A 56,523-nucleotide genomic window follows, 5' to 3' on the forward strand; every position below is an offset into this window, starting at 1 on the left:
ACCTGGAGCCGGCGACGACGTCGCCGCTGGTCCGCCGGCTGGAGGCGATGGGGCTGGTGCACCGGGCGCGTGACGGGGCCGACGAGCGCGCGCTCGCGATCCGGGTCACCGACGCCGGTCGTGCGCTGCGCGAGCAGGCGGTCGGGATCCCGGCGGCGATGCTCGACGGGCTGCGTCTCGACCTCGACCAGGTGGCGCAGGTGCGCGCCGCGGCGCAGCTGCTCCTGCGGGCGTGCGACGACGCGGAGCTGCGCCGCGCCTGACCCGGCGGCTACCGCCCGAGCGCGCGCTCGACGACCGTGCACGGGTCGCCGTCCTCGGCGTCCCGGTACTCGCAGGCGGCCCGGCGCAGCAGGGCGCCCACGACCCGGCGCTCCTCGGGTTCGAGCGCACCGAGCACGGCGTCCTCCGCGACGGCCACCCGGTGCTCGAGCTCGGCGAGCACGGCGGCCGAGCCGGAGGTGGCGACCACGCGTCGCTGCCGGCGGTCGACCTCGGCCACGCGGCGCTCGACCAGCCCGGCCCGCTCCAGGTCGTCCAGCAGGTAGGTCATCACGGTGCGGTCGATGCCGAGGCTCGCGGCGAGGGCGGCCTGGCTGGGGTGCGCCCCGCGGACCACCTCGCGCAGCACCTGGTAGCCCCGGAACCCGTGCGGGACCGCGGCCTCGACGGCGTCCGCGAGGGCCCGCTCGTACGCGCGGAGCAGCACGCCGAGCGACCAGCCCAGGTCGGACGCCGGGAGATCGGTGTGCTGCTCGGGAGCCGCGGTCATGCCGGGAATGCTACGCCGGGACCCGTGGTTGAGCCAATCGTCTGTGGGGCATACGATCGGTTCCGCCGACGGATCAGCACGGCACACCGAGGATGCGGAGCACGATGACGGACTACGGCCACGACCTGCTGTTCGGGTCGTTCATCACGCCGGGCAACGCCGACCCCCAGCGCGCGGTCGCGCTCGCGCAGCTCTCGGAGCGCGCCGGGCTGGACCTCGCGACGTTCCAGGACCACCCGTACCAGCCGTCGTTCCTCGACACGTGGACGCTGCTGTCCTGGGTCGCGGCGCGCACCGAGCGGATCCGGCTGGCGCCGAACGTCCTGAACCTGCCCCTGCGGCCGCCGGCGGTGCTGGCCCGCTCCGTCGCGAGCCTGGACCTGCTGTCCGGCGGCCGCGTGGAGCTGGGCCTGGGCGCGGGCGCGTTCTGGGACGCGATCGAGGCGATGGGCGGCCGCCGGCTCAGCCCCGGGCAGGGCGTGGACGCGCTGCGCGAGGCGATCGACGTGATCCGCACCCTCTGGGACACCACCGACCGCAGCCGGGTCGACCTGCCGGGGGAGTACTACCCGCTCGCCGGCGCGAAGCGCGGCCCCGCCCCGGCGCACCCGGTCGGCATCTGGCTCGGCGCGTACAAGCCGCGGATGCTCCGGCTCACCGGGGAGCGCGCGGACGGCTGGCTGCCGTCGCTGTCGTACCTGAGCAGCCTGCAGGACCTGGACGACGCGAACGCCCGGATCGACGACGCCGCGACCGCGGCCGGTCGTGCGCCGTCGGCCGTCCGCCGCCTGCTCAACGTCGGTGGGCGGCTCGCGCCCCGGCGCAGTCCGGACCTGCTGGCGGGGCCGCCGGAGCAGTGGGTGGAGCAGCTCGCCCTCCTGGCACTCGAGCACGGCATGAGCGCGTTCGTCGTGAGCGGCGACGACCCGACCCTGCTGGCGACCGTCGGGCAGGAGATCGCGCCCGCGGTCCGCGAGCTGGTCGCCACCGAGCGCGCCGCCCGCGGCACCGCGCAGGTCCCGGCCGGCGGGGTGCAGGCGTGAGCGACCTGGGGCACCCGCTGCAGCTGGGCGTCGTCCTCGCCGTCGACGCCACGGACCCCGGTGCGCCCGCGCGGCTCGCCCGGCTCGCCGAGGACACCGGGCTGGACCTGGTCGTGGTCCCGGACGCGGGGAGCGCCGACGACGGTGCCGACCTCGACCCCTGGACCACGCTGGCGCACGTCGCGGCGAGCACCCGCGACATCGGGGTCGCGACCCGCGGCCTGCTGCTGGACGACCGCCCGCCGGCCGTGCTGGCCCGGGCCGCCGCGAGCCTCGACCACCTGGCGGGTGGCCGGCTGGCGCTCGGCCTCGGCGCGGGACCCGACCCGGAGGCGTGGGACGCGCTCGCCGAGGGGGCCGACGTGCTGCGCGGGATGTGGGCGGCGGCGGAACCCGGCCCGCTCGCGTACGACGGCCGGCACCACCGGGTCCCGGGAGCCCAGCGCGGGCCGGCTCCGGCGCACGACGTCGCGCTCTGGCTGGGCAGCAGCGACGGGGACGACGGCGGCCGTGTGCTGGGCGCGCGGGTCGCCGACGGCTGGTGGCTCACCGCGACCGCCACCGACGCCGACGCCGTCCGCACCGAGCAGGCCGCCCTCGACGCGGCGCTCGTGGCAGCCGGCCGGGACGTGCGCGAGCTGCGCCGCGGGGTGCTGCTGGACGCGTCGACCACGGTCGAGCAGGCCGTGGCCCTGGTCCTGGAGGCGGGTGCCGGCACCCTCGTGCTGGCCGGTGCCGACGAGGCCGCGCTGACCCCGTTCGCCACCGAGGTGGCGCCGGCCGTGCGCGCGGCGGTCGCCGCGCAGCGGGCCGTCCGCGGCACGGTGGTCGGGACGGTGCGCCGTGCCCAGGTCCGGGCGGCCCGCCGTCCGGGGATCGACTACGACGGCGTCCCGGCCGCGCTCGTGGCCTCCGCCGTCGAGCCCGGCGATACCGGCTACGCCGCGGTGCGGTCCACCTACATGCGGGGTGGCCGCCCCGGGCTGGTGCTCCGCCCCGCGAGCACCGCGGAGGTCGTCGAGGCCCTGGCGTACGCCCGCGCGCAGGACGTCCCGCTGGCGGTCCGCAGCGGCGGCCACGGGATCAGCGGCCGGTCGACCAACGACGGCGGCGTGGTCCTGGACCTGTCCCGGATGCACGCGATCGAGGTGCTCGACGTCGCGACCCGGCGGGTGCGCGTCGAGCCCGGGGCGCGCTGGGGCGAGGTCGCCGCCGCGCTGCGGCCGTACGGCTGGGCGCTGACGTCCGGCGACTCGGGCGGCGTCGGGGTCGGCGGCCTGGCCACGGCCGGCGGCATCGGGTTCCTCGTGCGCGAGCACGGGCTGACGCTCGACCACCTGCGTGCGGCCGAGGTGGTGCTCGCCGACGGCACGGTGCTGCGCACCAGCGCGACCGAGAACGCCGACCTGTTCTGGGGGGTGCGCGGCGCCGGGGCCAACCTCGGCGTCGTCACGTCCTTCGAGTTCGAGGTGGACGAGGTCGGCGACGTCGGCTTCGCCCAGCTGGTCTTCGACGCCTCGGACACCGAGCAGTTCCTGGTCGACTTCGGTGCCACGGTCGAGGCGGCACCGCGGGACACCACCGCGTTCCTCATCATGGGCCCGCCGCGCGGCGGGCAGCTCGTCGCGCAGGTGATGGCGATGGTGGACTCCGACGACCCGGACACGATCATCGAGCGCCTGCAGCCGTTCGCGCTGCTCGCGCCGCTGCTGCAGCAGCAGGTGCAGGTGCTGCCGTACGACGCGGTGGTGCAGACGCCGCCGACCCGGCACACCTCCGAGGGCGAGCCCGTCACGCGCTCCGGCATGGCCGAGCACCTGACGCCGGCGCTCGCGGCCGACGCGGCCCGGCTGGTGCGCAGCGGCGCGACGCCGTTCTTCCAGATCCGGTCCGCCGGGGGAGCGGTGCACGACGTCCCGGCAGACGCCACGGCGTACGCCCACCGGTCCGCGAACTTCAGCGTGCTGGCCATGGGCACGTCCCGGCGCCGGATCGACGCGGTCTGGGACGCCATGGCGCACCACTTCGACGGGCTCTACCTGTCCTTCGAGACGGACCGGCGCCCGGAGCGGCTGACCGAGATCTACCCGACCGCCACGCTGGCCCGGCTGCGGGAGCTGAAGCGGCGGTACGACCCCGAGGACGTGTTCCGGCACAACTTCTCGGTGGCCGAGGCACCGGCCGTCGTGCTCTGACGCGGGTCCGCGCCGCGCCGGGCGCCTCCGACGCAGGGTGGACCCGGTCAGTCGCGAGGACGACCGCGTACCCCCTGGGTGGTACCGGAAGATACGGCGCCCGGCCGATCCGCCGCGCGGCCGGACCGAGCAGGATGGGACCGTCAGCGCAGCACAGCGTCGGATCGCAGGGGAGCAACCAATGTCGTCGCAGGTGTGGATCGTCGTCGCCGGCCTCACGGCCGTGATCGTCGTCGTCGGCCTCGGCGACCTGGTGCAGCGGTTCCGGGGGACCCGGCAGCGCGTCACCCGCTGACCAGACGCGGCGACGCCCGCACCGGGAGGGGGTGCGGGCGTCGCTGCGGTGGGTGCTGCTACTTGCCGATCTTGTCGTCGGCGGACTTCTCCATGTCGTCGATCTTGTCGGCGTTGCCGCCGCCCGACTTCTTGGCAGCGGTGTCCCCGGCCTTCTCGATGCCGGCGTCGCTCGCCTTCTCCTTCATGTCGTCCAGGCCCATGGTGCGGTCCTCTCGTCTCGGGAGTGCTGCGACGGGTCTCCCCGCCCCCTCCAGTCTCGGCGCGCGGGCGCCACCTCGCGACCCGGGCGGCGACCGGCGTCAGGCGCGCGCCATGTGCCGCGCCGCCCGCATCCCGAACACCGCGGCGGGCCCGATGGTCGACCCCGGCCCCGGGTAGGTGCGGCCCATCACCGACGCGGAGCTGTTGCCCGCGGAGTACAGCCCGGCGATGACGGTGCCGTCCTCGCGCAGCGCCCGCCCGTCGGCGTCGGTCAGCACGCCGCCCTTGGTCCCGAGGTCGCCGACGACGACCTGGAACGCGGTGAACGGCCCGCGCTCGATCGGTCCCAGGTTCGGGTTCGGGTGCACGGTCGGGTCGCCGTAGTACCGGTCGTAGGCCGAGTTCCCGCGCCCGAACTCGCCGTCGACGCCGGAGCGGGCGTACCCGTTGAACCGCTGCACGGTCGACCGGAACCGGGTGGGGTCGACGCCGATCTGCCGTGCGAGCTCGGCCAGCGTCGGTGCCTTCACGTACTGCCCCGACGCGGCCAGCGCCTGCAGCGCCCGCGGGTCGAGCGCGTAGTTGCGCAGGTAGCGCCGCGCGTGCCGGGTGTCGGCGACCAGCCAGTACGGCCCGTTCGGGTCGTGCTCGAGCATGTGGTGCCCGAGGTCCACGTAGGACTCGGACTCGTTGGCGAACCGCTCGCCGCGGGCGTCCACCAGGATCGAGTACGGCAGGGACCGCTCGCCGACCAGGAACGACGGCTGGCCGCCCGGGGGCGCGGCGACCGAGGCGCCCCACCACGCGTCGTCCATCAGCTCGAGCCCGGCGCCGACGGACTGCGCGATCTCGATGGGCCGGCCGAGGTTGCCCGGGTTGCCCGACGGGTCGCCGGCGATGCCGTGGTGCTTCTGGCGCCACTGCCGGTTGTGGTCGAACCCGCCGCCCGCGAGCATCACGCCCCGGGTCGCCCGGATGGTGAGCGGCCGCCCGTCGCGGGTGATCCGGACGCCGACGACCCGGTCGTCGTCGTCGAGCACCAGCGACTCCAGCGGGCTGCTCAGCCACAGCGGGACGCCCTGCTGCTGCACCACGACGTCGAGGAACGAGGTCGCCAGCGCCGCGCCGATGCCGGCCAGGCGCTGCCCGCGCGCGAGGGCGCCCAGCGCCCGGAAGACGAACCGTGCGCCGCGGACGAACCCGGCCGGGGTGGACCACGCGCGCTCGAGCAGCCACACGTCGTCGGTCATGATCGGCAGCGGGACCGCGGCGCGGCAGGAGGACCACCACGCGCCGATCGCCTTGGTGTCCACCGGCTGGTGCTCGACGGAGCGGCCGACCTTGCCGCCCGGCAGCTCCGGGTAGTAGTCCGGGTAGTCGGTCGCGCGGGCGAACGCCATGCCGTACCGCTCGGCCGTGGTGACGAAGTCGGCCACACCGTCGACGAACGCCTCCTTGCGGGCCCGGGAGGACGCGCGCCCGGCGTCCCCGACGCAGGCCTCCAGGTACGTCAGCGCCTCGGCGCGGGAGTCGCCGACACCGTCCCGCCGCATCAGCGGGTTGTCCGGGAGCCAGAGACCGCCGCCGGACATCGCGGTGCTGCCGCCCCAGCGGTCGGTGCTCTCCAGGAGCAGGACCTCGAGACCCTCGTCCACGGCGCCGAGGGCGGTGGCGAAGCCCGCGCCCCCCGTGCCGACCACGACGACGTCGTACGTGTGATCGAAGACCTCGGGCATCTGCGTCCTCCAGGCGGCGATAACGGACACCGGTGTCCGTTTGACGCCCAGCATGGGCCCGGCAGGGCCCGAAGACAAGGGCCGACCGCGTGCTGCGCCGCTCAGCCCGGTCCGGCCAGGTCCAGGGTCGGCTCCGGCAGCCGGTCGGGCGCGTCGACCAGCACGCCGCGCAGCGCCAGGACGAGCGCCCGCTGCACCGCGGCGTGCACGCGCGCCGGCTGCTCGGCCGCGAGGACGCCCTCGACCATCGCGAACAGCAGGCGCACGTCGTCCACCGTGACGTCGGGGCGGACCCGGCCCCGCCTGCGGGCGTCGTCGAGCGCGTCGGCGAGCAGGGCGGTGGCCCGGCGCTCGACCTCGGCCAGCCGGGGGTCGCCGCCGTGGGCCGCGTGCGCCGCCGCGAACAGGCCGGGGGCGTCGACCTGCTGCGCGCTGATCTCCGCCACCAGGTGCTCCAGCCGGTGCTCGGCCGGCAGCGTCGCGACGTGCCGCTCCAGCGCGTCGACCCGCGCGGTGTACACGGCGGCGATGAGCGCCTCGCGATCGGGGAAGTGCCGGTAGAGGGTCCCGCGGCCCACCCCCGCCCGCTGCGCGACCCGGTCCAGCGGGACCGTCGCACCGGCCGCGCGGAACTCCACCTCGGCCGCGGCGACGATCCTCGCCCGGTTGCGCACCGCGTCCCGCCGCTCACCCACCCAGCCGAGCGTAGGGGACACCCGTCCCCACGCCGGCGGTCCGCTCAGCCGGGTGCGGTGACGAACACGTCGAGCAGCTCGGGGTTGTGCGCGTGCACCAGCACGCCGAACACGACCAGGTCGAACAGCAGGTGCACGGCCACGACGTACGGCAGCGACGTGCTGCGCGCGAAGATCCATCCCTGCACCAGCGCGAACGGGACGGTGAGCAGCGGCCCCCACTCGCGGTAGCCCAGCTCCCAGAGGAACGACACGAAGACGACCGACTGCAGGACGTTCGCCGTCCACAGCCCCAGGTGCTGGCGCAGCAGCGCGAACACGGTGCAGATGAAGAACAGCTCGTCCCAGATGCCGACCGCGTTGACCCCGACGAACAGCCGCGCGATCTCGGCGCCACCGGTCACCTCCGGCCAGTTCCGGTAGGCGCCGGAGCCGATGAAGTAGAACGGCAGCAGCAGGTAGCCGATCGCGACGACCGCCGCCAGGTAGGTCCACTGCCACCGGGACCACCGCCGGCCCGTGGCGACCGGGAACCGGATGGACCGCTGGCCGAAGACCTGGTGCGACAGCGCCCACGGCACCAGCACGGCGAGCGACAGCGCGACGGTGAACCGCAGCATCCCGGCGTCGGACAGGTCCGCCTCCAGCGAGATCGCGGAGATGATCCCCATGCCGACGCCGATGAGCGCCAGGTCCCGGCCGAGCGCGCGGTCCACCGCCAGCCCGAGCGCGATGCCGAGCACGAGCGGCAGGTAACCGAGCGGCCGGACGTGCACGGCGAAGATCAGCACCGCGGAGCCGCACACCAGCGCGGCGGCGAGCAGCCGGGCGGGGGAGCCGGTGTCCCACGGCGCGCGGGTGGTCGTCGGGGCGGCGGTGGCCTGGGAGGGGGAGGTCACGTGCTCAGCGTGCCGCACGACGTCGCCGGCGTCCTGGCGGAGCGGGCATCAGGCGACGGGCCGGGCGGCCGCGGGCTCCGGGGCCGCCGTCGCGGTGCGGAACCGCGTCACCGCGACGCAGAACACCACCGGCACCACCGCGCAGAGCAGCAGCGCGGGGCGCAGGCCGCTGCCCCCGTCCGCCGGCAGCAGCGCGGCGAGCGGCGCCAGCGGGCCGTCGGCCGCCGCGGCGAGCACGCCGGCGAACCACGGTCCGAGGGTGCCGCCCGCGTCGCCGGCCAGCGCGAGCAGCGCGAACATCGCCGCGCCGCCGAGAGGGAACCGGGCCGAGGTCAGCGAGAACGTGCCCGGCCAGAGCAGGCTCACGGACAGCCCGCACAGCGCGCACGCGAGCAGGCTGACCGCCGGGGTCGCGACGGTGGCGGCGACGACGTAGCAGGCGGCCGCGGCCGCGCTCGACAGCACGAGCAGCCGGTGCAGCGACGCCCGGTGCCCCCAGAGCCCGTACGCGACCCGGCCGACGCCCATGAACGCGGCGAACAGGCCGGCACCGACCAGGTCACCGGTCTGCTTGCTGACGCCGGTCCCCTGCTCGGCGAAGAACGAGGACCACTGGGCCATGGTCAGCTCGGCCGCGCCGCCGGTCATCATCAGCACCAGCGCGACCAGGAACAGCGGGGTGCCCAGCAGGGAGCGGATCGAGGTGCGGTGCTCCTCGGCGACGGTCTCGGGCAGCGGTACCCGCAGGAACACGACGAGGTTGACCAGCGGCACCACGGCCCACAGGACGGGTAGCACCGGCCACAGGTCCTGGCCGAGCACCGCGAGCAGCCCCGTCGTGCCGAGCACCACCGCCAGCTGGCCCCAGCAGTAGAACGAGTGCAGCAGCGCCATGCCGGCCGCCTTGGACTCCTGCGGCGTCGGGAGGTGCTCGACGACCGGGCTGACCAGCACCTCGAGCAGCCCGCCGCCGACCGCGTAGACGACGACCGCCAGGCACAGCCCGACGAGGGGGTCGCCTGTGACGAACGGCAGGACGGCGAGCAGCAGCAGGCCGAGCGCGGCCAGCACGTGCGCGAGCACCAGCGGCGCGCGGTAGCCGATCCGGTCCACGACGCGCATGACGGCCAGGTCGGTCAGCAGCTGGACGCCGAAGTTCAGCGCCGCGAGCCCGCCGAGCTGGGCGACCGGGATGTCGAACCGCGTGTGGAACACGATGAACAGCAGCGGCGCCAGGTTGTTGACGATCGCCTGCACGACGTAGCCGGCGTAGCTGGCGCGCTTGGTGGAGGCGTACGCGGCGACGGGGAGCTCGGAGGGCACCGTGCCGAGGGTAGGGGACGACGAAGGCCCGGGATCTCGCTGGAGATCCCGGGCCTTCGCTGGTGCCCTCGATAGGATTCGAACCTACGACCTTCTGCTCCGGAGGCAGACGCTCTATCCACTGAGCTACGAGGGCGGGGCACCGCCCGCGCCGGTCTGCCGACCAGCGCGATGCAAGAGACTACCAGCCCGTCAGTCCTCCCCGAGCAGCCCCGACAGGTACGTGGTGGTCTCCTCGACCGCGCGGCCGTCGTCGCCGGCCGCGATCGCGTCCACCAGGCCGTCGTGGTTGTCGCCGTCCTGCAGGATCTGCGCGAAGTTGAACCGGATGTTGTCCGTGATCGCGCCGATCAGGTTCTCGTACATCGACAGCAGCACCGGATTGCGGGCGGCGCGGGCGATCGCGCGGTGCAGGGCCAGGTCGGCGGCGACCATCCGGTCCAGCGCGCCCGACCGGTACGCCTCGGCGCGCTCGTCGCGCAGGCCGGTGATGGTGGCGACGTCGCTGGCGGTGCGGCGACGGGCGGCGAGGCGGGCGGCCTCGACCTCCAGGCTGCGGCGGACCTCGATGACGTCCCGCTGGCGGGCGTCGGCGATCTGCCGGCCCATGCTGACCGCGAGCTCGGAGGTCGACAGCACGTAGGTGCCCGACCCCTGGCGCCGCTCGACCAGCCCCGCGTGCACCAGGGACTGCACGGCCTCGCGGACGGTGTTGCGTCCCACGCCGAGCAGCTCGACCAGGGCGGGCTCGGGCGGGATGCGGGTGCCGACCGGCCAGTCGCCGGCGGTGATGCGCGCCCGGAGCTGGGCCACCGTCGCGTCGATGAGTCCGGTGCGTCGCGTCATGCGGAGTAGTCTCCCTGGTCAGTTGTGCCCGCGATTCAACCACGAACCGGGCACCCGTCCGCCAGCGCCCGACGCCGCGCGCCGCCAGCTCCGCCGTGAACGAGGCCGCATGTCGTCACCCGCCCTTCCCGCAGGCTCCGTCGCGCCCTGGCGCGGCCGCCGGGTCGTCCTGCTCGGCGTCGTGCTGGTGGCGCTGAACCTGCGGATCGCGGTGGCGTCCGTGTCGCCGATCCTCGACCTGGTGCGGGACGACGTGGCGCTGTCGGCGACGGAGGCCGGGCTGCTCGGCACCATCCCGGTGGTCTCGTTCGCCGCGTTCGGGTCGATCACGCCGGTGCTCGCCCGCCGGGTCGGGCTGGAGCCGCTGCTGGTCGCCGCGATGCTGCTGTCGGTCACCGGCGAGATCGTCCGGTCGAGCACGTCGACCGCCGTCGGGTTCCTCGGCTGGTCGGTGATCGCCCTGGCGGGCATGGGCATGGGCAACGTGCTGCTGCCGCCCGTGGTCAAGCGGTACTTCCCGGACCGGATCGGCGTGGTCACGTCGATCTACTCGGTGACGATGACGTTCAGCACGGCGGTGCCGGCGCTGCTGGCGGTGCCGGTCGCCGAGCGGCTCGGCTGGCGGGCGTCGCTGTCGATCTGGGCGGTGGTCGGCGTGCTCGCCGCGGTCCCGTGGGTCGTGGTGATCGTGCGCTCGGCCGCCGCCCGGTCCGCCCTGGGCGGGCTGCTCCGCCGCGGTCCGGCGACCACCCCCGCGCTGACGTCCCGGCACCGGCAGGGCGGCCGGGTCTGGCGCAGCCCGCTGGCGTGGGGGATGGCGGTCACGTTCGCGATGAACTCGCTGGACTCGTACGCCATGTTCGCGTGGTTGCCGCAGATCCTCGTCGACGGCGGGACGTCGCCGCACGCCGCCGGGGTGTGGCTGTCGGTGTTCGCCATCCTCGGGCTGCCGCCGGCCCTGGTCGCGCCGATCGCGGCGAGCCGGATGCGGAACCCGATCCCGCTGGTCGTGGTGTTCGTGACCTGCTGGGCGGTGTCGTACGTCGGGCTCCTGGTCGCGCCGGGCGGCCCGGTGTGGCTGTGGGTGCTGCTCGGCGGGCTCGGCCCGGGGGCGTTCCCGGTGCTGCTCGCGCTGATCAACCTGCGCACGCGCACGTCGGCCGGCGCCGCCTCGCTGTCCGGCTTCACGCAGGGGGTCGGGTACGCGATCGCCGGGACCGGGCCGCTGCTGATCGGCGTGCTGTACGACGCGACCGGGTCCTGGACCGCGCCGCTGCTGCTGCTGCTCGGGACGCTGGTCGTGCTGCTCGTCGCGGCGACCGTGGCGTGCCGGCCGGTCATGCTCGAGGACACCTGGGGGCCGCGGGCGGCGCGTCCCGAGTGACGCGCCGGGCGCCGGTCGCACCGGTCGGGGCAGCCCCGGCGCCTCGCTACCCTTGTCCGGTGACCCCCGCTGAGCTCTCCGAGTCCCTGCGCGCCGCCCTCGCGGGCGCCGTCGCCGACGGGACCTTCGCCCTGGACGCCGCCGACCTGCCCGCCACCGTGCACGTGGAGCGACCCCGGCAGCGCGAGCACGGCGACTGGGCCACCAACGTGGCGCTGCAGCTCGCCAAGAAGGCCGGCACCAACCCGCGCGCCTTCGCGGAGGAGCTCGCGCGCCGGCTCGCCGACGCCCCGGGCGTCGCGCGGGTCGACGTCGCCGGCCCCGGCTTCCTCAACATCACGCTGGACGCGGCCGCCGCGGGCGAGCTCGCGCGCTCGGTCGTGGACGCCGGGTCCGCCTACGGCCGCAACGAGTCGCTGGCCGGCGAGTCGATCAACCTCGAGTTCGTCTCCGCGAACCCCACCGGGCCGATCCACATCGGCGGCGTGCGCTGGGCCGCGGTCGGCGACAGCCTGGCCCGCGTGCTCCAGGCGTCCGGCGCCCGGGTCGGGCGCGAGTACTACTTCAACGACCACGGCGCCCAGATCGACCGGTTCGCCCGCTCGCTGTTCGCCCGGGCCAAGGGCGAGGAGGCGCCGGAGGACGGCTACGGCGGCCAGTACATCGCCGACATCGCCGACGCGGTCATCGCGCAGGCCGCCGCGGCCGGAGAGCCCGACCCCCGCACGCTGCCCGACGCCGAGGCGCAGGAGGCGTTCCGCGCCCGGGGCGTCGACCTGATGTTCGGCGAGATCAAGCAGGCGCTGCACGACTTCGGCGTCGACTTCGACGTGTACTTCCACGAGGACACGCTGCACGAGACCGGCGCCGTCGACCGCGCGGTCGCCCGGCTGCGGGAGAACGGGCACATCTTCGAGGCGGACGGCGCGACCTGGCTGCGCACCACCGACTTCGGGGACGACAAGGACCGGGTCATCATCAAGTCCGACGGGGACGCCGCGTACATCGCCGGCGACCTGGCGTACTACCTGGACAAGCGCGAGCGCGGCTTCGACCGCGTGATCATCATGCTCGGCGCCGACCACCACGGGTACATCGGCCGCATGATGGCGATGTGCGCCGCGTTCGGCGACACCCCGGGGGTCAACCTCGAGATCCTGATCGGCCAGATGGTCAACCTGGTCAAGGACGGCCAGCCGATGCGGATGAGCAAGCGCGCCGGCACCGTCGTCACGCTCGAGGACCTGGTCGAGGCGGTCGGCGTCGACGCCGCGCGGTACTCGCTGGCGCGGTCCTCGGCGGACTCCTCGATCGACCTGGACCTGGACCTGCTGACCCGGGCGACCAACGAGAACCCCGTCTACTACGTGCAGTACGCGCACGCCCGCACCTGCTCGGTCGGCCGGAACGCCGCCGAGGCCGGCGTGCGCCGCGAGGACGGGTTCGACGCGTCGCTGCTGGACCACCCGAGCGAGTCGGTGCTGCTCGGCAAGATCGCCGAGCTGCCGCGGATCGTCGCCCAGGCGGCCGAGCTGCGCGAGCCGCACCGCGTCGCGCGGTACCTGGAGGAGCTGGCCGGGGCGTACCACAAGTGGTACGACCAGCGCCGCGTCCTGCCGTTCGGCGACGAGCAGGTCGGCGACGTGCACCGCACCCGCCTGTGGCTGAACGACGCCACCCGGCAGGTGCTCGCCAACGGTCTCGCCCTGCTGGGCGTCGGCGCCCCGGAGCGCATGTGACCGCGCCGGCCCCGCTCGGCCTGCCCTGGCCGGCGTCCGCCGCCCGGGGTGCGGACGGGGCCGTCGGCGTCGCGGGCGTCGACCTGCGGGACCTCGCCGTCGCGCAGGGCACGCCCGCCTACGTGCTGGACGAGGCCGACTTCCGTGCCCGCGCGCGCGGGCTGCGCGGGGCGTTCGCGGACGCGTTCGGCGCGATCGGAGCCGAGGTCGACGTCTACTACGCCGGCAAGGCGTTCCTGTCCGTCGCCGTCGCCCGCTGGGCGCACGAGGAGGGCCTGCGGGTCGACACCTCGACCGGCGGCGAGCTGGCCGTCGCGCTCCGCGCGGGCGTGCCGGGCGCGGACATCGGCCTGCACGGCAACAACAAGTCGGACGCCGAGATCGCCCGCGCCCTCGAGGCCGGCGTCGGTCGGCTGATCGTCGACTCGCTCGGCGAGGTCGACCGGATCGTCGCCGCCGTCCGCGCCCGCGGCGCCGGCGCCCCGCCCGCGCCGGTGATGGTCCGCGTGACCACCGGCGTGCACGCCGGCGGTCACGAGTACATCTCCACGGCGCACGAGGACCAGAAGTTCGGCCTGTCGGTCGCCGTGCCCGCCGGGTCGCCGTCGGGCACCAGCCCCGCCATGACGGCGCTCGAGTCGGTGCTGGCGCACCCGGAGCTGCGGCTGCTCGGCATCCACTCGCACATCGGCTCGCAGATCCTCGACCCCGCCGGGTTCGCGGTGGCGGCGCGCGCCGTGCTCGGCCTGCGCGCGGACCTCGCCGCCCGGACCGGGTACCTGGTGCCCGAGGTCGACCTGGGCGGCGGGTTCGGCATCGCGTACCTGCCGGGCGAGACGCCCCTGGACGCCGAGCAGATCGCGCGGGAGACCGCCGCCGCCGTGGATGCGGCGTGCATCTCGCTCGGCACCCCCGTGCCGCGGCTGTCGTTCGAGCCCGGCCGCGCGGTCGTCGGCCCCACCACGCTCACCCTGTACACGGTGGGCACCGTCAAGCCGGTCACGCTGGAGGACGGCCGCGTCCGGCTGTACGTCGCGGTCGACGGCGGGATGAGCGACAACATCCGGCCCGCCCTCTACGGCGCGCCGTACCACGCGGCCGTCGTGTCGCGGGCGGGCGCCGCCGAGACCGTGCTGGCGCGCGTGGTGGGCAAGCACTGCGAGAGCGGCGACATCGTCGTGCACGAGGTGCAGCTGCCGGCCGACGTCGCGCCGAGGGACCTGCTGGCCGTCGCGGCCACCGGCGCCTACGGGCGCTCGATGGCGTCCAACTACAACCACGTCCCCCGCCCGCCGGTGGTCGCGGTCCGCGACGGTGCGACGCAGGTGCTCGTCCGGCGCGAGACCGAGGACGACCTGCTGGCGCTCGACCTCGGCTGATCCGCCCGCGCGGCCGCTGCCGTCTCCTCGCCAGGACCCCCGTGCGCCGTCCGCGCCCGGGGGTCCTGGCGTCCGCGCGGCCGGTCGGAAACCCGCCCTTCCAGCCGCCCGCTGCCGCCGATAGCATCGGTGATCAGCGGGGGCGATAGCAGGACTGATCGGAAGGCGAGCGGATGAGCGGGAACACGCACGACGGCCACGACGGGCAGGACCCGACCGAGGTCGAGCCCGTCCACGACGAGCCGTCGCCCCTGGAGCGCGCCTTCGGCGCCTACCTCGCGGGGACGGCGCAGCGGGCGGACCGGATGCGGGCCGAGGCCGCGCGGTCGCTGGTCACGGCCGCCCGCCAGGCGGCGGACCTGGGATGGAGCCAGCGCAAGATCGCCGCGGCGCTCGGCCGTAGCCAGCCCGAGGTCGCGCGCCTGCTGCGGCGCGTCGACGTCGTGCACGGTGCCGGCCGGGTCGAGGTGGTCGAGGAGTGCGTGACGCCTCCGGCTGCGGACGTGCCCGAGACGATGCTGAGCCGGGTGCTCGGCCGGGACCGCGAGGCGATCGTCGCGGCGGCGCGACGGAACGGGGCGTCGAACGTGCGGGTGTTCGGCTCGGTCGCGCGCGGGGAGGACGGGCCGGACTCCGACGTGGACCTGCTGGTCGACCTGGACCCGGGCACCGGGCTGCTGTCCCTCGGCAGGATGGAGGTCGAGCTGACCGAGCTGCTCGGTCGGCCGGTCGACCTGATCCCGGCGCGGATGCTCAAGCCCCACGTCGCAGCGACGGTCGAGGCGGTCGCGCTGTGACCGGGTCCGCTGCTGGTCACGTCGACCCTGTGGACGTCCTCGACGAGGCCCTCGCGCACCTGGAGGTGCTCCGGCGTCATGTGGACGGGGTCGGGATGGACGACCCGCTGGGGTTCGACGCCACCAGCCTCCGACTGTCCGTGGCGATCGACTGCATCACGCGCCTGCCGCGTGACCTGCAGGCCGTGGTCTACGGCGACCAGCGGACGGCCATCCGCGCCATGCGCAACCGGATCGCGCACGGGTACTTCTGGGTCGACCCCGACGTCGTCCGCGACACGGTCAGGCACGACCTCGACCCGTTCGAGGACCGCCTGCGGGGCCTGCGGCGCACGCTCTCGGCCGAGGCGTGACCTGCGCCCGCGCCCCGGCCGCCCACGGTGTGGATGCGCGGTCGGGGCGCGGGGCGTGCCCCCTATCCTGTGATCCGGCCGGGCTGCGTGCCCGGCCGGACCCCCAGGACCCGGCTCGACCGGGTGTGATCGAGAGGCGCACGCGGTGACCGAACGCGACCAGACCGGCCGACCCGCCACGCCCGCCCCCGGTACCCGGCCCGCCGTGCGGGTCGCCCTGCTCGGCTGCGGCGTCGTCGGCACCGAGGTCGTCCGGCTGCTCACGACGCAGGCCGCGGACCTCGCGGCCCGGGTCGGCGCCCCGCTCGAGCTGGTGGGCGTCGCCGTGCGGGACGTCGAGGCGCCCCGCGACCCCGTCGTCGACCGCGCGCTGCTGACCGCGGACGCCGAGGGCCTGGTCGCGAAGGCCGACGTCGTCGTCGAGGTGGTCGGCGGCATCGAGCCCGCCCGCGGCCTGCTCCTGCGCGCGATCGAGCACGGCGCCGCGGTGGTCACCGCCAACAAGGCGCTGCTGGCCCAGGACGGCCCGACGCTGTACCAGGCCGCGGACGCGGCGGGCGTGGACCTGTACTTCGAGGCCGCCGTCGCCGGGGCCATCCCGCTGGTGCGCCCGGTGCGCGAGTCGCTGTCCGGCGACCGCGTGCAGCGCGTGCTCGGCATCGTCAACGGCACCACCAACTACGTGCTGGACCGGATGGCCACCGAGGGCCTCGACCTGGCGGACGTCGTGGCCGAGGCGCAGGCGCTCGGTTACGCGGAGGCCGACCCGACAGCCGACGTCGAGGGCTACGACGCCGCGGCGAAGGCGGCCATCCTCGCCTCCCTCGCGTTCCACACCCGGGTGTCGATCGACGACGTCGACCGCCAGGGGATCATGGGCGTCACCGCGGACGACGTGGCCTGGGCCGCCCGCACGGGGCACGTCATCAAGCTGCTGGCCATCGCGGACCGTCGCACGACCGAGGACGGCGCCGAGGGCGTGCAGGTGCGCGTGCACCCGTCGCTGGTGCCGCTGAGCCACCCGCTCGCCGGCGTGCGCGGCGCGTTCAACGCGGTCTTCGTCGAGGCCGAGGCCGCCGGCGAGCTGATGTTCTACGGCCGCGGCGCCGGCGGCGCCCCGACCGCCAGCGCGGTGCTCGGCGACGTGGTGTCCGCGGCGCGGCACCGGGTGCACGGCGGGCGCGGCCCGGCCGAGTCCTGGTACGCCGCGCTGCCGGTGCTGCCCGCCGAGTCCGCCCGGACCCGGTACCAGGTGCGGCTCGACGTCGACGACCGGCCCGGCGTGCTCGCGCACGTGTCGGCGGTCCTCGCCGAGCACGGCGTGTCGATCGAGGCGGTCCGGCAGTCGCCGGCGGACGTCACGCACGCCGGCACCGAGGACGACCCGGGCGTCGCCCGTCTGGTCATCACCACGCACGAGGCGCCGGAGGCCGCGCTGGCCGCCACCGTCGCCGCGATCGGCGACCTGGACTCCGTCCGCGAGGTCGTCTCCGTCCTGCGAGTCGAGGGAGCCTGATGGCCCACCAGTGGCGCGGCGTGATCCGCGAGTACGCCGACCGCCTGCCCGCGCACGTGCAGCAGCACGTGGTCACGCTCGGCGAGGGCGGCACGCCGCTCGTCGAGGCGCCGGCGCTGTCCGCGCTGACCGGCGCGGAGGTGTTCGTCAAGGTCGAGGGCATGAACCCGACCGGGTCGTTCAAGGACCGCGGCATGACGACCGCGATGTCCGCCGCCGCGGGCCGCGGGGCGAAGGCCGTCGTCTGCGCCTCCACCGGCAACACGTCGGCGTCGGCCGCCGCCTACGCCACCGCGGCCGGGATGATCTGCGCGGTGCTGGTCCCGGACGGCAAGATCGCGATGGGCAAGCTCAGCCAGGCCGTCGCGCACGGCGCCACGCTGCTGCAGGTCGACGGCAACTTCGACGACTGCCTGATCGCCGCGCGCAAGCTCGCCGAGGCGTACCCGGTCGAGCTGGTGAACTCGGTCAACCCCGACCGCATCGAGGGTCAGAAGACCGGCGCGTTCGAGATCGTCGACGCGCTCGGCGACGCCCCCGACATCCACGCGCTGCCCGTCGGCAACGCCGGCAACATCACCGCGTACTGGAAGGGCTTCCGCGAGTACGCGGGCCACGACGCGGGCGCGGACCTCGAGCCCGTCGCGACGCACACCCCGGTCATGTGGGGCTTCCAGGCCGCGGGCGCCGCGCCGATCGTGCACGGCTACCCGATCACGGACCCCGAGACCATCGCCACGGCGATCCGGATCGGCAACCCGGCGTCCTGGAACCAGGCCGAGGCCGCGCGCGACCGCTCGGGCGGCCTGATCGAGGCCGTCACGGACGACGAGATCCTCGCCGCGCACCGCGTGCTGTCGTCGCAGGTGGGCGTGTTCGTGGAGCCGGCGTCGGCCGCGGGCGTCGCGGGCATCCTCAAGCTGGCCGAGCAGGGCCGGGTCCCCGCGGGTGCGCGCATCGTCGTCACGGTCACGGGCCACGGCCTGAAGGACCCGCAGTGGGCACTGCGCACCGCCGACGGCGGCGAGGTCGAGACCACGCGCGTGCGGCCCGACGTGGTCGAGATCGCCGCCGCGCTCGGCCTCGGCTGACCCGGCCGTGCGACTGGGTGCCGACCGGGCGCGGGTGCGCGTCCCGGCGACGAGCGCGAACCTCGGACCGGGCTTCGACGCGCTGGGCCTCGCGCTCGCGCTGCACGACGACGTCGAGGTGCGCGCGCTCGGGTCCGCCGAGGTCGTCGTCGACGTCGTGGGGGAGGGCGCGCAGGACGTGCCGTCGGGGGACGACCACCTCGTCGTCCGCGCGCTGCGGCACGCGCTGGACCACGTCGGCGCGCCGCAGACCGGACTGCACCTGACCTGCCGGAACCGGATCCCGCACGGCCGCGGCCTGGGCTCGTCCGCCGGTGCGGTCGTCGCCGGGCTGCTCGCGGCGCGCGCTCTGGTCGCGGAGCCGGAGTCCCTGGACGACGACGTGGTGCTGCGGCTGGCCACGGAGCTCGAGGGGCACCCCGACAACGCGGCGCCCGCGCTGCTCGGCGGGGCGACGGTCGCCTGGTCGGACGGTGCCGGCCCGCAGGCCCCGGTGCACGCGGTGCGGCTCGAGGTGCACCCGGACCTCGCGCCCGTCGCCGTGGTGCCCGGCACCCGGCTGGCCACGTCGCACGCCCGCGGGGTGCTGCCGGACCAGGTGCCGCACCGCGACGCCGCGTTCCAGGCGGGCCGGGCGGCGCTGCTGGTCGAGGCGCTGGGCCGCCGGCCCGACCTGCTGCTCCCCGCCACCGAGGACCGGCTGCACCAGGGGTACCGGCGCCCGGTGATGGCGGAGAGCATGGCGCTGGTCGACGCGCTGCGGGCCCGTGGCGTCGCAGCCGTCGTCTCGGGCGCGGGGCCGACGGTGCTCGCGCTCGCCCGGGCCACGGGCGACGACCCCGGCGCGGGGACGACGGACGCCGACGCCGCGCTGCAGCAGGTGTTCGGGGGTGCGATGGGCGGCTGGCGCATCGTCCGGCTCGGCATCGACACCGCCGGGGCGGTGGCCACGAGGCTGCCGTGAGGGGGTCGGCCGGTGCTATGCTGGCCGCGTTCCCCGGAGTACTTCTGTGATGTCCGCTCAGCCTTTTTCCGGTGCAGCGCCGCCCAGGTGGCAGGCCGTGCGAGGGCGCCGGGCCGAGATCCTGGACCGGGGACGATCCAGCCCACGAGAGTCGACGCGAGTCGCGCGACACGTGCGGCTCCACCGACGCGCCGACCCTCGACGAGGGGCCGGACGCGGACCGCGCCCCGACGGTGGGTGCCGGTCCCTGACGAGGGGGAAGGGTCCTTCGTGACAGAAACCATCGAGCCGGCCGTGAGCACGGGCTCCGGCGGGTCCGCCCGTGGCGGCGCCATCTCCGCGATGCGCATGCCCGAGCTGCAGGCCCTCGCCGCCCAGCTGGGCGTGACGGGCACGTCCCGGATGCGCAAGAGCGACCTGGTCGACGCGATCCAGGCCACGGGCTCCGGCGGCGCACCCGCCGGGCGCACCCGCCGCGCCGCGACCCGCGACGCCGGCCGCCCGGAGCAGACGGCCACGGCCCCCGACGCCGCTCCGGCCGCCCCCGCGGCCGAGCAGCCCGCCGACGACGCGCCGCGCGCGCAGCGCCGCCGTCCGGCCCGCGCTGCCGAGCAGCCCGCCCCGGCCGAGACCCCCGCCGAGCCGCGCACCGGCCGCACCGTCGACGTCCTCGCCGGCCTCGAGGCCGTCGAGCGCTCCCTGGACGGCCGGCAGAGTGCCGGCGAGCCCCGCGACGACCGCGCCGCCCGTGCCGCCGAGGCCGTCGGCACCGTCACGGGCGAGCGCCGCTCGCGCCGCTCCGGCCGTGGTGCCGGTGCGCCGACCGTCGACGTGACGCTGCCCGAGGGGCCGACGTCCGGCGGCGAGCGCGCCGACCGCGGTGACCGTCCCGATCGCGGTGACCGTGCCGAGCGCGGTGAGGGCCGGGGCGAGCAGCGCGACGGCCAGCGCCGTCAGCAGCAGGGCCAGCAGCAGCGCGGTCAGCAGGCCGGCCAGGCGGCCCAGGCTGCCCAGCACGCCCAGGAGGTCCAGCAGGGCCAGCAGGGCGCACCGAACGGTCAGCAGGACCTGGACGACGACGAGCGCGGCGGCCGCCGCCGGCGCTCGCGCGACCGGTACCGCGACCGCGACGGCCGCAAGCAGCGCGGCCGCGGCCAGCGCTCGGGCGAGGTGGGGGCCGACGAGGAGATCGAGATCACCGAGGACGACGTCCTCGTGCCGATCGGCGGCATCCTCGACATCCTCGACTCGTACGCGTTCGTCCGCACGAGCGGCTACCTGCCCGGCGCGAACGACGTCTACCTGCCGCTCGGCCAGGTCCGCAAGGCCGGCCTGCGCCGCGGCGACGCGATCACCGGCGCCGTCCGGGCGCCCCGCGAGGGCGAGCAGCAGGCGCAGCAGCAGGGCGGCAACCGGCCGAACAAGGCCAACGCCCTCGTGCGCCTCGACACCGTCAACGGCATGTCGCCGGAGCAGGCGCGCCAGCGCCCGGAGTTCTCCAAGCTGACGCCGCTCTACCCGCAGGACCGCCTGCGGCTCGAGCACGAGGCGCACCAGCTCACCCCGCGGGTCATCGACATCGTCGCCCCGATCGGCAAGGGCCAGCGCGGCCTCATCGTCGCGCCCCCGAAGGCCGGCAAGACGATCATCATGCAGCAGATCGCCAACTCGATCACCGCGAACAACCCCGAGGTCCACCTCATGGTCGTGCTCGTCGACGAGCGCCCCGAGGAGGTCACGGACATGGAGCGGACGGTCAAGGGCGAGGTCATCGCCTCGACCTTCGACCGGCCCGCGTCGGACCACACGATGGTCGCGGAGCTCGCGATCGAGCGGGCCAAGCGCCTGGTCGAGCTGGGCCAGGACGTCGTCGTGCTGCTCGACTCGCTGACCCGCCTGTCCCGCGCGTACAACCTGGCGGCCCCGGCCTCCGGGCGGATCCTGTCCGGTGGTGTGGACGCCTCGGCGCTCTACCCGCCGAAGCGGTTCTTCGGCGCGGCGCGCAACATCGAGAACGGCGGCTCGCTGACCATCCTCGCGTCCGCGCTGGTGGAGACCGGCTCCAAGATGGACGAGGTCATCTTCGAGGAGTTCAAGGGCACCGGGAACATGGAGCTCCGGCTCTCCCGCTCGCTCGCCGACAAGCGGATCTTCCCGGCGGTGGACGTCAACGCCTCCGGCACGCGGCGCGAGGAGATCCTCATCGCGCCGGACGAGCTCAAGATCGTCTGGAAGCTCCGGCGCGTCATGGGCGCGCTGGACCAGCAGCAGGCGATCGAGCTGCTGCTCGGCAAGCTGCGGGACACCAAGAGCAACGTCGAGTTCCTGCTCCAGGTGCAGAAGACCACCCCGGGCATGCACGAGGAGACCCGCTCGGTCGTCTGACGGCGGCGCACGCGTCGCAGCAGGGCGGCACCCCGCGCGGGTGCCGCCCTGCTGTCGTCCGGCGACCGGTCGGAGCGAGGCGTCAGGCGCCCGGCAGCTGGCCCCGGCGGGCGGCGAGCGCCTGGTCGTACCAGGCCAGCGTCTGCCGGGTGATCTCCCCGGCCTCGAACCGCTGCGCCGCGGCGCGCTGCGGGTCCCGGGCCGCCCGGCGGGCCGCGGGGTCGTCGATCCAGCGCGCCAGGGTCCGGGCGAAGGCGGCCGTGTCCCGCGGGTCGACCAGCTGGTCCTCCAGGCCGGCCATCGGCGTCCGGTAGCCCGGGTTGTCGCCGGCCAGCACCACGCCGCCGGCGTCGGCCAGCGCCTCGACCACCGACATCCCGAAGCTCTCGCCGCCGGTCGACGGCAGCGCGACGACGTCGGCACCGGCGAGCAGGGCGGCCTTGTCCTCCTCGGCGACGAACCCCGGGAAGTCGACGCGGTCCGCGATCCCGGCCGCCCGCGCGCGCTGCTGCAGGTCGGCGAGCAGCGGCCCGCGGCCGGCGAGCGTCAGCGTCCACGGGCGCGTGGTGCGCGGCAGGGCGGCTGCCGCGGCGAGCAGCTCCCGCGGGCCCTTGCGCTCGACCAGGCGGCCCAGGAACACGATCCGGACCGGGTCGGCGTCGGACCGGGCCGGCGCCCCGGCCTGCGTCGCGGCGAGCTCGACGGGGCCGCCGATCACCGGGACGTCGCGGCCGTACGCCTCGCGCACCGACTCCTGCGCGGCGGCCGACAGCGCGCTGATCGCGTCGAACCGGCGCAGCCGGCGGCGCTCCGCGAGGCCGAGCGCCCGGATGCCCCACCGCGCCACCGCGTCCTGCGGGTAGATGACGAACGACCCGACGACGGCGGTGCGGGGGTGCGCGGCGGACACGACCCGCCCGGCGAGCACGGGGCTGTACGGCATGGTCACGTGCAGCACGTCGAACGGGACCTCCGCCAGGAGCCGGCGGACCGCCGCCCGGGACGCGGGCAGCGGGGTGCCGAGCCGGTTCCCGTTGAACCGCACCGACAGGGTGCGGCCGAGCACGTGCAGGCGCGGCAGGTCGGTGCGCTCGGTGCTGGAGGTCAGGTAGTGCACCTCGTGGCCGAGCGCCGTCAGCCGCCGGCCGAGCGTGAGGACGATCTGCTGGACCCCGTCGGGCCGGTCGAGGCCGTCGTCGATCACCAGGCCGATGCGGAGCACCCGCACATCGTAGGGGCGGGGTCCTGGGCCGTCGGCGCGCGGTCGGCGGGCCTCGGGAAGATTTCGCGCCCGGCCGCTGTTCTGGCAGACTGTTCCGTCGGTCTGCGGTTCACGTGCACGGCTCGCGTGCACGACCCGGGGACCCAACACGAGGAGAACACCTGTGAAGACTGACATCCACCCCGAGTACGTGGTGACCCAGGTGACCTGCACCTGCGGCAACACGTTCACCACGCGCTCCACCTCGACCTCCGGCGAGATCAAGGCCGATGTGTGCAGCGCCTGCCACCCGTTCTACACGGGCAAGCAGAAGATCCTCGACACCGGTGGCCGCGTGGCCCGGTTCGAGGCGCGCTACGGCAAGAAGTCGGCCAACTAGCGACCTCGGCGCCGGTGACCGGCGGTCCCGTCAGGGACCGCGGTCACCGGCGCTTTCGCATGTCCGGGCCCGCACCGCGGCCCGTGGTCGCCCCCGCGCCGCCCGACGGCGCACGGCTCAGGAGATGCCCCGATGACCGACCCGTTCGCGGCGGCGCAGCCGCTGCTCGACGAGCACGCCCGGATCGAGCAGCAGCTCGCGGACCCGGCCGTGCACGCCGACCAGGCGCTGGCCCGGAACCTCGGGCGCCGGTACGCCGAGCTCGGCCGGGTCGCCCAGGCGCACGGCGCCTGGCGGGCCGCCGCCGAGGACCTCGCGGACGCCCGCGAGCTCGCGCAGGACGACGCGGCGTTCGCCGCCGAGCTGCCGGCGCTCGCCGAGGCGGAGGAGCACGCGGCCGAGCGGCTGCGCCGGGTGCTGGTCCCGCGCGACCCGGACGACGCCCGCGACGTGATCCTCGAGATCAAGGCGGGCGAGGGCGGCGAGGAGTCCGCGCTGTTCGCCGGCGACCTGCTGCGGATGTACCTGCGGTACGCCGAGAGGCGCGGCTGGCGGACCGAGACGCTGGAGGCCACCGAGTCCGACCTCGGCGGCTACAAGGACGTGCAGGTCGCCGTGAAGGCGCGCGGGTCCGTCACCGACCCGGCCGAGGGCGTCTGGGCGAGCCTGAAGTACGAGGGCGGCGTGCACCGCGTCCAGCGGGTGCCGGTCACGGAGTCGCAGGGCCGGATCCACACGTCCGCCGCCGGGGTGCTGGTGTTCCCCGAGGTGGAGGACGCGGGCGAGGTCGAGATCGACCCGAACGACCTGCGGATCGACGTCTACCGCTCGTCGGGTCCCGGCGGGCAGTCCGTGAACACCACCGACTCGGCCGTGCGGATCACCCACGTGCCGACGGGCATCGTGGTGTCGATGCAGAACGAGAAGTCGCAGCTGCAGAACCGCGAGCAGGCCATGCGCGTGCTGCGTGCCCGGCTGCTGGCCGCGCAGCAGGAGGCGGCGGCCGCCGCGGCGAGCGCGGCGCGGCGCTCCCAGGTGCGCACCGTCGACCGGTCCGAGCGGATCCGGACCTACAACTACCCGGAGAACCGGATCGCGGACCACCGCACCGGCTACAAGGCGTACAACCTGGACGCGGTGCTGGACGGCGACCTGGGCCCGGTCGTGCAGTCGGCGGTCGACGCGGACGAGGCCGCCCAGCTGGCGGCGGCGGGGGAGCAGAGCGCGTGACCACGTCCACCGCGCCGACGATGCGCACCCTGGTCGACGCCGCGGCGCGCGTGCTCGCGGACGCCGGCGTCGGGTCGCCGAGGCACGACGCGACCGCGCTGGCCGCGTACGCGCTCGGCCTGCCGCGCCTGGACCTGGTGCTGGCGCCGCCGGTGCCGGACGGGTTCACCGAGGAGTTCGCCGGACTGGTCGACCGCCGCCGCCGCCGCGAGCCGCTGCAGCACATCGTCGGGTCGACGGTGTTCCGCTACCTCACGCTGCGCGTCGAGCCCGGTGTGTTCGTGCCGCGTCCCGAGACGGAGACGGTCGCGCAGGTCGCGGTGGACGAGGCGGCGCGCCTGGCCACCGAGGGCCGGGAGCCGCTGGTCGTCGACCTGTGCTGCGGCGCCGGCGGCATCGCGCTGTCGGTCGACACGGAGGTCCCCGGCTCGCGGGTGGTCGCCGTGGACGCCTCGCCGGAGGCCGTCGCGCTGACCCGCCACAACCACGGTGCCGCGGGGTCCCTCACCATGCGCATCGAGCAGGGCGACGTCCGCGACCCCGCGCTGCTCGCCGACCTGGACGGCACGGTCGACGTCGTGGTGTCCAACCCGCCGTACATCCCGCCGGACGCCGTGCCCGTGGACCCGGAGGTCCGCGACCACGACCCCGACCTCGCGCTGTACGGCGGCGGGCTCGACGGCCTGGAGGTGCCGCGGGCGGTGCTGGAGGCCGCCGCGCGCCTGCTGGTGCCCGGCGGGCTCCTGGTGATGGAGCACGCCGAGGTGCAGGACGCGGCCGCCCGGGCTGCCGCCGAGGCGACGGGCGCGTTCGAGGCGGTCGAGAGCCGGGCGGACCTGACGGGGCGCCCCCGGATGCTGGTGGCCCGGCGTCGCAGCGCACCGGCGGGCGAGCCGCGACCGGACGCCCAGCCGGGCGTGGGAGACTCGCAGCCGTGAGCGACGACTCCGTGCTGGACGCGACCGACCCTGCGACCTGGGGCCCTGCCCTGGACGCCGCCGTGCACACCGTGTCCCGCGGGGGACTGGTCGTGCTGCCGACCGACACGGTGTACGGGATCGGCGCCGACGCGTTCACGCCCGAGGCGGTCGCCGCGCTGCTCGCGGCGAAGGGCCGCGGGCGCCAGATGCCGCCGCCCGTGCTGATGCCGGACGTGCGCACGCTCGACGGCCTCGCCATGGGCGTCCCCGCCGAGGTGCGCGACCTGGCCGAGGCGTTCTGGCCCGGCGGGCTCACCGTGATCCTGGTGGCCCAGCCGTCGCTGGCCTGGGACCTGGGCGACACCCACGGCACGGTCGCGCTGCGGGTGCCGGACCACCCCGTGGCGCTCGCGCTGCTCGGCCGCACCGGGCCGATGGCCGTGTCCAGCGCCAACCGCACCGGGCAGCCGTCCGCGCTCGAGGTCGCCGAAGCGCACGAGCAGCTGGGGGACCGCGTGCAGACCTACCTGGACGGCGGCCGCACCCCCGGCCAGGTCGCCTCCACCATCGTGGACGCCACCGGCGACGAGCTCCGGGTCGTGCGGCAGGGCGCGATCAGCCTCGAGCGGCTCCGGGAGGTCGCTCCCGTCGTGGCGGGTGACCCCGGCCGGTGAGGGCGTACCTGCTCCTCCTGCTGCTCGCGGCGGCGGCCACCTACCTGCTGACGCCGCTGGCGCGCTGGTGCGCGCTGCGCTGGGGTGCGATCACCGCGGTGCGCAGCCGCGACGTGCACTCCATCCCGACGCCGCGGCTCGGCGGCCTGGCGATGTGGGCCGGGATCATGGTCGGCCTGGTGATGGCCAGCCAGCTGCCGTTCCTGGAGGGCGTGTTCGACAACCCGCGCCCGATCGTCGGCATCGCCGCCGCCGCCACCATCGTGTGCGCGCTGGGCGTGGCCGACGACATCTGGGACCTGGACTGGATGACCAAGCTGGTCGGGCAGGTGCTCGCCGCGTTCGTCATGGCGTCCATGGGCGTGCAGCTCTACCAGCTGCCGATCGACGGTGCGGTCGTGGCCTCCGACCGGGTCTGGCTCGGGCTGACCGTGCTCACGGTGGTCGTCGCGATGAACGCGGTGAACTTCGTCGACGGGCTGGACGGGCTCGCTGCGGGCCTGATCGCGATCGGCGGCGCGGGGTTCTTCCTCTACTCCTACCAGCTGACCCGCGAGGCCAGCCCCGGGGACTTCTCCAACCTGGCGACCCTGGTGGTCGCGCTGCTGGTCGGCGCCTGCATCGGGTTCCTGCCGCACAACTTCCACCCGGCGCGCATCTTCATGGGCGACTCCGGCTCGATGCTCATCGGGCTGGTGATCGCCGCCGCGGGCATCCAGGTGACCGGGCAGATCGACCTCGCGGTGACGAACACCCGCCAGTCGTTCCCCGCGTTCCTGCCGATCCTGCTCCCGCTCGCGGTGCTGCTGCTGCCGCTGCTCGACATGGGGCTGGCGGTGATCCGTCGCGTCGGGTCCGGGAAGTCGCCGTTCCACCCGGACCGGATGCACCTGCACCACCGGATGCTGCAGCTGGGGCACTCGCACCGCCGCGCCGTGATCATCCTGTACGTCTGGACCTTCGTGTTCGCGGGCGCGGCCACGGCGCTGGTGTGGTTCTCCACCACCGCCGTGCTGATCGGCCTGGCGGTCGGCGTGCTCGCGGCGCTGGCGCTCACGCTCGGCCCGCTGCGCGGGCGCAGCACGCCGGGCGGCGACGCGGCTCCCCGCCCGCCGGCCGCCCCTCCTGCACCCGCGTCGCCGCCGGGTCCGCGCCCCACGGCACCGCCCGCCCCGCCCGCGACCCCCGCGACCCCGGCACGGCACGCGGCCGACGCCCACCGCGGCGCCTGGCACGCCACCGGCCTGACCACCCCCGACCCGAGGACGGACCGATGACCGACCCCACCCCCGAGCCGACCCCCCGCACGGGGGACAGCCCCGAGGTGCACGCCGTGTTCCGCCGCGCGCTGCGCGACATGGTGGTGCTCGTCGCCGGCGTGACCGTGCTCGGCGTCGCGGTCGGCTACCTGGTGGCCGGCCTGCCCGGCGTCTGGGGCGCGCTGATCGGCGCCGGCATCGCGCTGCTGTTCTCCGGCGCGACGACACTGTCGATGCTGCGCACGTCGGACGCCGCCCCGGGGCGGATGATGACCGTGATCATGGGCACCTGGCTGGGCAAGCTGGTGGTCGTGATCGTCCTGCTCGCGGTGCTCCGCGGCATGGACTTCTACGACCGCTACGTGCTGGCGGTGGTGGTCGCGGTCGCGGTCATCGGCTCCGCGCTGCTCGACTACCGCGCCGTCGCGCGGGGCAGGGTCCCGTACGTGACCCCCGCCAGTGCTGGGACGAAGGTCCCGAATGCGGACGACCCGGACGGGACCGGTCCGTCCGTAGGTTAGGCTTCCCCCGAACCACCCACGACGGCCGGGTCCCGGCGGAGTGACCCACACCCGGGATCGCCCGTCGGAGCCTTCGACCCCCAGGAGACTGCTCTGTCCAGCCTTGCGACGATCCTGCCGCTCGCTGCCGAAGGCGAGTCCGGGTTCCACACTCCGTCGATCGCCGAGTTCTTCCCGCCGGCCATCTGGTTCGAGGGCACCCTCTTCGAGATCAACCGCATCCAGGTGGTGCGCTTCGTCGCCGTCGCGGTGCTGCTGACGCTGATGGTGATCGCGGCCCGCCGCGCGAGGCTCGTCCCGCGCCGCGGCCAGAACGTGGCCGAGATGATGCTGGACTTCGTGCGCGTGAACGTCGCCGAGGACATCATCGGCAAGGAGAAGGCCCACAAGTACGTGGCCCTCCTGACGACGATCTTCTTCGCGATCTTCGCCTTCAACATCACCGGCGTGATCCCGCTGCTCAACATCGCCGGCACCTCGCTGATCGGCCTGCCGATCATGCTCGCGCTCTGGGTGTACGTCATGTACCTCGGAGCCGGTGTCCGGGCGCACGGGGTGGGCGGGTTCCTCAAGCACTCGCTGTTCCCCCCGGGCGTGCCGTGGCCGCTCTACATCCTGCTGGCGCCGGTCGAGTTCCTGCAGGTGTTCGTCCTGCGGCCCGTCACGCTGGCCATCCGGTTGATGGCCAACATGGTCGCCGGGCACCTCATGCTCGTGCTCTGCTTCTCGGCCACGCAGTACCTGCTGTTCGACGCGACCGGCGTCCTCAAGGGCTTCGGCGCGCTGACCCTGGCGGGCGGCTTCGCGATCACCCTGTTCGAGGTGTTCGTCGCCGCGCTGCAGGCCTACATCTTCGTCGTCCTGACGGCTGTCTACCTCAGCCAGTCGATCGAGGAAGAGCACTGACCCAGCACCACCCGTGCGGGCCCACCTGCGGCCCGCACCACTGAAAACGACCGCCGACCGACCGGTCGGCGGCCAAACGGAAGGAACGAGCACAGCGTGTCTCTTCTCGCGGACCCCAGCGTCATCCTTGCGGCCGAGAACGCCATCTCGGGCAACATCGCGACCGTCGGCTACGGCCTCGCGGTGCTCGGCCCGGGCATCGGCCTCGGCATCCTGATCGGCAAGACCGTCGAGGGCATGGCGCGCCAGCCCGAGGTCGCCGGCCAGCTCCGGACCACCATGTTCATCGGTATCGGCTTCGTCGAGGTCCTCGGCCTCCTCGGCCTGATCACCGGCTTCCTCTTCACGTGATCACCGCCGCGCTCCCCGCGGCGAGCATCCTGGCCGCGGAGACCGAAGAGGTCGAGGGCTGGCGCCTGCTCGTCCCCGCGGGCTACGACATCCTGTGGTCGTCGGTCGTGCTCCTCGTCATCGGCGTCGTCTTCTACAAGCTCGTGCTGCCGAAGTTCCAGGCGGTGCTCGACGAGCGCACGGAGAAGATCGAGGGCGGGCTCGCCCAGGCGAAGCACGCCCAGGAGGAGGCTGCCGCGGCGAAGGCCGAGTACGAGCAGCAGCTCCAGGACGCGCGCACCGAGGCCGCACGCATCCGCGAGGACGCGCGCACCGAGGCGACCGCCATCGTGACCGAGGCACGCCAGAAGGCGACCGCGGAGCAGGCGCGCATCGCCGAGACCGCGCAGCGGCAGATCGAGGCGGAGCGCCAGCAGGCGTCCGTCCAGCTGCGCAGCGACGTGGGCTCGCTCGCCACGGAGCTCGCCTCCAAGATCGTCGGCGAGTCGCTCGCGGACGAGGCGCGCCGGTCGCGCGTCGTCGACCGGTTCCTCGACGAGCTCGACGTCCAGACCACGGCGACCGCAGGCAAGGGGAACTGATGCGAGGGACGAGCCGGGCGTCGCTGGCCGTCGCGCAGGGCCGGTTCGAGCCGGTGCTGCGCGAGGCCGGCACGCAGGGGCGGCTGCTCGGCGAGCAGCTGTTCGCGCTGACCGACGCGCTGGACTCGTCCGGCTCGCTGCGGCGCACCCTGACCGACCCGTCGGCCGCCGGCGAGGCCAAGGCCGCGCTGGTGACCCGGCTGCTGGGCTCCGCCGACCCGCGGGCGGTCGAGGCCGCCCGCGGCCTGGTGGCCGCACGGTGGTCGGCCGAGGAGGACCTCGCGGAGGCCGTCGAGCACCTGGCCTTCTCGGCCGTGCTCGCGTCGGCGGAGGCGGACGGCACCCTGGACCAGGTCCAGGAGGAGCTGTTCCGGCTCGGCCGGGCGCTGGCCGGCCAGCGCGAGGTGCGCCGCCTGCTGTACACGGACACCGTGCACGCGCAGGCCCGCGGCGAGCTGGTGGACCGGCTGCTGAACGGCGCCGGCGCCCCTGCGACCCAGGTGCTCGCGCGCCGGGCCGCCGTGGCTCCGCGCGGCCGGCGGTACGTCGCGACGCTGGGCCTGCTCGACGACCTGATCGCGGAGCGCCGCGACCGCACGGTGGCCACGGTCACCTCGGCGGCGGAGCTCGACGGCACGCAGCAGCGCCGGCTCGCCGAGATCCTCGGCCGGGCCTACGGGCGCGAGATGCAGGTGCAGGTCCTCGTGGACCCGCACGTCCTGGGCGGCCTGCGCGTGCAGGTGGGCCCCGAGGTGATCGACGCGACCGTGCTGTCACGGCTGGCCGACGCCCGACGACGACTTGCCGGCTGACGGCCCTGCTGGGGCCGGCGCACCGAACCAGACCCACGTGGGGACGCACGCAGGACGCGTGCGACACGACAGGAGAGATGTTATGAGCGAGCTGCAGATCCGGCCGGAGGACATCCGCGCCGCGCTGGACAGCTTCGTCACCTCGTACGAGCCCACCGGTGCCGCTGCCGAGGAGGTCGGGCGCGTCACGCTGGCCGGCGACGGCATCGCGCGGGTCGAGGGCCTGCCCGGCGCGATGGCCAACGAGCTGCTGCGCTTCGAGGACGGCACCCTGGGCCTGGCCCTGAACCTCGACGTGCGCGAGATCGGCGTCATCGTCCTGGGCGAGTTCACCGGCATCGAGGAGGGTCAGGAGGTCCGCCGCACCGGCGAGGTCCTGTCCGTCCCCGTCGGCGACGCCTACCTCGGCCGCGTGGTGGACCCGCTGGGTCAGCCGATCGACGGCCTGGGCGAGATCGTCGCCGAGGGCCGCCGCGCCCTCGAGCTGCAGGCCCCCGGCGTCATGGCCCGCAAGTCGGTGCACGAGCCGCTGCAGACCGGCATCAAGGCGATCGACTCGATGATCCCGATCGGCCGCGGCCAGCGGCAGCTCGTGATCGGCGACCGCCAGACCGGCAAGACCGCGATCGCGATCGACACGATCCTCAACCAGAAGGCGAACTGGGAGACCGGCGACCCCGACAAGCAGGTCCGCTGCATCTACGTCGCCATCGGCCAGAAGGGCTCCACGATCGCCGCCGTCCGCGGCGCGCTCGAGGAGGCCGGCGCCCTGGAGTACACGACGATCGTCGCGGCCCCGGCGTCCGACCCGGCCGGCTTCAAGTACCTCGCCCCGTACACCGGCTCGGCCATCGGCCAGCACTGGATGTACGGCGGCAAGCACGTCCTCATCGTGTTCGACGACCTGTCGAAGCAGGCCGAGGCGTACCGCGCCGTGTCCCTGCTGCTGCGCCGCCCGCCGGGCCGCGAGGCGTACCCGGGCGACGTGTTCTACCTGCACTCCCGCCTGCTGGAGCGTTGTGCCAAGCTGTCCGACGAGCTCGGCGGCGGCTCGATGACCGGTCTGCCGTTCATCGAGACCAAGGCCAACGACGTCTCGGCGTACATCCCGACCAACGTCATCTCCATCACCGACGGGCAGATCTTCCTGCAGTCCGACCTGTTCAACGCGGACCAGCGTCCCGCCGTCGACGTGGGCATCTCGGTGTCCCGCGTCGGTGGTGCCGCGCAGGTCAAGGCGATGAAGCAGGTCTCGGGGACGCTGAAGCTCGACCTGGCGCAGTTCCGGTCGCTCGAGGCGTTCGCGATGTTCGCGTCCGACCTGGACGCCGCGTCCCGCGCGCAGCTGACCCGCGGCGCCCGCCTGATGGAGCTGCTCAAGCAGCCCCAGTACTCGCCGTTCCCGGTCGAGGACCAGGTCGCGTCGATCTGGGCCGGCACCAAGGGCAAGCTGGACGACGTCCCGGTCGAGGACGTCCGCCGGTTCGAGGCCGAGCTGCTGGACCACCTGCGTCGCAACACCGACGTCCTGGCGACGATCGCGAGCACGGGCAAGCTGGGCGACGAGCTCGAGCAGCAGCTCGCGTCCGCCGTCGACGAGTTCCGCGCGAACTTCCTCAAGGCCGACGGCACGCCGCTGACCGGCGCCGCCGACGGCGACGAGGCCGCCGAGGTCGAGCAGGAGCAGATCGTCCGGCAGAAGAAGGGCTGACGATGGCCGGTCAGCAGCGCGTCTACCGGGCACGCATCAGGTCCACCCAGTCGCTGAAGAAGATGTTCCGCGCCCAGGAGCTGATCGCCGCCTCGCGGATCGGTCGCGCCCGGGACCGGATGGCGGCGGCGTCCCCGTACGCCCGCGCCATCACCCGGGCCGTCTCGGCCGTCGCCACGCACTCGAACGTGACGCACCCGCTGCTGGCGGAGCGCACGGACACGCAGCGCGTCGCGGTGCTCCTCATCGCCTCGGACCGCGGCATGGCCGGCGCCTACTCGGCGTCGGTCATCCGCGAGACCGAGCGGCTGGTGGAGCGCCTCGAGGGCGAGGGCAAGGAGGTCGCGCTCTACATCAGCGGCCGCCGTGCCGAGTCCTACTACCGGTTCCGCAAGCGCGAGCTGGCGGCGGCGTGGACCGGGCAGTCCGACGCCCCGACGTCCGAGCTGGCGGAGGAGATCGCGAGCACGCTGCTCGACGCCTTCGCCGCCCCGGCGGACGAGGGCGGCGTGGGGGAGCTGCACATCGTGTCGACGCAGTTCGTCAACATGGTGAGCCAGCGCCCGCAGGTCATCCGGATGCTCCCGCTCGAGGTCGTCGAGGGGGTGGCGGTGGCCGGCGAGAACGAGGCCCTGCCGCTCTACGACTTCGAGCCCGACGCGGCCGAGGTGCTGGACGCGCTGCTGCCGCGGTACGTCCGCAGCCGGATCTTCTCCTGCCTGCTGCAGGCCGCCGCCTCCGAGCTCGCCTCGAGGCAGCGCGCCATGCACACGGCCACGGAGAACGCCGAGGACCTCATCCGCATGTACACGCGGCTGGCGAACCAGGCCCGCCAGGCCGAGATCACCCAGGAGATCAGCGAGATCGTGTCGGGCGCCGACGCGCTCGCCTCCTGAGCACCGACCGCACGACCGACCCCAGCCCGCCGGCTCCCCGGCGGACGACCGAAGGCAGGCAGACATGACCGCGACCACCGTCGACGCGAAGGACTCCACGGCCACGCCGGGCGTGGGCCGCGTCGCCCGTGTGATCGGGCCCGTCGTGGACATCGAGTTCCCCGCGGACCAGATCCCCGACATCTACAACGCGCTGACGGTCGACATCGACCTGTCCACGCAGGGCGAGGGTGAGGTCGCGGGCGGCTTCACCATGACCCTCGAGGTCGCGCAGCACCTCGGCGACTCCCTGGTGCGCGCCATCGCGCTGAAGCCGACGGACGGCCTCGTCCGCGGCGCCCAGGTCACCGACACCGGCGCGCCCATCAGCGTCCCGGTCGGCGACATCACCAAGGGCCACGTCTTCAACGTCACCGGCGAGGTGCTGAACCTCGCCGAGGGCGAGCGTTTCGAGGTCACCGAGCGCTGGCCGATCCACCGCAAGCCCCCGGCCTTCGACCAGCTGGAGTCGAAGACCCAGATGTTCGAGACCGGCATCAAGGTCATCGACCTGCTGACGCCGTACGTGCTCGGCGGGAAGATCGGCCTGTTCGGCGGTGCCGGCGTCGGCAAGACCGTCCTCATCCAGGAGATGATCCAGCGCGTCGCGCAGGACCACGGCGGCGTGTCCGTGTTCGCCGGCGTCGGCGAGCGCACCCGCGAGGGCAACGACCTCATCGTCGAGATGGAGGAGGCGGGCGTCTTCGACAAGACGGCGCTCGTCTTCGGCCAGATGGACGAGCCGCCGGGCACGCGTCTGCGCGTCGCCCTGTCCGCGCTGACGATGGCGGAGTACTTCCGCGACGTGCAGAAGCAGGACGTGCTGCTGTTCATCGACAACATCTTCCGGTTCACGCAGGCGGGTTCCGAGGTCTCCACCCTGCTCGGCCGCATGCCGTCCGCGGTCGGCTACCAGCCGAACCTCGCCGACGAGATGGGCCTCCTGCAGGAGCGCATCACCTCGACGCGCGGCCACTCGATCACCTCGCTGCAGGCGATCTACGTGCCCGCCGACGACTACACCGACCCGGCGCCGGCCACGACGTTCGCGCACCTGGACGCCACCACGGAGCTCTCCCGCGAGATCGCCTCGCGCGGTCTGTACCCCGCGGTGGACCCGCTGGCGTCGACGTCCCGCATCCTCGACCCGCGGTACGTGGGCCAGGAGCACTACGACGTGGCCACCCGCGTGAAGTCGATCCTGCAGCGCAACAAGGAGCTGCAGGACATCATCGCGATCCTCGGCGTGGACGAGCTGTCGGAGGAGGACAAGACGGTCGTCGGCCGTGCGCGTCGCATCCAGCAGTTCCTCTCGCAGAACACCTACATGGCCGAGAAGTTCACCGGCGTCGTGGGCTCCACGGTCCCGGTGTCCGAGACGGTCGAGGCGTTCCAGAAGATCGCGGACGGCGAGTTCGACCACATCTCGGAGCAGGCCTTCTTCAACATCGGCGGCCTCGAGGACCTCGAGCGCAACTGGGCCCGCATCCAGAAGGAGTACGGCGTCTGACGCCGTCCGCTCCACCCACCCGATCACCCCTTCCCCGGAGGTTCTGAGTCCATGGCCCAGCTCGAGGTCGACGTCGTCGACACCGACGGCACCATCTGGTCCGGCGAGGCCCGCCAGGTCAGTGCGCCCGCCTCGGACGGGGAGATCGGCATCCTCACCGGTCACACCCCGGTCCTCTCCGTGCTCCGGCACGGGGAGGTCCGGGTGACCGAGGCCGGCGGCGCCGTGCACCGGTGGTCCGTCGAGGGCGGCTTCCTGTCCGTCGACGCGGACCAGGTCACGGTCGTCGTCGACGCGGCCGAGGCGGTGGCCTCCGGCGCGTCCGGCCGCTGACGCGAGGCGGCGGCGGTGAGCGGGCACACGATCGCGCTGGTCGCGCTGCTGCTCGTCCTGGCCCTGCTCGTCGTGGTGGGTCTGGCGGTCTCGCGGTACCGGAGCCTGACGCACCGCGTCGGGTCGTTCCGGTGCTCCGCGCGGGTGCGCGGCCGCTTCCGGCGGGGCATCGCGCACTACGGGTCCCGGCACCTGTACTGGTGGCGGCTGCGGTCGCTCTCGCCGCGCCCCCTGCACGTCTGGCCGCGTGGGGCCTTCGAGGTCCTGGGCCGCACCCCCGTCGACGCCGCGGCCCCGCCCGGCGGTCCGTACCTGGTGCGCTGCCGGATCGGCGACGACGAGGAGATCGAGCTCGTCATGTCGCCCGAGGCGTACGCCGGGCTGACCTCGTGGCTCGAGGCCGCGCCGCCCGTGGCGCGCACCGTCATCTGACCACGGAGGACCCTTCCCGATGCGCCTGCTCGTCGCGCGCTGCTCCGCCCGCTACAGCGGCCGGCTGAACGCCCACCTGCCGCTCGCCACCCGCCTGGTCGTCGTCAAGGCGGACGGGTCCGTGCTGCTGCACTCCGACGGCGGGTCGTACAAGCCGCTGAACTGGATGAGCCCGCCCTGCACCCTGCGCACGGAGGACGCCGCGGACGAGGCGGTCGAGCGCGGCGTGCAGCAGGTCTGGACCGTGCAGCACACGAAGAGCGACGACCGCCTGGTCATCGAGGTGCACGAGGTGCTGCACGACTCCGCGCACGACCTCGGCGTCGACCCCGGCCTGATCAAGGACGGCGTCGAGGCCCACCTGCAGGAGCTGATGGCCGCGCAGATCGACGTGCTCGGCTCCGGGCACACGCTGGTGCGGCGGGAGTTCCCGACGGCCATCGGCCCGGTCGACATCCTCGCGAAGGACGCCGCCGGCGCCACCGTGGCCGTGGAGATCAAGCGCCGCGGCGACATCGACGGCGTCGAGCAGCTGACCCGGTACCTGGAGCTGCTCAACCGCGACCCGCTGCTGGCCCCGGTGCGCGGCGTGTTCGCGGCGCAGGAGATCAAGCCGCAGGCCCGGGTGCTCGCCACGGACCGCGGCATCGCGTGCCTGGTGCTCGACTACGACGCGATGCGGGGCGTCGACGACGTGGACTCCCGCCTGTTCTGAGGCTCGCGGCCACCGGGTGCCCGGGTGCGCCATGATGGGGGCGTGACCACAGCTGAGACCGCGCCCGTCGTCGTGCTGCGCGGGGAGGTGGTGACACCGGCCGAGGTCCTGCCGGACGGGGTCGTCGTCCTCGCGGGCGAGGAGGTCGCCTGGGTCGGTCCGGCGGCGCAGCTGCCGGGGACCTGGGCCGGGGACCTGCCCGCCGACCCCGCGCCCGGCACCACGCTGCTGCCCGGTCTGGTCGACCTGCACGACCACGGTGGCGGCGGCTCGTCGTTCCCGGACGCGACCACCCGGGACGAGGCGCTGGTGGCGGTGCACGAGCACCTGCGGCACGGCACCACGAGCCTCGTCGCGTCGCTGGTGACGGCCCCGCGCGAGATGCTGCTGGCCCGGGCGGCGCTGCTCGCCGACCTGGTCGACTCGGGGGACCTGGTGGGCATCCACGCCGAGGGGCCGTTCCTGTCCGCCGACCGGTGCGGCGCGCAGAACCCGGCCGACATGCTGCCCGGGGACCCGGCGCTGGTCGCGGACCTGGTCGCCGCCGCCCGCGGGCACCTGGCGACGATGACGATCGCCCCCGAGGTGCCGGGCGTCGCGGACGGCGCCGCGGGGACGGACGACGTCCTGGCCGCGCTGGTGCGGGGCGGGGCGGTGCCGTCGGTCGGCCACACCGACGCCGCGGCGGAGCAGGTCGACGCCGCGGTGCACCGGGCGCGCGCGCTGCTGGCCGGGGGCCGGCGGGGCGCCGGCGCGGGCGGGGGAGCGGGCCGTGGGCGCTCGCCCCGGCCGACGGCGACGCACCTGTTCAACGGCATGCGCCCGCTGCACCACCGCGACCCCGGGCCGATCGCGGCGTGTCTCGCCGCCGCAGCCCGCGGGGACCTCGTCGTCGAGCTGATCGCCGACGGCACGCACCTGGCGGACGGCACCGTGCGCGCCGTGTTCGACCTCGTCGGGCCCGGGTCGATCGCGCTCGTGACCGACGCGATGGCGGCGGCCGGCATGGCGGACGGGGACTACCGGCTGGGGCCGATGGCCGTCCGGGTGGGCGACGGCGTCGCGCGGATCCTCGGGGACGACGGCTCCGCCGGTGCGATCGCCGGCGGCACCGCGCACCTGGTCGACGTCGTGCGGACCGTGGTGCGCGCGGGCGTCCCCCTGGTCGCCGCCGTGCGGGCCGCGGCCACCACCCCGGCCGAGGTGCTGGGCCGGGCGGACCTCGGGGCGCTGGCCGCCGGGCGGCGCGCCGACGTGCTTGTGACGGACGGCGACCTGGTGCCGGTGGCGGTGTACCGGGCGGGACGGCTCGTCGAGGGCTGAGGCCGGGCGCGCCGGCCGGGCTCAGCCGGCGGGCGGCGCGACGCTGCCGTGGTCGGTGTACGCCGGCGCGACCAGCCGCGTCTCGGCGAGGTCCTCGCCACCGAGGCGCGCCATCACCATCTCGACGGCGATCCGCCCGATCCGCTCGCCCGGCACCTCGATGATCGACACCGGCACCGGCAGGGCGGCCGCGAGGTCGGCCGGGCTGACGGCGACGATCGACAGGTCCTCCGGCACGCGCAGCCCGCGCTCGGCCGCCCGGGCCAGGAGGCCGCCGAGCGCCGCCTCGTTGTGCACGACGAGCGCGGTGGTGCCGGGGTGCTCCGCCAGGACCTGGTCCAGGGCGAGCGCGCCGCCGGTGAACGTCGGGTCCGCGGGGACGACGGCGGCCGTCACCTCGCTCACGGCCGCCTGCTCCAGCACGCCGTGCCGCATGCGCACGGCGTAGTTGGCCCGGTGGTCGAGCCGGTCCTGGGACGCGCTGACCAGCACGACCCGCTCGTGCCCGTGCCGGGCCAGCTCCCGCACAGCGAGCCGGCCCGCGCCCGCGAAGTCCAGGTCGACGCAGCTCAGGCCGGTCGTGTCGTCCGGGACCCCGATGAGGATGCTCGGCAGCGCGAGCGACCGGAGCGCCGGCAGCCGGGCGTCGTCGGCCTCGATGTCCATCACGATGAGCGCGTCGGCGGTCGAGCTGGCTGCCACCCGGGACATCCCCTGCGGGTCGTCCTGCGTGAGGACCAGGACGTCGTGGTCGTGCTCGCGCGCGGTCGCGACCACGCCGGCGACGAACTGCATGATGATCTGCACGTTGATCCCCGGCCGGAACGGCACCATCAGGGCGATCACGTTGCTCCGGCTGGACGCCAGCGCGCGGGCGCCGGCGTGCGGGCGGTAGCCCAGGTCCGCGACCGCGCGCTGCACGCGGTCGCGGGTCGGCGCCGAGATGGTGCGCTTGCCGCTCAGCACGTAGCTGACGGTCGACACCGAGACGCCCGCCGCGCGGGCCACGTCGCCGATCGTCGCCATCGCCACAGGCTAGCGGCGTCGTGCCCCCGCGCGGTCACGGTCCGGGCGCAGCACGGCGAGTGTCCGGAAACCCGCCCGGTTCGGGCGGTATGCCCGCCGGTTCGGTGGACACCCGGCGGGCGGCCCGTGCGCGCGCACGGGGCTCGAGGTCGGACGCGACGTGCCATCCGCAGTGCAGTCGCCGCCCGCTCGCGCGTGTGCAAGCGGTTCGACCCGAAAGCGCTGGTCGCAGCGCGAGAACCGGACCGCCGCCCGTCCGAAGGGCGGATCGGCCACGATCTGACGTGCACGTCCGTGTCGCGAGTACTATCGAACCGCTTCGACAAAAAGTTCGCCGCGGGGCTGGACGCGACCGCCGGACCGCCCCTACAGTGGCGATCGCGCGAAGCGCTTCGACACCTCACGGACGAGGTCGTCGCGACAGCCGTCGAGGAGGAGGGCCCGTGGTCGTCACCATGCTGGACGTCGCCCACCGCGCCGGCGTCGCGCTCTCCACCGTCTCCGCGACGCTCACCGGTGCGCGTCCCGTCTCCGCGGCCACCCGCGCGCGGGTCCAGGCCGCCATGGACCAGCTCGGGTACCGGCGCAACGCGCTCGCCCGCGGGCTGGCGAGCCGGCGCAGCCGGGTGCTCGCGCTCACCTACCCGGTCGGCACCGCCGGGCTGAGCCGCACCTCGGCCGAGTTCGTGCTCAGCGCGGCGGAGGTCGCGCAGGAGCGCGGGTACCAGCTGGTCCTCTGGCCGTTCGCCGTCGACGACGCGGACGGGATCCTCGAGGTCGCCCGCCAGGGCCTGGCCGACGGCGTGCTCGTCATGGAGGTGCACGCGGACGACGACCGCGTGGCCGCCCTGCGCGGCGCGGGCGTGCCGGTCGCGCTGATCGGGCGCACCGCGGCGGACGACGCCGAGCCGGGCGTCCCGACGGTCGACGTCGACTTCGCGACCACCCTGGCCGACGCCGTCGCGCACCTCGCGGACCTCGGTCACCGGCGGATCGCGTTCGTGAACCACGCCGCGCACCGGCTGACGGAGGGGCACGGCCCCACGGTCCGCGCGGCGGCCGCGTACGAGGCGGAGGCGACCGCGCGCGGGCTGGTCCCGGCGCAGGTGTTCGCCGACGAGTCCGTCACCGGTGGCCGCGTCGCCGCGGCCGCGCTGCTGGACGGCCCGGAGCGGGCGCCGACCGCGGTCATCACGATGAACGAGGACGCGACGTTCGGCGTGGTCGCCGAGCTCGCCGCCCGGCGGCTGGCGGTCCCGGCCGACCTGTCGGTGCTCGCCGTCGTGTCGTCCCCGGCGGTCGCGGGGCAGACCGTGCCGCCGCTGACCACCCTGCACGCCCCCGGTGCCCAGCTCGGACGGGCGGGCGTCGACGCCCTGCTCGCGCTGCTGGACACGGGGGTCGTCCCGCCGCCCGTCCTCGAGCCCTGCCGGCTCGTGGACCTGGGCAGCACCGGCCCGGTTCCCGCGGCCGCGACCACGTCCGGCGCCCTCGCGGGGGCCGGCACCACCTAGACCCACCCACCGCGGACCCGGCGACCGGCGGGGTGCGCGGACCCAGCACAGCAGGAACTCGACGAGGAGGAACGTGTGATGGCAGCTCGGAAGCGGATCATGGCGGGGGCGCTGGTGCTCGCGCTGCCGTTCGCCCTGGCGGCGTGCGGCGGCGACAGCAGCGGCGGCGGGGGCGGCGGCGAGGGTGGCGACACCCTGACCGTCTGGCACTACGAGAACGACGACTCGGCGATGGGCCAGGCGTGGGCCAAGGCCATCGAGATCTTCGAGGAGGAGAACCCCGACGTCACCGTGAACGTCGAGAACCAGACGTTCGAGCAGATCCAGAAGAACGCCAAGATCTTCCTGACCGGCGACGACGTCCCCGACGTCATGGAGTACAACAAGGGCAACGCCACCGCCGGCCAGCTCGCGTCGCAGGGTCTGATCACCCCGCTGACGGAGGAGGCCGAGTCCCGCGGCTGGACGGACACGCTGCCGGCGTCGATCCAGACCACCGCGATGTACGACGAGCAGGGCCTCATGGGCTCGGGCGACTGGTTCGGGGTCCCGAACTACGGCGAGTTCGTCGGCGTCTACTACAACCAGGACATGCTCGACGCGCAGGGCATCGCGCAGCCGACCACGTTCGAGGAGTTCGAGGACGCGCTCGCCACGTTCAAGGCCGCGGGCATCACGCCGCTCGCCGAGGCCGGCTCCGAGTACCCGCTCGGCCAGCTCTGGTACGAGCTGGTGCTGCACTACGCCGACCGCGACCTGATCGACGACTACCAGCTGTTCGCGGACGACGTGGACTTCCAGGACCAGGCGTTCACGCAGGCCACCGAGAAGCTCGACGAGTGGATCAAGGCCGGCTACATCGCGTCGGACTCCGCCGCGCTGACCGCCGAGGACATGGGCGTCTCGTTCATCAACGGCACCTACCCGATCATGGTCTCCGGCTCCTGGTGGTTCGGCCGCCTCGTCGAGGAGATCCCGTTCACCTGGACCCAGGCGCTGTTCCCGGACAACACGATGCACCCGGGCTCGTCCGGCAACCTCTGGGTCGTCCCGGAGAACGCCGTCAACAAGGACCTCGCCTACGAGTTCATCGACATCACCCTGCGCCCGGAGGTGCAGGAGATCCTCGGCCAGAAGGGCGGCCTCCCGGTCGCCGGCGACTCCTCGACCATCACGGACGAGAAGACCCAGGAGATGACCGAGAACTTTGAGTCGATCCTGGCCGAGGACGGTCTGGCGTTCTACCCCGACTGGCCGGTGCCCGGCTACTACGACGTGATCGTCAGCGAGCTGCAGTCGCTGGTCAACCAGTCGAAGACGCCCGCCGAGGTGCTGGACGGCCTGTCCGCCGCCTACGAGGACGGCAAGACGGACCTGCTCGAGGGCTGACCGCCCCACCCCGGCCCGCCGGCGGCGCGCACCGCGTGGCGCGCGCCGCCGGCCGGGCCCGGACCCCAGCACCGAACTCGAGGGAGCCGCATGACCACCGTCGACCGCGCTGCGCCGCCGTCGCGCCGCCGCAGCAGCCGCTCGCGCGACTGGGTCGGGTACCTGCCGTACCTGGCACCCGGTCTGATCGCCTTCACCGTCGTCATCCTGATCCCGTTCGGGATGAACATCTGGTACAGCCTGCACAAGTGGAAGGGCGGCAACGCCCCGCTGCGCTGGTACGGGCTGGGCAACTACACCGACCTGCTCGCGGACGAGCAGTTCTGGACGTCGTTCCGGAACTCGATCGCGATGATCCTGGCGATGGTGGTGGTGCCGACGCTGATCGGCCTGCTGCTGGCGACCACCCTGTTCGACGTGCTGGGCAAGCGGTTCGGGCCGCGGGTCGCCTCGGTGCTGCGGGCGACCTACTACCTGCCGCAGATCCTGCCCGTCGCCGTCGCCGGCGTGCTGTGGAACTGGATCCTCAACTCGCAGACCGGCGCGGTGAACGTGCTGCTGCGGGAGATCGGCGTCGCGAACCCGCCCAACTGGCTCGGGTCGACCGACACCGCGCTGCCGACCGTGATGCTGGTGCTGATCTGGATCCAGATCGGCTACCCGGTCGTCATCTTCATGTCCGCGCTGCAGCGCGTCGACCCCGAGCTGTACGAGGCCGCCGAGCTCGACGGTGCCGGCTGGTGGCACCGGTTCCGCGCCATCACGATCCCGCAGATCAAGCCGGAGACCTTCGTCATCACGCTGACCTGCACCGTGGCCGCGCTCAAGGTGTTCGGCCCGATCTACGTGCTGACCCGCGGCGGTCCCGAGTCCTCGACCCTGGTGCCGAGCTACTACTCGTACCTGAACTTCTTCGACAAGTCGAAGGTCGGCTACGGCGCCGCCATCGCCAACGTCCTGACGGTCCTCATCATCGGTGTGGCCGTCGTCATCATGGTGCTGCAGGCCCGCAGCGCCCGTCGTGAGGAGGAGGGTCGCTGATGGCCGCCCCGATCGAGACCCTGCCGACGCCCATCAGCACCGGACGCCCCCCGAAGCCGCCACGCGTCAGGGCGACCGAGGTGGACCGCCGGCACCGCCGCGGCCGGTCCCGCTGGTTCGTGCTGGCCGGCGCCGTGCTCGTCGCCGCCGTGATGCTCGTGCCGTTCCTCATCATGGTGCTCAACGCCTTCAAGGCGCCGGCCGACTACTCGCAGAACGGCCCGCTCAGCATCCCGACCTCGCTCTACACCGACGGGCTGGTCAACTTCTGGGAGCGCGTGAACTTCCCGGAGAAGCTGGTCAACTCGATCTGGATCTCCGGCGCCGTCGCGATCTTCGGCGTGACGCTCTCGCTGTTCAGCGCGTACGCCCTCGGCGTCGGCCGCGTGAAGGGCCGGATGTGGGTGGTGACGCTCTTCCTGCTGGCCAACATGCTGCCGCAGGAGGTGCTGGTCTACCCGCTGTTCCAGATGGCGCAGGAGGTGGGGCTGTCCAACAACCAGTGGTCGGTCATCATCATCTTCACCGTCATCCAGGCGGCGTTCGGCACCTACCTGCTGAGCTCGGTGCTCGGCACGTTCCCCAAGGCGCTGCTCGAGGCGGCGTCCCTGGACGGCGCCGGCCGCTGGCGCACCCTGTGGGGCGTCGTGTTCCCCGTGGTCCGGCCGACGTTGTCGGTCCTCGTGATCTTCTTCTTCATCTGGACCTGGAACGAGTTCTTCATCCCGCTGGTCATGCTCACGACCAACGCCACCCAGACGATCCCCGTCGCGCTCGCCTCGCTGCAGGGCGACCGGATGATGGACGCCCCCACGACCAACGCGGGCGCCCTCGTCTCGATGATCCCGGCGATCGTCTTCTTCCTCATCTTCCAGCGCACGCTGACCCGCGGCATCACCGCGGGCGCGGTCAAGTAGGCAGGGCTCCACCATGAAGTTCACCGACGGCTACTGGCAGAACCTCCCCGGCGTCACCGTCCTGCGCCCGCGCGCGGTCGACGAGGTCGTCCTGGGCGAGCGGTCGCTGACCGCCTACGCCGGCACCGGCCGCCTCGAGACCCGGGGCGACACCCTCAACCACCCGCTGATCACGATCACGCTCGACTCGCCCGCCGAGGGCGTGCTCGGCGTGACCGTCGAGCACCACCAGGGCGGCGTCGACCCGGGCCCGGCGTTCGCGCTGGCCGGCACGCACCCCGACGTGCGGGTCGCCGGCCCGTCCGCCGGCGACGCCCGGGCGACGCTCACCACCGGCAACCTGACCGCCCGCGTCGCCACCACGGGGGAGTGGGCGCTCGACGTCGAGGTCGACGGCCGCGTCGTCACCGGGGCGACCTCCCGCGGCGTCGGGTTCGTGACCGACGCCGACGGCCGGCACTTCGTGCGCGAGCAGCTCGCGCTCGGCGTCGCGGACCACGTCTACGGGCTCGGCGAGCGGTTCACGCCGTTCGTCAAGAACGGCCAGACGGTCGACGTCTGGAACGCCGACGGCGGCACCTCCTCGGAGCAGGCGTACAAGAACGTGCCGTTCTACCTGACCGACGCGGGCTACGGCGTGTTCGTCGACCACCCGGGGCACGTCTCCTTCGAGGTCGGCTCCGAGGTCGTCTCGCGCACCCAGTTCAGCGTCGCCGGCCAGCGGCTGCGCTACTACGTCATCGCCGGGCCGACGCCCAAGGACGTGCTGCGCCGGTACACCGCGCTGACCGGGCGGCCCGCCCGCGTGCCCGACTGGTCGTACGGGCTGTGGCTCTCGACGTCGTTCACGACGAACTACGACGAGGACACGGTCATGTCGTTCATCGACGGCATGGCCGAGCGGGGCCTGCCGCTGTCGGTGTTCCACTTCGACTGCTTCTGGATGCGCAAGTTCCACTGGTGCGACTTCGTCTGGGACCCCGCCACGTTCCCGGACCCGAAGGGGATGCTGTCCCGGCTGCACGACCGCGACCTGCAGGTGTGCGTCTGGATCAACCCGTACATCGCCCAGCGCTCGCACCTGTTCGAGGAGGGCCGCGAGCTCGGCTACCTGGTCAAGCGCGCCGACGGCTCCGTCTGGCAGTGGGACCTGTGGCAGTCCGGCATGGCGCTGGTCGACTTCACCAACCCGGACGCCACCGCCTGGTACCAGGGCAAGCTGCGCGCGCTGCTGGACATGGGCGTCGACGCGTTCAAGACCGACTTCGGGGAGCGGATCCCGACGGACGTCGTCTGGCACGACGGCTCCGACCCCGAGCGGATGCACAACTACTACACGCACCTCTACAACAAGGCCGTCTTCGAGCTCCTCGAGGACGTCCGCGGCGAGGGCGAGGCCGTGCTGTTCGCCCGGTCCGCGACCGCCGGCGGCCAGCAGTTCCCGGTGCACTGGGGCGGCGACTGCGAGTCGACCTTCGTGTCGATGGCCGAGTCGCTGCGCGGCGGGCTGTCGCTGGCGACGTCCGGGTTCGGCTACTGGTCGCACGACATCGGCGGGTTCGAGGGCACGCCCGACGCCGCGGTGTTCAAGCGCTGGCTGGCGTTCGGCCTGCTGTCGTCGCACTCGCGGCTGCACGGGTCCAGCTCGTACCGGGTGCCGTGGGCGTTCGACGACGAGTCGGTCGACGTCACCCGCCGGTTCACCGAGCTCAAGCTGTCCCTGATGCCGTACCTGTCGGCGGTCGGCCGCGAGGCGCACACCGACGGGCTGCCCGCGATGCGGCCGATGGTCGTCGAGTTCCCGGACGAGCCCGCGGCCGCGTCGGTCGACACCCAGTACATGCTCGGGGAGCGGCTGCTGGTCGCGCCGGTGTTCACCGCCGACGGGACCGTCGACGTGTACGTGCCCGAGGGGGAGTGGACTTCGCTGCTCGACGGCTCCACGGTCACCGGGCCGCGCTGGCACCGGCAGCAGCACGGGTTCGACTCGCTGCCGCTGCTGGTCCGGCCGGGCACCGTGCTGCCGGTCGGCTCCCGCACCGACCGCCCGGACTACGACCACGCCGACGGCGTCACGCTGCGGGTGTTCGGCCTGGCGGACGGTGCCGAGACGGTGGTCACGGTCGCCGGGGCGGCGGGCGAGGCGCGGTTCCGGGTGACCCGGCACGGCTCGACCGTCGTGGCCGAGGCGACGGGCGCGGTCCCGGCGACGTGGTCGCTGGCCGCGGCCCTGGGCGACCCGGTCCCCGCCGACGGCCCGACCGCGGAGCTCACCCTCCCCGCCTGACCCGCCTGACCCGCCGGCGCTCGCCGCTCGAATCGCCGAGCGGGCACTCGTTGTCCCTTCGCCTCCCCGGGAAGGGACATCGACTGCCCGCTCGGCGCCGCTCGCTGTGAGCGGTGGGTGCGGGAGCGCTTCCACCACCGTGTATCGTATCGATTCGACAGTGCCGTCCGAGCCACCGAGGGGCCTCTCATGACCACCACCCGTCCGTCCGGACGCCAGTTCCCCGCCGACTTCCTCTGGGGATCGGCCACCGCCTCGTACCAGATCGAGGGCGCGGCCACCGAGGGCGGCCGCGGCCCGTCCATCTGGGACACCTTCTCCGCCACCCCGGGCAAGGTGCTGAACGGCGACACCGGCGCCGTCGCCGCCGACCACTACCACCGCGTCCCCGAGGACGTGGCGCTGATGCAGCAGCTCGGCCTGCAGGCCTACCGGCTGTCGATCGCGTGGCCGCGCGTGCAGCCGACCGGGTCCGGCGAGTTCAACGCCGAGGGCATCGCGTTCTACGTCGACCTGGTCGACCGCCTGGTCGAGGCCGGCATCGCCCCGGTCGTCACCCTGTACCACTGGGACCTGCCGCAGCCCCTCGAGGACGAGGGCGGCTGGGTCAACCGCGAGACCGCCTACCGGTTCGCGGACTACGCCCGCCGGATGGCCGAGGCGCTGGGGGACAAGGTCACCGTCTGGACCACGCTCAACGAGCCGTGGTGCTCGGCGTACCTGGGCTACGCCTCGGGCGTGCACGCGCCGGGCCGCACCGAGCAGGGCGCGTCGCTCGCCGCCGTGCACCACCTGAACCTCGCGCACGGCCTGGCTGCCCGCGCGATCCGCGACGTGCTGGGCGACGCCGCGCAGGTGTCGATCACGCTCAACCTGCACGTCACGCGCGCCGCCTCCGACGCGGCCGAGGACGTCGCCGCCAAGGCGCAGGTGGACACCGTCGCCAACGAGGTGTTCCTGCAGCCGCTGCTCGAGGGCCGCTACCCCGCGCACGTGCGGGAGCAGACGGCCGCGGTCAGCGACTGGTCGTTCGTCCAGGACGGCGACCTGGAGCTGATCCGGCAGCCGATCGACCTGCTGGGCGTGAACTACTACTCCACGGGCCGGGTGCAGCGCCTGCACGGGGAGCCGGTGGTCGGGGACGGCAGACCGGGCGTCGACGGCCACAAGTCGTCCGAGGTCAGCCCCTGGGTCGGCTGCGACGACGTCGAGTGGCTGCCGCAGCCCGGCCCGCACACCGCGATGGGCTGGAACGTCGAGCCCGCCGGCCTGACCGAGCTGCTGGTCGAGCTGCACGAGCGCTACCCGTCGCTGCCGCTCGCGGTCACCGAGAACGGCGCCGCGTTCGCCGACGAGGTCGCCCCCGACGGCCGGGTGCACGACGACCTGCGGGTGGCGTACCTGCACGACCACATCGACGCCGTCGGTGCCGCGATGGACGCCGGCGCGGACGTGCGGGGCTACTTCGTGTGGTCGCTGATGGACAACTTCGAGTGGGCCTACGGCTACGACCGGCGGTTCGGCATCATCCGCGTCGACTACGACACCTGCGAGCGCACGCTCAAGGACTCGGCGCTCTGGTACCGCGACCTGATCGCGACGCGCACCATCGCGCCGGCGGAGACGGCGGCCACGCTGTCCTGACCCGGGCGCGCGGCGGAGGGCGGTGACCGGCGACGGTCGCCGCCCTCCGGCGTACCGGGGGAGAATCGGGTCGTGCCCTCGTCCCGTCGCTCCGGCAAGCGCCCCTACGCCACCGAGCACGTCCCGCTCGACGTCGACCGCGTGCGCGGCGGGCGGACCTCGGAGGAGGCCGCCGACGGCTCCTGGACCGTGCAGCGGGTCGGCGGCTCGGACCGCACCTTCCGCTGCCCGGGCTGCGACCAGGAGATCGCCGCGGGGACCGCGCACGTCGTGGCCTGGCGGTCCGACGGCCTGTTCGGGGCCGACGCCGCCCTCGCCGACCGGCGGCACTGGCACCCGGCGTGCTGGTCCGCCCGGCACCGCCGCGGGCCGACCCGGCGCTGACCACGACGGCGCGCACCGGACTACGCTCGACGGCGATGACCACCGCAGCCGCCGCCACGCCCATCCGCTCGCTCACCGTCCTGCCCGCGCACCGCGAGGACGTCGAGCTGCACACCGCCGACGGGCTCACCCTGGTCGGTGAGCTCGCGCTGCCCGTGCACCCCGACGGGTCGCCGAAGACCCCGGCGGCCACGCTGGTGACGCTGCACCCGCTGCCGACGCACGGCGGCTACATGGACTCGCACGTGCTGCGCAAGGCGTCCTGGCGGCTGCCGGCGCTGGCCGACGTCGCGGTGCTGCGGTTCAACACCCGCGGCACCTCCAGCCCGCGCGGCACCAGCCAGGGCGCGTTCGACGAGGGCCGATCCGAGCGGTTCGACGTGCACGCCGCGATCGAGCTCGCCGAGTTCCGCGACCTGCCGCACCCGTGGCTGGTCGGCTGGTCGTTCGGCACCGAGCTCGCGCTGATGCACGGGCTGGACCCGGTGGTCGAGGGCGCGGTCCTGCTGTCCCCGCCGCTGCACCGCGCCACCGACCAGCACCTGGACGCGTGGGACGCCGACGGCCGCCCGCTCGTGGTGCTGGTGCCCGAGCAGGACGACTACCTGCGCCCAGAGCAGGCCCGCGAGCGGTTCTCCCGGGTGCACCAGGCCGAGGTGGTGGCGGTCGACGGCGCCAAGCACCTGTGGGTGGGCGAGCCCTACGTCCGGCGCGTGCTGGACGAGGTCGTCGCGCACGTCCGGCCCGGGTTCCCGGTCCCGCTGCCGACCACCTGGGACGGGCCGAGCGAGCGGGCCGACCAACCGCCGGTGCCCCAGTCGCCCGAGGGCGAGGCCTTCGCCGGCTCCGCCGAGGAGGACGCGTGAGCGACGCCGTCGTGGTCCTGCACGAGCTCCGCTCCGGGACCGGCCTGCCGCTGGTGCTGCTGCACGCGTTCCCGCTCGACTCCCGGATGTGGACCGACGTCGCCGCGCTGCTGCCGGGCGACGTGCCCGTGCTGGCCGCGGACCTGCCGGGGCTCGGCGCGGCGGGCGGCGCACCGCTGCCGGAGCCCTCGCTCGAGGCCGCGGCGGACGCCGTCGCCGCGGCGCTGACCGAGGCCGGGCACGACCGCGTCGTCCTGGCCGGGCTGTCGATGGGCGGCTACGTGGCGCTGGCGCTCGCCGAGCGGCACCCCGGGCGGGTCGCCGGGATCGGGCTGCTGGACACCAAGGCCACGGCCGACCCCGATGACGCCCGCGCCAACCGGCTGCGGGTCGCGTCCGTGGTCGAGGACGCCGGGACGGTCGACGAGGTGCTGCCGATGGCCACGGCCCTCCTCGGAACGGCGGCGCAGCAGCACCTGGAGCTGGTCGCCCGCCTCGAGGCCTGGATCGGGTCGCAGCCCCCGGCCGGCGTCGCGTGGTCCCAGCGCGCGATGGCCGCCCGCCCGGACCGCACCGCGGTGCTGGCCGGCTTCGACGGTGCCGCGCTGGTGCTGGTGGGGGAGGAGGACCGGCCGACCCCGGTCGCCGCGGCCCGCGCGACGGCGGACGTCCTCGGCGTGCAGCCCGTCGTCGTCCCGGCCGCCGGGCACCTCACGGCCGTCGAGGCGCCGTCGGTCGTGGCGGAGGCGCTGGGCGACCTGGTGCGGCGCGCCCGGGGCTGAGCAGCGCGGGCGGTCCCGGGGTCAGCCCGCGGGCGGCGCGTCGCCGAGCGCCCGCGCGAGCGCGACCGGCAGGTCCAGGGACTCGCCGTCCTTGCCGCCGGCGCCCAGCACCAGCGGCGGATCCTGCGGCTCCGGGCGGACGCCGCGCAGCCGGGCGCCGAGCGAGGGCGGCACGGTCAGCACGTAGAAGCCGCCGTCCGTCCCGACCGCCACCGTCTGATCGCGGCGCAGGTACCAGCCCTGCAGCGGCGTGCGGAACCGGCCGCGTCCGCCGTAGCCCTGCGCGTGCAGCGGCACCGGTGCCACGCCCCGCGCGTCCGCGTCGGCGACGAACTGCGCGAGCAGCTCGCGCGCCCGGGCCGACTCGGCCTGCCGCCGCGCCCGCAGCGCGGCCTCGTGCGCGTCCGCGGCCTCCCGGCGGCGGGACCGCCAGTCGGCCGCGGCGTCCCGCTGCGGCCGACCGGCGTCGTCCTCGCTCACTTGTCCGAGGGCGTGGCCGCGACCTCGTCCCCGGAGCCGGACGCGGTCTGGCCGGTGTCGCCGGTCGCCCCGGTGGCGGCGTCGGTGCGCGACGCGTCGTCAGCACCGGCGGGCGCGTCGGCCCCAGCCGGCTGCGTCGCGGTCGAGCCCCCGGCCTTCGCGGCGGCGGGTGCCGGCTGGGCCGGCGCGTCGGGCTCCGGCTCGGCCGGGGTCTCCGGTGCGGGCACGGCGGGCGTCGCGGCCGACACCGGGGCCGGTCGGCCCTTGCCCCGGGCGGGGCGGGCGGCCGGGCGGGCGGACTGCTTGGCGTCGTACTGCGCCTGCGCGGCGTCGGCCTTCTCGAGGGTTGTGCGGTTCGGCGCCGGGTCGTGGCCGAGCAGGTTCCGCAGCTCGTCCAGGTAGGACGTGATCGACTCCCGCTGCCGGTTCAGGTCCTCGACCTGGCGCTGCGAGGTGGTGCGCTCGCGCTCGGACTCCGCCATCGCCTCGGACAGCGTCTTCTCGGCGTGCTCGCGCGCCTCGGCGACCACGCGGTCCGCGTTCGCCCGGGCGTTGGAGAGCAGCTCCTTGCTGTGCGCCTGCGAGTCCACGCGGATCTTCTCCGCCTGCTCGAGCGCCTTGGCGACCCGCTGCTCGGCGTCCGCCGCGTGCGCCTCGGCGTCCGAGACGAGCTTCTCGGTCTCCGCCCGGGCGGTGGCGTGCCGCTCGGCGTCGGCCCGCTCGGCGGCCTCGCGCTGCGCGGCGATCGACAGCTCGGCGTCGGCCAGCGCTTGCCGGGCCTGGGCGACCAGCTCGTCCGCCTCGGCGCGCGCCTGGGCACGCACCTCGTCGGCCGTGCGGGAGGCGTCGGTCAGCTGGCGCTCGACGTCCAGGCGGGTGGCCTCGCGCAGCTCGGCGGCCTCGCGCTCCGTCCGCTCGCGCAGCTCGGCCGCGTCCCGCTCGGTCGTCTCGCGCAGCTCGGTCGTCTCGCGCTCGGCCAGCGCGCGCAGGTGGCTCACCTCGTGCGCCGTGCGCTCGCGCAGCTCGGTGGTCTCCCGCTCCGCGGTGGCCCGCAGCTCGGCGACGTACTGCTCCGCCTCGCCCCGCTGGCCGGCGAGCGCCTGCTCGGCCTCCTGGCGCGCGGCGGCGATCTCGTCCGCGGCGGCGGCACGGAGCTCGCCGGTCTCCCGGTCGGCGCTCGCCCGCACGAAGCCCGAGTACTGCTCGGCCTCGGCGCGCAGCGCCGTCGTCTCGGCGACCGCACGCTGCTGCAGCTCGGCCGCGGCGCGCTCGGCGGCGGACCGCACCGCGTCCGCGTGCGCCTGCGCCTCGGCGCGCAGCGAGGTGATCTCCTCGCCCGACGCCTGCCGCGCCTCGGCGATCTCGGTCGCGGCGAGCGACCGCTGCATCGCGGCCCAGCGCTCGGCCTCGGTCCGCAGCTCGGCGAGCTCGGACGTCACCCGCTGCCGCAGCGCCGTCGTGTCCGCGTCCGCGCTCTGGCGCAGGTCCTGGTCGTAGCGCTCGGCGTCCGCGCGCATCGCCGTGGTCTCGTTCTCGGTGCGCGTCCGCAGCTCCTCGGCGACCCGCTCCGTGCTGACGCGCAGCTCGGTCATCTCGCGCTCGACGGTGGCCCGCAGCGTGCCGAGCTCGCGCTCCAGGCTCGCCCGGCGCTCGCTCTCCTCCGTCTGGATCGCCGTCTGGATGCGCGCGGCCTCGCGCTCCGCGGACCCCACCAGCTCCTCCGCGCGGCGCTGCGCCCCGGTCAGCGCGCTCTCCGCCTCGGTGTGCGCGGTGGACCGCTCCTCCGTCGCCTCGCGACGCGCGGTCGCGAGCATCTCGGCGACCTCGTTCTCCGCCCGCGCACGCAGCTGCCCCGCGGCGAGCCGTGCCCGGGCCAGGGCGTCGGACGCCTGGGCGTTCGCCTGCTGCACGACGTCCGAGGACTGCTCCTCGGCGGACCGCAGCAGCATCTCGATCCGCGACCCGAGGCCGGAGTAGGTCGGCCGCTCGGCCTCGCGCAGCTGGCGGTGCGCCTCGGACAGCTCGCCCGAGATCTGCAGCACGCGCTCGTCCATCGACGCCACCTGGCTGCGCGCGTCCTGCAGGGAGCGCTCCAGCTCCTCCATGCGCGAGTCGACGGGTCCGCGGTCGTAGCCACGGAAGTTGACCACCGGGAAGGGCGTACGGTCGTCTGCCACGAAGTTCCTCCTGCGGGCGCGCTCGAGCGCTTGTGGGGACGGCCTCCTGGCGGGAGGCTCAGGGCGTCGGTCGGCCCGCGTCCGCCGTCCAGCGTATCGGGACCCGAGCGGCCTCGGACACCGCTCGCCAGGCCGGACGTCTGCCCGATTTGCCCTGACCCCGAGGTGGCTCGCCTATCCTGGACCGTCACGTTCGAGAGGAAACTGCGTGCTCCAGCGACTGATCGCCGCCCTCCTGGGGGTGCTCGGCATCGCGGCCATCGGCCTCGGCGTCGCCTCGGCCACGGTGTGGCGGGCCGACGACCCCCTGGTGGCCACGGCCGACCCCGGGGGCGACACCCGGACCCTCGTGACCGACCCCGGCGTGCTCGAGCTCGCCGGTGACCCGGTCACGGTGACCGTCCGGGCGGAGGGCTCGCCCGTCGTGCTCGCCGTCGGCCGCGACACCGACGTCACCGCGTGGGTCGGCAGCGACCCGTACGCCCGGGTGACCGGCCTGTCCGACTGGCACACGCTCGCGACGACCGCCGGCGAGCCCCCCGCGACCGCCACCGCCACCGCCGAGGCGGAGGCGGAGCCCGCTCCGTCGCCCTCGGCGAGCGGCGCGAGCGAGGAGGCCGCGGTCGAGGCCGCCGACCCGACCGGCTCCGACATGTGGGTGCTCGAGGTCGGCGGCGACGGCTCCGCGACCCTCGACTGGCCGGCGCAGGACGGCCGCTGGTCGCTGATCGCGGTCAGCCTGGGCGACACCGCGCCGACGCTCGACCTGTCCTGGCCGCAGACCGTCACCACCCCCTGGCTGTGGCCCGCCGTCGCGTTCGGCGTGCTGCTGCTCGCGGTGGCCGCGATCCTGCTCGTCCGCATCCTGCGGGCGCCCGACGGGCCCGACGCCGGCTGGCACCCCGTGACCACCGGGGCGATCGCGACCGTCACCGCCCCGCCGGGCTCGCTCGCCGCGGGAGGCGCCGAGCCGTCCGCGAGCGGTGCGATCCCCCTCGGCACCGTCGGCGTCAGCGCACCCACGCGCCGGCAGATCCGGGAGGCGGAGGCCGCCGCGGCAGCGGCCGCGGCCGCCGAGCGCCGTCGCGGGCGCCGGACCCCGACCGGGTCGATCCCGGCCGTGACCGGGGCGACGCCCGTCGTCACCGGCGCGACGCCCGCCGTGACGGGAGCGACGCAGGCCGCGGCCGCGTCGACCGCCGCCGGCACCGGCCCCACGTCGGCGGCGCGCGCCGCCGACCGGCCGGCGGGGGAGCGCGCTGCCACGTCGGCCGCACCTTCGGCACCGGCCACCCCTGCCACGCAGGGCACGCCGAAGGCGGGCACGCAGGCACCGGCGACCGCACCGACGTCCTCGGTCGCGCCGCCGACGCCGGGTGCGCCTTCCGGTGAGCAGGGGGCGCCCGAGAACGACGTCCCGGAGGAGCCGCGCCGCGGCCTGGCCGCGCGCCTTCCGTGGCGCAAGGGCCGTGCCGGGCAGGACGCCGCACCCGCCGCGTCGTCCGGCCCCGCCGAGCCCGCCACCTCCCCCTCGACCCCGGGCAGCTCGTCCGCGACGACGTCGTGGTCCCCGACGCCGGCGGCATCGGCCGCCCCGCAGGCACCGGCTCCTGCCCGTCCGGGCACCACCGCGACGCCTCGTGGCACCGCCCCGGTGCCCCCGGTGCCCCCGGCAGCCGGTGCGCCGAGCGCGTCGGCGGCGGGTGCGGCCGCACCCGTGCCCGGCGCACGCCCGGTCGCGGACGACGACGCGGCGTCCCGTGCGCAGCGCGCCGACGCCTGGCGCCGGATGTGGGGCTTCCCGGCGGAGGGAGGCGGACCCGACGCCGCGCAGGGCGACGCAGCGCGCGAGGACGACGCACGGACGACGGAGGAGGACCGATGAGCGCACGCACCACCGCCGGCAGCCGGCTCCGCCGCGCGTGGCTGGCCCGGGCGGCCGTCACCACCGTCGCCCTGATCGGCCTGGCCGCGTGCGCCAACCCGGTGCCGGAGCCGACGCCCGACGCCGCGCCCGCGGTGCCGCCGCCGGCGCTGACCGTCGCGCAGTCGACGAGCGTCCTGGACCAGGTCGGGGAGGTGCTGGCCGCGGGTGACGCCGCCAACGACCCCGCGGGCCTCCCCGCACGCCTGAGCGGGCCGGCGCTCGACATCCGCACCGCCGAGTACGTGCGCGCCACGGCCACCAACGGCGAGCGTCCGGTCGTGCAGATCCCGATGACCGCGCAGACGACGATCGTCCCGGACACCGACACGTGGCCGCGGACGCAGATGGTGGTCACCGAGCAGCCCGCCGACCTGCAGGCACCGCTGCTGCTGGTCCTGCAGCAGACGGGGCCGCGCGAGCCCTACCGGCTGTGGAGCTGGGCGCGGCTCGGCCCGTCCGTGCAGATGCCGGCGACCGCGGAGCCCGAGATCGGCAGCGAGCCGGTCGCCGCGGACGACGCGTCGCTGCTCATGACCCCCACCGAGGCGCTGGCGCAGTACGCCGACGTGCTGACCAACGGCGACGCGTCCGCCGCGGCGGCCACGTTCCCGCCCGACTTCTTCCGCACCGCGCTCACCGAGGCCCGCAACCAGACGGTCGCGAGCCTGCAGGCGGTCGCGACCGTGGGGGAGACCGTCTCCCCGGTCGACGGCGCGGTCACCGCGCTGCGGACCGCGGACGGCGGCGCGATCGTCGTCGGCCGGCTCAGCACGGTGACCACCGTGACCCTCAGCCAGGGCAGCATCACCCTGAACGACCCGTTCGACGCCGCGCTCGCCGGCAAGACCAGCGTGACGAGCAACCTGGTGCGGACCTGGACGGACGTGGTAGCGCTGTACGTGCCGCCGGCGGGTGGCGCGGAGCAGGTCACCGTCCTGGCGGCCGAGCACGCGCGCACCGCCGTCACCGGCGAGTGAATCGTCACCTCGACGCGAGAGCAGGAGCACACCCAGCATGAGCCAGAACCCGGCCCACCAGCCGCGCCTCGACGTGCGGGGGGCGGTCGACCTCTCCGCGCTCGGCCGTCCGGCCACCCCGGCGCCCGGGACCCCCGGCGGGCTGCCCGCACCGGGCCCCTACACGGTCGACGTCGACACCGAGGGCTTCGCGGCACTGGTGCAGTCGTCGACGCAGCACCCGGTCGTGGTGCTGCTGTGGGCGTCGTGGAGCGAGGCGAGCATCAACCTCGCCCGTGACCTGGGTGCGCTCGCCGACCAGTACGCCGGCCGGCTCCTCCTGGCCCGGATCGACTCCGAGGCCAACCCCCAGGTGGCCGCGGCCTTCCAGGCCCAGTCGGTGCCGTCGGTCGTGGCGGTGCTCGCCGGTCAGCCGCTGCCGCTGTTCCAGGGCGCCCCGCCGCTCGACCAGGTGCGGGGCGTGCTCGAGCAGGTGCTCGACGCCGCCGCGACGAACGGCATCACGGGGACCGTGGAGCCGCGCACCGAGAGCGAGGCCGCTCCCGTCGAGCCGGAGGAGCCGCCGCTGCCGCCGCTGCACCAGGCGGCCTACGACGCGATCGAGGCCGACGACCTCCCCGCGGCGGCCACGGCCTACGAGCAGGCACTCCGGGAGAACCCCCGGGACGACATGGCACGTGCCGGGCTGGCGCAGGTCGGCCTGCTCACCCGCACCCGCGACGCGGACCTCGCGGCGGTGCGCAAGGCCGCGGCGGACGACCCGCGGGACGTCGACGCCCAGCTCGCGGTCGCGGACGTCGACGTGCTCGGCGGTCAGGTCGAGGACGCCTTCGCCCGGCTCGTCGACACCGTCCGGACCGCGGCCGGCCCGGACCGGGAGCGGGTGCGGGTGCGGCTGGTCGAGCTGTTCGAGGTGGTGGGCACCGAGGACCCGCGGGTCGTCGCGGCACGCCGCGCGCTGGCCAGCGCGCTGTACTGAGCACCGGGCGCACCCGCACCTGCGCGACTGCCGTCCTCGGGCCCGTCCGACCGTCGTGGTCGGGCGGGCCCGACGCCGTCCGCGGCCCGCTCGACCGCAGCGTCGACCCGAGCTGGTCGCCGCCGCGATCTGCACGCTGCGTGGCCCGCTGACCTGGGCGGATCCTCCTGGCGGAGGGGGTGACCGCCGTCACCCCTGACGGAGTTGACGCTCGGCGAGGGCGCTGCGTAATGTTCCTCTTCGTCGCCCGGCAGGGAGGAACGGACACCGAGGATCACCTCGGCGGCCAGACCCCCGGGTGACCACCCCTCGGTTCGGCCTCAACGGGACACATGCGCCCGTCGATCGCCGGCGCCGCGGGCGGTGCGGAAGTCGAGAAGGTCCACACGGACTTGACACGGCGGATCGGACCAGATAAGTTTGAACGGTTGCCTCCGGCCAGGAGCCCGCAAGGGTGAGTGGGGGATGCGCGTCTGTTCTTTGAGAACTCAACAGTGTGCCTAAGTAGTTGACGCCATATCGGTGCATCGGCTCGGGTGGTCGCCTCGTTCGGGGTGGCTTTCAGAGTTGGTGTGCTTTTTTTGGTGTCGTGGGTCTGGCCCTGCTCCGTCTGGGTCGGCCCGCACAGCCATGTTGAACTGGCTGCCCCTTCGTCAGCGTGGGGGTGGTCGTTTCGTGTGTCGGTGGACTGCTGCCTTCGGGTG

At 74.7% G+C, this 56,523-nt stretch carries 52 protein-coding genes and 1 tRNA gene (1 of these 53 only partly in view); 41 read left to right on the forward strand and 12 right to left on the reverse strand.

Translation table 11 applies throughout. The features are described 5' to 3' along the window. Positions 1–263, forward strand: partial view of a MarR family winged helix-turn-helix transcriptional regulator gene (locus tag AC1050_RS13335; protein WP_482387870.1) — the 3' portion only. It extends 226 nt beyond the left edge of the window; the window shows 263 of its 489 coding nt (coding positions 227–489); the start codon falls outside the window, past its left edge; the stop codon is at positions 261–263. A gap of 8 nt (positions 264–271) precedes the next feature. Here the strand turns inward: AC1050_RS13335 and AC1050_RS13340 are convergent, their stop codons facing one another. Continuing rightward, complete coding sequence (locus tag AC1050_RS13340; protein ID WP_482387871.1) at positions 272–772, reverse strand: MarR family winged helix-turn-helix transcriptional regulator; 501 nt, start codon at positions 770–772, stop codon at positions 272–274. Positions 773–876: 104 nt separating this feature from the next. Between AC1050_RS13340 and AC1050_RS13345 the strand changes: the two genes are divergently transcribed. Next, positions 877–1,815, forward strand: a complete 939-nt coding sequence (locus AC1050_RS13345; RefSeq protein ID WP_482387872.1) for an LLM class flavin-dependent oxidoreductase — start codon at positions 877–879, stop codon at positions 1,813–1,815. Next, a complete protein-coding gene (locus AC1050_RS13350; RefSeq protein ID WP_482387873.1) occupies positions 1,812–4,010 on the forward strand; it encodes an LLM class flavin-dependent oxidoreductase in 2,199 nt (732 codons plus the stop codon). The genes AC1050_RS13345 and AC1050_RS13350 overlap by 4 nt, the downstream gene beginning before the upstream one ends. A 353-nt stretch (positions 4,011–4,363) precedes the next feature. Here AC1050_RS13350 and AC1050_RS13355 read toward each other — a convergent pair whose 3' ends face one another. The 7 genes from AC1050_RS13355 to AC1050_RS13385 form a co-directional block, all read right to left on the reverse strand. Further along, complete coding sequence (locus AC1050_RS13355) at positions 4,364–4,507, reverse strand: antitoxin (RefSeq protein ID WP_482387874.1); 144 nt, start codon at positions 4,505–4,507, stop codon at positions 4,364–4,366. 99 nt (positions 4,508–4,606) lie between these two features. After that, positions 4,607–6,244 carry an FAD-binding protein gene (locus AC1050_RS13360; protein ID WP_482387875.1) on the reverse strand — a complete coding sequence of 546 codons (1,638 nt, stop codon included), beginning with the start codon at positions 6,242–6,244 and terminating at the stop codon, positions 4,607–4,609. Between the two features lie 101 nt (positions 6,245–6,345). Next, positions 6,346–6,939, reverse strand: a complete 594-nt coding sequence (locus tag AC1050_RS13365; RefSeq protein ID WP_482387876.1) for a TetR/AcrR family transcriptional regulator — start codon at positions 6,937–6,939, stop codon at positions 6,346–6,348. Positions 6,940–6,983: 44 nt separating this feature from the next. After that, a complete protein-coding gene (locus AC1050_RS13370) occupies positions 6,984–7,838 on the reverse strand; it encodes a CPBP family glutamic-type intramembrane protease (RefSeq protein WP_482387877.1) in 855 nt (284 codons plus the stop codon). 48 nt (positions 7,839–7,886) lie between these two features. Next, positions 7,887–9,161, reverse strand: coding sequence for an MFS transporter (locus AC1050_RS13375; RefSeq protein ID WP_482387878.1), 1,275 nt, complete (start codon positions 9,159–9,161; stop codon positions 7,887–7,889). A 60-nt stretch (positions 9,162–9,221) separates the two neighbouring features. After that, positions 9,222–9,297: transfer RNA gene (locus AC1050_RS13380), tRNA-Arg, on the reverse strand. 56 nt (positions 9,298–9,353) lie between these two features. Beyond that, a complete protein-coding gene (locus AC1050_RS13385; RefSeq protein WP_482387879.1) occupies positions 9,354–10,007 on the reverse strand; it encodes a FadR/GntR family transcriptional regulator in 654 nt (217 codons plus the stop codon). Positions 10,008–10,116: 109 nt separating this feature from the next. On the opposite strand from AC1050_RS13385, the gene AC1050_RS13390 reads away from it, so the two are divergent. The 9 genes from AC1050_RS13390 to rho all read left to right on the forward strand — a co-directional run bounded on the left by AC1050_RS13390 (position 10,117) and on the right by rho (position 21,615). Continuing rightward, complete coding sequence (locus tag AC1050_RS13390; protein WP_482387880.1) at positions 10,117–11,391, forward strand: CynX/NimT family MFS transporter; 1,275 nt, start codon at positions 10,117–10,119, stop codon at positions 11,389–11,391. A 59-nt stretch (positions 11,392–11,450) separates the two neighbouring features. Next, positions 11,451–13,130: an arginine--tRNA ligase gene (gene argS / locus AC1050_RS13395; protein WP_482387881.1), complete on the forward strand. Its 1,680-nt coding sequence runs from the start codon at positions 11,451–11,453 to the stop codon at positions 13,128–13,130. After that, the gene (gene lysA / locus AC1050_RS13400; RefSeq protein WP_482387882.1) at positions 13,127–14,509 is read left to right on the forward strand and encodes a diaminopimelate decarboxylase; all 1,383 of its coding nucleotides are present in this window, start codon (positions 13,127–13,129) and stop codon (positions 14,507–14,509) included. The genes argS and lysA overlap by 4 nt, the downstream gene beginning before the upstream one ends. A gap of 173 nt (positions 14,510–14,682) precedes the next feature. Beyond that, positions 14,683–15,306 carry a nucleotidyltransferase domain-containing protein gene (locus tag AC1050_RS13405; RefSeq protein ID WP_482387883.1) on the forward strand — a complete coding sequence of 208 codons (624 nt, stop codon included), beginning with the start codon at positions 14,683–14,685 and terminating at the stop codon, positions 15,304–15,306. Positions 15,307–15,335: 29 nt separating this feature from the next. Beyond that, positions 15,336–15,659 carry a HepT-like ribonuclease domain-containing protein gene (locus tag AC1050_RS13410; protein ID WP_482387884.1) on the forward strand — a complete coding sequence of 108 codons (324 nt, stop codon included), beginning with the start codon at positions 15,336–15,338 and terminating at the stop codon, positions 15,657–15,659. Positions 15,660–15,804: 145 nt separating this feature from the next. Next, complete coding sequence (locus AC1050_RS13415) at positions 15,805–17,175, forward strand: homoserine dehydrogenase (RefSeq protein WP_482387885.1); 1,371 nt, start codon at positions 15,805–15,807, stop codon at positions 17,173–17,175. Beyond that, positions 17,175–18,266: a threonine synthase gene (thrC, locus tag AC1050_RS13420; protein ID WP_482387886.1), complete on the forward strand. Its 1,092-nt coding sequence runs from the start codon at positions 17,175–17,177 to the stop codon at positions 18,264–18,266. Before AC1050_RS13415 ends, thrC begins: the two co-directional genes overlap by 1 nt. A gap of 7 nt (positions 18,267–18,273) precedes the next feature. Continuing rightward, positions 18,274–19,230, forward strand: coding sequence for a homoserine kinase (gene thrB / locus AC1050_RS13425; RefSeq protein WP_482387887.1), 957 nt, complete (start codon positions 18,274–18,276; stop codon positions 19,228–19,230). Between the two features lie 270 nt (positions 19,231–19,500). Next, positions 19,501–21,615 (forward strand): transcription termination factor Rho, encoded by a 2,115-nt coding sequence (gene rho / locus AC1050_RS13430; RefSeq protein ID WP_482387888.1) that lies wholly within the window; start codon positions 19,501–19,503, stop codon positions 21,613–21,615. Positions 21,616–21,697: 82 nt separating this feature from the next. On the opposite strand, the gene AC1050_RS13435 is transcribed toward rho, so the two are convergent. Continuing rightward, the gene (locus AC1050_RS13435) at positions 21,698–22,837 is read right to left on the reverse strand and encodes a glycosyltransferase family 4 protein (protein WP_482387889.1); all 1,140 of its coding nucleotides are present in this window, start codon (positions 22,835–22,837) and stop codon (positions 21,698–21,700) included. 163 nt (positions 22,838–23,000) lie between these two features. On the opposite strand from AC1050_RS13435, the gene rpmE reads away from it, so the two are divergent. The 17 genes from rpmE (at position 23,001) to AC1050_RS13520 (ending at position 37,429) form a co-directional block, all read left to right on the forward strand. Continuing rightward, positions 23,001–23,216: a 50S ribosomal protein L31 gene (gene rpmE / locus AC1050_RS13440; protein ID WP_482387890.1), complete on the forward strand. Its 216-nt coding sequence runs from the start codon at positions 23,001–23,003 to the stop codon at positions 23,214–23,216. 132 nt (positions 23,217–23,348) lie between these two features. Continuing rightward, positions 23,349–24,446 (forward strand): peptide chain release factor 1, encoded by a 1,098-nt coding sequence (prfA, locus tag AC1050_RS13445; RefSeq protein WP_482387891.1) that lies wholly within the window; start codon positions 23,349–23,351, stop codon positions 24,444–24,446. A gap of 20 nt (positions 24,447–24,466) precedes the next feature. Beyond that, positions 24,467–25,384, forward strand: a complete 918-nt coding sequence (prmC, locus tag AC1050_RS13450) for a peptide chain release factor N(5)-glutamine methyltransferase (RefSeq protein WP_482387942.1) — start codon at positions 24,467–24,469, stop codon at positions 25,382–25,384. Beyond that, positions 25,381–26,040 (forward strand): L-threonylcarbamoyladenylate synthase, encoded by a 660-nt coding sequence (locus tag AC1050_RS13455; RefSeq protein WP_482387892.1) that lies wholly within the window; start codon positions 25,381–25,383, stop codon positions 26,038–26,040. The genes prmC and AC1050_RS13455 overlap by 4 nt, the downstream gene beginning before the upstream one ends. Next, the gene (locus tag AC1050_RS13460) at positions 26,037–27,317 is read left to right on the forward strand and encodes an MraY family glycosyltransferase (protein WP_482387893.1); all 1,281 of its coding nucleotides are present in this window, start codon (positions 26,037–26,039) and stop codon (positions 27,315–27,317) included. The genes AC1050_RS13455 and AC1050_RS13460 overlap by 4 nt, the downstream gene beginning before the upstream one ends. Next, positions 27,314–27,820 carry a Cg1360 family ATP-synthase-associated protein gene (locus AC1050_RS13465; RefSeq protein ID WP_482387894.1) on the forward strand — a complete coding sequence of 169 codons (507 nt, stop codon included), beginning with the start codon at positions 27,314–27,316 and terminating at the stop codon, positions 27,818–27,820. Before AC1050_RS13460 ends, AC1050_RS13465 begins: the two co-directional genes overlap by 4 nt. A gap of 228 nt (positions 27,821–28,048) precedes the next feature. Further along, positions 28,049–28,726 (forward strand): F0F1 ATP synthase subunit A, encoded by a 678-nt coding sequence (atpB, locus tag AC1050_RS13470; RefSeq protein WP_482387895.1) that lies wholly within the window; start codon positions 28,049–28,051, stop codon positions 28,724–28,726. Positions 28,727–28,822: 96 nt separating this feature from the next. Next, positions 28,823–29,077, forward strand: coding sequence for an ATP synthase F0 subunit C (gene atpE / locus AC1050_RS13475; RefSeq protein WP_454051368.1), 255 nt, complete (start codon positions 28,823–28,825; stop codon positions 29,075–29,077). Then, positions 29,074–29,658, forward strand: coding sequence for a F0F1 ATP synthase subunit B (locus AC1050_RS13480; RefSeq protein ID WP_482387896.1), 585 nt, complete (start codon positions 29,074–29,076; stop codon positions 29,656–29,658). The genes atpE and AC1050_RS13480 overlap by 4 nt, the downstream gene beginning before the upstream one ends. Continuing rightward, on the forward strand, positions 29,658–30,470 hold the full coding sequence (locus AC1050_RS13485; RefSeq protein WP_482387897.1) for a F0F1 ATP synthase subunit delta: 813 nt from the start codon (positions 29,658–29,660) through the stop codon (positions 30,468–30,470). The genes AC1050_RS13480 and AC1050_RS13485 overlap by 1 nt, the downstream gene beginning before the upstream one ends. Positions 30,471–30,552: 82 nt before the next feature. After that, entirely contained in the window at positions 30,553–32,181 is a 1,629-nt protein-coding gene (atpA, locus tag AC1050_RS13490; protein WP_482387898.1) for a F0F1 ATP synthase subunit alpha, read from the forward strand. Positions 32,182–32,183: 2 nt separating this feature from the next. After that, on the forward strand, positions 32,184–33,077 hold the full coding sequence (locus AC1050_RS13495) for a F0F1 ATP synthase subunit gamma (RefSeq protein ID WP_482387899.1): 894 nt from the start codon (positions 32,184–32,186) through the stop codon (positions 33,075–33,077). Positions 33,078–33,141: 64 nt separating this feature from the next. Beyond that, positions 33,142–34,626 carry a F0F1 ATP synthase subunit beta gene (gene atpD, locus AC1050_RS13500; protein WP_482387900.1) on the forward strand — a complete coding sequence of 495 codons (1,485 nt, stop codon included), beginning with the start codon at positions 33,142–33,144 and terminating at the stop codon, positions 34,624–34,626. Between the two features lie 51 nt (positions 34,627–34,677). Beyond that, a complete protein-coding gene (locus AC1050_RS13505) occupies positions 34,678–34,959 on the forward strand; it encodes a F0F1 ATP synthase subunit epsilon (protein WP_482387901.1) in 282 nt (93 codons plus the stop codon). Between the two features lie 15 nt (positions 34,960–34,974). After that, positions 34,975–35,391: a DUF2550 domain-containing protein gene (locus AC1050_RS13510; RefSeq protein ID WP_482387902.1), complete on the forward strand. Its 417-nt coding sequence runs from the start codon at positions 34,975–34,977 to the stop codon at positions 35,389–35,391. A gap of 19 nt (positions 35,392–35,410) precedes the next feature. After that, on the forward strand, positions 35,411–36,106 hold the full coding sequence (gene nucS, locus AC1050_RS13515) for an endonuclease NucS (protein ID WP_482387903.1): 696 nt from the start codon (positions 35,411–35,413) through the stop codon (positions 36,104–36,106). Positions 36,107–36,148: 42 nt separating this feature from the next. Then, a complete protein-coding gene (locus AC1050_RS13520) occupies positions 36,149–37,429 on the forward strand; it encodes an amidohydrolase family protein (protein WP_482387904.1) in 1,281 nt (426 codons plus the stop codon). 21 nt (positions 37,430–37,450) lie between these two features. Here the strand turns inward: AC1050_RS13520 and AC1050_RS13525 are convergent, their stop codons facing one another. Then, positions 37,451–38,455, reverse strand: coding sequence for a LacI family DNA-binding transcriptional regulator (locus tag AC1050_RS13525; RefSeq protein ID WP_482387905.1), 1,005 nt, complete (start codon positions 38,453–38,455; stop codon positions 37,451–37,453). A 443-nt stretch (positions 38,456–38,898) separates the two neighbouring features. Here AC1050_RS13525 and AC1050_RS13530 point away from each other — a divergent pair, with 443 nt between their 5' ends. The 9 genes from AC1050_RS13530 to AC1050_RS13570 all read left to right on the forward strand — a co-directional run bounded on the left by AC1050_RS13530 (position 38,899) and on the right by AC1050_RS13570 (position 49,279). Next, positions 38,899–39,969, forward strand: coding sequence for a LacI family DNA-binding transcriptional regulator (locus AC1050_RS13530; RefSeq protein ID WP_482387906.1), 1,071 nt, complete (start codon positions 38,899–38,901; stop codon positions 39,967–39,969). A gap of 78 nt (positions 39,970–40,047) precedes the next feature. Then, on the forward strand, positions 40,048–41,358 hold the full coding sequence (locus tag AC1050_RS13535; protein WP_482387907.1) for an ABC transporter substrate-binding protein: 1,311 nt from the start codon (positions 40,048–40,050) through the stop codon (positions 41,356–41,358). A 90-nt stretch (positions 41,359–41,448) separates the two neighbouring features. Beyond that, positions 41,449–42,399 (forward strand): carbohydrate ABC transporter permease, encoded by a 951-nt coding sequence (locus AC1050_RS13540; RefSeq protein ID WP_482387908.1) that lies wholly within the window; start codon positions 41,449–41,451, stop codon positions 42,397–42,399. Further along, entirely contained in the window at positions 42,399–43,316 is a 918-nt protein-coding gene (locus AC1050_RS13545; RefSeq protein ID WP_482387909.1) for a carbohydrate ABC transporter permease, read from the forward strand. Before AC1050_RS13540 ends, AC1050_RS13545 begins: the two co-directional genes overlap by 1 nt. 13 nt (positions 43,317–43,329) lie before the next feature. After that, complete coding sequence (gene yicI / locus AC1050_RS13550; protein ID WP_482387910.1) at positions 43,330–45,603, forward strand: alpha-xylosidase; 2,274 nt, start codon at positions 43,330–43,332, stop codon at positions 45,601–45,603. Between the two features lie 189 nt (positions 45,604–45,792). After that, positions 45,793–47,247, forward strand: a complete 1,455-nt coding sequence (locus tag AC1050_RS13555) for a GH1 family beta-glucosidase (protein ID WP_482387911.1) — start codon at positions 45,793–45,795, stop codon at positions 47,245–47,247. 72 nt (positions 47,248–47,319) lie between these two features. After that, positions 47,320–47,631, forward strand: coding sequence for a hypothetical protein (locus AC1050_RS13560; RefSeq protein ID WP_482387912.1), 312 nt, complete (start codon positions 47,320–47,322; stop codon positions 47,629–47,631). A 35-nt stretch (positions 47,632–47,666) separates the two neighbouring features. Beyond that, the gene (locus AC1050_RS13565) at positions 47,667–48,497 is read left to right on the forward strand and encodes an alpha/beta hydrolase (RefSeq protein WP_482387913.1); all 831 of its coding nucleotides are present in this window, start codon (positions 47,667–47,669) and stop codon (positions 48,495–48,497) included. Further along, positions 48,494–49,279 carry an alpha/beta fold hydrolase gene (locus tag AC1050_RS13570; RefSeq protein ID WP_482387914.1) on the forward strand — a complete coding sequence of 262 codons (786 nt, stop codon included), beginning with the start codon at positions 48,494–48,496 and terminating at the stop codon, positions 49,277–49,279. The genes AC1050_RS13565 and AC1050_RS13570 overlap by 4 nt, the downstream gene beginning before the upstream one ends. Positions 49,280–49,300: 21 nt before the next feature. On the opposite strand, the gene AC1050_RS13575 is transcribed toward AC1050_RS13570, so the two are convergent. Both AC1050_RS13575 and AC1050_RS13580 read right to left on the reverse strand, forming a co-directional pair. Next, positions 49,301–49,759, reverse strand: coding sequence for a hypothetical protein (locus AC1050_RS13575; protein ID WP_482387915.1), 459 nt, complete (start codon positions 49,757–49,759; stop codon positions 49,301–49,303). Continuing rightward, complete coding sequence (locus AC1050_RS13580) at positions 49,756–51,936, reverse strand: coiled-coil domain-containing protein (RefSeq protein WP_482387916.1); 2,181 nt, start codon at positions 51,934–51,936, stop codon at positions 49,756–49,758. Before AC1050_RS13580 ends, AC1050_RS13575 begins: the two co-directional genes overlap by 4 nt. 208 nt (positions 51,937–52,144) lie before the next feature. Between AC1050_RS13580 and AC1050_RS13585 the strand changes: the two genes are divergently transcribed. The 3 genes from AC1050_RS13585 to AC1050_RS13595 are packed head-to-tail and all read left to right on the forward strand — an operon-like array spanning position 52,145 to position 55,819. Beyond that, positions 52,145–53,821, forward strand: coding sequence for a hypothetical protein (locus tag AC1050_RS13585; RefSeq protein WP_482387917.1), 1,677 nt, complete (start codon positions 52,145–52,147; stop codon positions 53,819–53,821). After that, positions 53,818–54,840 carry a DUF8094 domain-containing protein gene (locus tag AC1050_RS13590; RefSeq protein ID WP_482387918.1) on the forward strand — a complete coding sequence of 341 codons (1,023 nt, stop codon included), beginning with the start codon at positions 53,818–53,820 and terminating at the stop codon, positions 54,838–54,840. The genes AC1050_RS13585 and AC1050_RS13590 overlap by 4 nt, the downstream gene beginning before the upstream one ends. A gap of 37 nt (positions 54,841–54,877) precedes the next feature. Next, complete coding sequence (locus AC1050_RS13595) at positions 54,878–55,819, forward strand: co-chaperone YbbN (RefSeq protein WP_482387919.1); 942 nt, start codon at positions 54,878–54,880, stop codon at positions 55,817–55,819. The last annotated feature ends 704 nt before the right edge of the window (positions 55,820–56,523 follow it).

The sequence above is a fragment of the Cellulomonas sp. NEAU-ZC6 genome, from assembly GCF_056844425.1.

Bases quoted from the DNA above. Each gene is read 5' to 3' on its own strand.
- AC1050_RS13340 (WP_482387871.1), bottom strand. From the start codon at position 772: ATGACCGCGGCTCCCGAGCAGCACACCGATCTCCCGGCGTCCGACCTG.
- AC1050_RS13345 (WP_482387872.1), top strand. From the start codon at position 877: ATGACGGACTACGGCCACGACCTGCTGTTCGGGTCGTTCATCACGCCG.
- AC1050_RS13355 (WP_482387874.1), bottom strand. From the start codon at position 4,507: ATGGGCCTGGACGACATGAAGGAGAAGGCGAGCGACGCCGGCATCGAG.
- AC1050_RS13360 (WP_482387875.1), bottom strand. From the start codon at position 6,244: ATGCCCGAGGTCTTCGATCACACGTACGACGTCGTCGTGGTCGGCACG.
- AC1050_RS13385 (WP_482387879.1), bottom strand. From the start codon at position 10,007: ATGACGCGACGCACCGGACTCATCGACGCGACGGTGGCCCAGCTCCGG.
- AC1050_RS13390 (WP_482387880.1), top strand. From the start codon at position 10,117: ATGTCGTCACCCGCCCTTCCCGCAGGCTCCGTCGCGCCCTGGCGCGGC.
- AC1050_RS13405 (WP_482387883.1), top strand. From the start codon at position 14,683: ATGAGCGGGAACACGCACGACGGCCACGACGGGCAGGACCCGACCGAG.
- thrC (WP_482387886.1), top strand. From the start codon at position 17,175: ATGGCCCACCAGTGGCGCGGCGTGATCCGCGAGTACGCCGACCGCCTG.
- prfA (WP_482387891.1), top strand. From the start codon at position 23,349: ATGACCGACCCGTTCGCGGCGGCGCAGCCGCTGCTCGACGAGCACGCC.
- prmC (WP_482387942.1), top strand. From the start codon at position 24,467: ATGCGCACCCTGGTCGACGCCGCGGCGCGCGTGCTCGCGGACGCCGGC.
- AC1050_RS13465 (WP_482387894.1), top strand. From the start codon at position 27,314: ATGACCGACCCCACCCCCGAGCCGACCCCCCGCACGGGGGACAGCCCC.
- AC1050_RS13485 (WP_482387897.1), top strand. From the start codon at position 29,658: ATGCGAGGGACGAGCCGGGCGTCGCTGGCCGTCGCGCAGGGCCGGTTC.
- atpA (WP_482387898.1), top strand. From the start codon at position 30,553: ATGAGCGAGCTGCAGATCCGGCCGGAGGACATCCGCGCCGCGCTGGAC.
- AC1050_RS13495 (WP_482387899.1), top strand. From the start codon at position 32,184: ATGGCCGGTCAGCAGCGCGTCTACCGGGCACGCATCAGGTCCACCCAG.
- atpD (WP_482387900.1), top strand. From the start codon at position 33,142: ATGACCGCGACCACCGTCGACGCGAAGGACTCCACGGCCACGCCGGGC.
- AC1050_RS13505 (WP_482387901.1), top strand. From the start codon at position 34,678: ATGGCCCAGCTCGAGGTCGACGTCGTCGACACCGACGGCACCATCTGG.
- nucS (WP_482387903.1), top strand. From the start codon at position 35,411: ATGCGCCTGCTCGTCGCGCGCTGCTCCGCCCGCTACAGCGGCCGGCTG.
- AC1050_RS13525 (WP_482387905.1), bottom strand. From the start codon at position 38,455: ATGGCGACGATCGGCGACGTGGCCCGCGCGGCGGGCGTCTCGGTGTCG.
- AC1050_RS13535 (WP_482387907.1), top strand. From the start codon at position 40,048: ATGGCAGCTCGGAAGCGGATCATGGCGGGGGCGCTGGTGCTCGCGCTG.
- AC1050_RS13540 (WP_482387908.1), top strand. From the start codon at position 41,449: ATGACCACCGTCGACCGCGCTGCGCCGCCGTCGCGCCGCCGCAGCAGC.
- AC1050_RS13545 (WP_482387909.1), top strand. From the start codon at position 42,399: ATGGCCGCCCCGATCGAGACCCTGCCGACGCCCATCAGCACCGGACGC.
- yicI (WP_482387910.1), top strand. From the start codon at position 43,330: ATGAAGTTCACCGACGGCTACTGGCAGAACCTCCCCGGCGTCACCGTC.
- AC1050_RS13555 (WP_482387911.1), top strand. From the start codon at position 45,793: ATGACCACCACCCGTCCGTCCGGACGCCAGTTCCCCGCCGACTTCCTC.
- AC1050_RS13565 (WP_482387913.1), top strand. From the start codon at position 47,667: ATGACCACCGCAGCCGCCGCCACGCCCATCCGCTCGCTCACCGTCCTG.
- AC1050_RS13590 (WP_482387918.1), top strand. From the start codon at position 53,818: ATGAGCGCACGCACCACCGCCGGCAGCCGGCTCCGCCGCGCGTGGCTG.
- AC1050_RS13595 (WP_482387919.1), top strand. From the start codon at position 54,878: ATGAGCCAGAACCCGGCCCACCAGCCGCGCCTCGACGTGCGGGGGGCG.